46 protein-coding genes, 1 tRNA gene and 2 pseudogenes (1 of these 49 only partly in view) are annotated in these 52,663 nt (G+C 67.8%); 35 read left to right on the plus strand and 14 right to left on the minus strand.

Annotation, left to right across the window (positions count from 1 at the left end; all coding sequences use genetic code 11):
- The 3 genes in view from E3O22_RS10270 to E3O22_RS10280 are tightly spaced (each overlapping or abutting the next) and all read right to left on the minus strand, a layout consistent with a single transcriptional unit that may run on beyond the window.
- Window positions 1–378, minus strand: the beginning of a protein-coding gene (locus E3O22_RS10270; protein ID WP_134393911.1) for an ABC transporter permease. 492 nt of this gene lie to the left of the window's left edge; the window shows 378 of its 870 coding nt (coding positions 1–378); it begins with the start codon at window positions 376–378; its stop codon lies off the left edge, out of view.
- Window positions 375–1,337 (minus strand): ABC transporter permease, encoded by a 963-nt coding sequence (locus tag E3O22_RS10275; protein ID WP_255570050.1) that lies wholly within the window; start codon window positions 1,335–1,337, stop codon window positions 375–377. Before E3O22_RS10275 ends, E3O22_RS10270 begins: the two co-directional genes overlap by 4 nt.
- A complete protein-coding gene (locus E3O22_RS10280; RefSeq protein WP_134393910.1) occupies window positions 1,325–2,980 on the minus strand; it encodes an ABC transporter substrate-binding protein in 1,656 nt (551 codons plus the stop codon). The genes E3O22_RS10275 and E3O22_RS10280 overlap by 13 nt, the downstream gene beginning before the upstream one ends.
- Before the next feature lie 101 nt (window positions 2,981–3,081).
- On the opposite strand from E3O22_RS10280, the gene E3O22_RS10285 reads away from it, so the two are divergent.
- The 6 genes from E3O22_RS10285 to E3O22_RS10310 all read left to right on the plus strand — a co-directional run bounded on the left by E3O22_RS10285 (window position 3,082) and on the right by E3O22_RS10310 (window position 10,769).
- Window positions 3,082–3,798 (plus strand): TetR/AcrR family transcriptional regulator, encoded by a 717-nt coding sequence (locus E3O22_RS10285; protein WP_134393909.1) that lies wholly within the window; start codon window positions 3,082–3,084, stop codon window positions 3,796–3,798.
- Between the two features lie 171 nt (window positions 3,799–3,969).
- Window positions 3,970–7,443, plus strand: coding sequence for an isoleucine--tRNA ligase (ileS, locus tag E3O22_RS10290; RefSeq protein WP_134393908.1), 3,474 nt, complete (start codon window positions 3,970–3,972; stop codon window positions 7,441–7,443).
- Window positions 7,436–8,878, plus strand: coding sequence for a folylpolyglutamate synthase/dihydrofolate synthase family protein (locus tag E3O22_RS10295; RefSeq protein WP_134393907.1), 1,443 nt, complete (start codon window positions 7,436–7,438; stop codon window positions 8,876–8,878). The genes ileS and E3O22_RS10295 overlap by 8 nt, the downstream gene beginning before the upstream one ends.
- Entirely contained in the window at window positions 8,875–9,261 is a 387-nt protein-coding gene (locus E3O22_RS10300; protein ID WP_166784622.1) for a DUF4233 domain-containing protein, read from the plus strand. The genes E3O22_RS10295 and E3O22_RS10300 overlap by 4 nt, the downstream gene beginning before the upstream one ends.
- Window positions 9,258–9,680 carry a nucleoside-diphosphate kinase gene (gene ndk, locus E3O22_RS10305; protein ID WP_134393905.1) on the plus strand — a complete coding sequence of 141 codons (423 nt, stop codon included), beginning with the start codon at window positions 9,258–9,260 and terminating at the stop codon, window positions 9,678–9,680. Before E3O22_RS10300 ends, ndk begins: the two co-directional genes overlap by 4 nt.
- A 180-nt stretch (window positions 9,681–9,860) precedes the next feature.
- A complete protein-coding gene (locus tag E3O22_RS10310; protein ID WP_134393904.1) occupies window positions 9,861–10,769 on the plus strand; it encodes a cytochrome b/b6 domain-containing protein in 909 nt (302 codons plus the stop codon).
- Between the two features lie 134 nt (window positions 10,770–10,903).
- Here the strand turns inward: E3O22_RS10310 and E3O22_RS10315 are convergent, their stop codons facing one another.
- Window positions 10,904–11,503: a vitamin K epoxide reductase family protein gene (locus E3O22_RS10315; RefSeq protein ID WP_241976610.1), complete on the minus strand. Its 600-nt coding sequence runs from the start codon at window positions 11,501–11,503 to the stop codon at window positions 10,904–10,906.
- Window positions 11,504–11,782: 279 nt separating this feature from the next.
- Between E3O22_RS10315 and E3O22_RS10320 the strand changes: the two genes are divergently transcribed.
- The gene (locus E3O22_RS10320) at window positions 11,783–14,542 is read left to right on the plus strand and encodes an Rne/Rng family ribonuclease (RefSeq protein WP_134393903.1); all 2,760 of its coding nucleotides are present in this window, start codon (window positions 11,783–11,785) and stop codon (window positions 14,540–14,542) included.
- 121 nt (window positions 14,543–14,663) lie between these two features.
- Here E3O22_RS10320 and E3O22_RS10325 read toward each other — a convergent pair whose 3' ends face one another.
- Entirely contained in the window at window positions 14,664–14,954 is a 291-nt protein-coding gene (locus tag E3O22_RS10325; protein ID WP_134393902.1) for a DUF4031 domain-containing protein, read from the minus strand.
- A gap of 191 nt (window positions 14,955–15,145) precedes the next feature.
- Between E3O22_RS10325 and rplU the strand changes: the two genes are divergently transcribed.
- The 11 genes from rplU (at window position 15,146) to E3O22_RS10380 (ending at window position 22,786) form a co-directional block, all read left to right on the plus strand.
- Window positions 15,146–15,454 (plus strand): 50S ribosomal protein L21, encoded by a 309-nt coding sequence (gene rplU / locus E3O22_RS10330; protein ID WP_104103412.1) that lies wholly within the window; start codon window positions 15,146–15,148, stop codon window positions 15,452–15,454.
- Between the two features lie 19 nt (window positions 15,455–15,473).
- Window positions 15,474–15,731, plus strand: coding sequence for a 50S ribosomal protein L27 (gene rpmA / locus E3O22_RS10335; RefSeq protein ID WP_104169636.1), 258 nt, complete (start codon window positions 15,474–15,476; stop codon window positions 15,729–15,731).
- Between the two features lie 135 nt (window positions 15,732–15,866).
- Window positions 15,867–17,447, plus strand: a complete 1,581-nt coding sequence (gene obgE, locus E3O22_RS10340) for a GTPase ObgE (RefSeq protein ID WP_134393901.1) — start codon at window positions 15,867–15,869, stop codon at window positions 17,445–17,447.
- On the plus strand, window positions 17,444–18,253 hold the full coding sequence (gene proB, locus E3O22_RS10345) for a glutamate 5-kinase (RefSeq protein WP_134393900.1): 810 nt from the start codon (window positions 17,444–17,446) through the stop codon (window positions 18,251–18,253). The genes obgE and proB (E3O22_RS10345) overlap by 4 nt, the downstream gene beginning before the upstream one ends.
- Window positions 18,250–19,032: a glutamate 5-kinase gene (gene proB / locus E3O22_RS10350; RefSeq protein WP_104103424.1), complete on the plus strand. Its 783-nt coding sequence runs from the start codon at window positions 18,250–18,252 to the stop codon at window positions 19,030–19,032. The genes proB (E3O22_RS10345) and proB (E3O22_RS10350) overlap by 4 nt, the downstream gene beginning before the upstream one ends.
- 9 nt (window positions 19,033–19,041) lie before the next feature.
- Window positions 19,042–20,304 (plus strand): glutamate-5-semialdehyde dehydrogenase, encoded by a 1,263-nt coding sequence (locus E3O22_RS10355; protein ID WP_134393899.1) that lies wholly within the window; start codon window positions 19,042–19,044, stop codon window positions 20,302–20,304.
- 63 nt (window positions 20,305–20,367) lie between these two features.
- Window positions 20,368–20,568 (plus strand): hypothetical protein, encoded by a 201-nt coding sequence (locus E3O22_RS10360; protein ID WP_104169633.1) that lies wholly within the window; start codon window positions 20,368–20,370, stop codon window positions 20,566–20,568.
- Between the two features lie 15 nt (window positions 20,569–20,583).
- Window positions 20,584–21,186 (plus strand): nicotinate-nucleotide adenylyltransferase, encoded by a 603-nt coding sequence (gene nadD / locus E3O22_RS10365; RefSeq protein ID WP_255409049.1) that lies wholly within the window; start codon window positions 20,584–20,586, stop codon window positions 21,184–21,186.
- Between the two features lie 47 nt (window positions 21,187–21,233).
- Window positions 21,234–22,223, plus strand: a complete 990-nt coding sequence (locus E3O22_RS10370; RefSeq protein ID WP_134393898.1) for a hypothetical protein — start codon at window positions 21,234–21,236, stop codon at window positions 22,221–22,223.
- A 40-nt stretch (window positions 22,224–22,263) separates the two neighbouring features.
- On the plus strand, window positions 22,264–22,641 hold the full coding sequence (gene rsfS, locus E3O22_RS10375) for a ribosome silencing factor (protein WP_134393897.1): 378 nt from the start codon (window positions 22,264–22,266) through the stop codon (window positions 22,639–22,641).
- Between the two features lie 72 nt (window positions 22,642–22,713).
- Window positions 22,714–22,786: transfer RNA gene (locus tag E3O22_RS10380), tRNA-Ala, on the plus strand.
- A gap of 101 nt (window positions 22,787–22,887) precedes the next feature.
- Here E3O22_RS10380 and E3O22_RS10385 read toward each other — a convergent pair.
- Window positions 22,888–23,106, minus strand: coding sequence for a DUF1653 domain-containing protein (locus E3O22_RS10385; RefSeq protein WP_134393896.1), 219 nt, complete (start codon window positions 23,104–23,106; stop codon window positions 22,888–22,890).
- 376 nt (window positions 23,107–23,482) lie between these two features.
- Here E3O22_RS10385 and E3O22_RS10390 point away from each other — a divergent pair, with 376 nt between their 5' ends.
- Window positions 23,483–23,893 carry a YchJ family protein gene (locus tag E3O22_RS10390; protein WP_241976611.1) on the plus strand — a complete coding sequence of 137 codons (411 nt, stop codon included), beginning with the start codon at window positions 23,483–23,485 and terminating at the stop codon, window positions 23,891–23,893.
- A gap of 528 nt (window positions 23,894–24,421) precedes the next feature.
- On the opposite strand, the pseudogene E3O22_RS16755 reads toward E3O22_RS10390, so the two are convergent.
- Both E3O22_RS16755 and E3O22_RS10405 read right to left on the minus strand, forming a co-directional pair.
- Window positions 24,422–24,637: pseudogene (locus tag E3O22_RS16755) on the minus strand (hypothetical protein); the annotation flags it as partial.
- A 31-nt stretch (window positions 24,638–24,668) separates the two neighbouring features.
- On the minus strand, window positions 24,669–25,049 hold the full coding sequence (locus tag E3O22_RS10405) for a hypothetical protein (protein ID WP_134393895.1): 381 nt from the start codon (window positions 25,047–25,049) through the stop codon (window positions 24,669–24,671).
- A gap of 212 nt (window positions 25,050–25,261) precedes the next feature.
- Between E3O22_RS10405 and E3O22_RS10410 the strand changes: the two genes are divergently transcribed.
- From E3O22_RS10410 to treZ, 4 genes are all read left to right on the plus strand, one after another.
- Window positions 25,262–26,323 carry an LLM class flavin-dependent oxidoreductase gene (locus E3O22_RS10410; RefSeq protein ID WP_134393894.1) on the plus strand — a complete coding sequence of 354 codons (1,062 nt, stop codon included), beginning with the start codon at window positions 25,262–25,264 and terminating at the stop codon, window positions 26,321–26,323.
- A gap of 326 nt (window positions 26,324–26,649) precedes the next feature.
- Window positions 26,650–28,854: a glycogen debranching protein GlgX gene (glgX, locus tag E3O22_RS10415; protein ID WP_134393893.1), complete on the plus strand. Its 2,205-nt coding sequence runs from the start codon at window positions 26,650–26,652 to the stop codon at window positions 28,852–28,854.
- Window positions 28,851–31,241 (plus strand): malto-oligosyltrehalose synthase, encoded by a 2,391-nt coding sequence (gene treY, locus E3O22_RS10420; protein ID WP_134393892.1) that lies wholly within the window; start codon window positions 28,851–28,853, stop codon window positions 31,239–31,241. The genes glgX and treY overlap by 4 nt, the downstream gene beginning before the upstream one ends.
- On the plus strand, window positions 31,231–33,003 hold the full coding sequence (gene treZ / locus E3O22_RS10425; protein ID WP_134393891.1) for a malto-oligosyltrehalose trehalohydrolase: 1,773 nt from the start codon (window positions 31,231–31,233) through the stop codon (window positions 33,001–33,003). The genes treY and treZ overlap by 11 nt, the downstream gene beginning before the upstream one ends.
- A gap of 132 nt (window positions 33,004–33,135) precedes the next feature.
- Here the strand turns inward: treZ and E3O22_RS10430 are convergent, their stop codons facing one another.
- Both E3O22_RS10430 and E3O22_RS10435 read right to left on the minus strand, forming a co-directional pair.
- Complete coding sequence (locus tag E3O22_RS10430; RefSeq protein WP_134393890.1) at window positions 33,136–36,060, minus strand: FAD-binding and (Fe-S)-binding domain-containing protein; 2,925 nt, start codon at window positions 36,058–36,060, stop codon at window positions 33,136–33,138.
- The gene (locus E3O22_RS10435) at window positions 36,060–37,787 is read right to left on the minus strand and encodes an L-lactate permease (protein WP_134393889.1); all 1,728 of its coding nucleotides are present in this window, start codon (window positions 37,785–37,787) and stop codon (window positions 36,060–36,062) included. Before E3O22_RS10435 ends, E3O22_RS10430 begins: the two co-directional genes overlap by 1 nt.
- A 103-nt stretch (window positions 37,788–37,890) precedes the next feature.
- Here E3O22_RS10435 and E3O22_RS10440 point away from each other — a divergent pair, with 103 nt between their 5' ends.
- From E3O22_RS10440 to E3O22_RS10450, 3 genes are read left to right on the plus strand one after another with little or no spacing between them, the layout of a single operon-like run.
- Window positions 37,891–38,613, plus strand: coding sequence for a GntR family transcriptional regulator (locus E3O22_RS10440; protein ID WP_370448399.1), 723 nt, complete (start codon window positions 37,891–37,893; stop codon window positions 38,611–38,613).
- Window positions 38,614–38,629: 16 nt separating this feature from the next.
- Window positions 38,630–39,172 carry a hypothetical protein gene (locus E3O22_RS10445; protein ID WP_134393887.1) on the plus strand — a complete coding sequence of 181 codons (543 nt, stop codon included), beginning with the start codon at window positions 38,630–38,632 and terminating at the stop codon, window positions 39,170–39,172.
- A 16-nt stretch (window positions 39,173–39,188) separates the two neighbouring features.
- The gene (locus tag E3O22_RS10450; RefSeq protein ID WP_134393886.1) at window positions 39,189–39,701 is read left to right on the plus strand and encodes a hypothetical protein; all 513 of its coding nucleotides are present in this window, start codon (window positions 39,189–39,191) and stop codon (window positions 39,699–39,701) included.
- A gap of 35 nt (window positions 39,702–39,736) precedes the next feature.
- On the opposite strand, the gene E3O22_RS10455 is transcribed toward E3O22_RS10450, so the two are convergent.
- A complete protein-coding gene (locus E3O22_RS10455) occupies window positions 39,737–40,987 on the minus strand; it encodes a low temperature requirement protein A (RefSeq protein ID WP_134393885.1) in 1,251 nt (416 codons plus the stop codon).
- Window positions 40,988–41,128: 141 nt separating this feature from the next.
- Between E3O22_RS10455 and E3O22_RS10460 the strand changes: the two genes are divergently transcribed.
- The 7 genes from E3O22_RS10460 to E3O22_RS10490 all read left to right on the plus strand — a co-directional run bounded on the left by E3O22_RS10460 (window position 41,129) and on the right by E3O22_RS10490 (window position 48,046).
- Complete coding sequence (locus E3O22_RS10460) at window positions 41,129–42,313, plus strand: acetyl-CoA C-acyltransferase (protein WP_134393884.1); 1,185 nt, start codon at window positions 41,129–41,131, stop codon at window positions 42,311–42,313.
- Complete coding sequence (locus E3O22_RS10465) at window positions 42,314–43,060, plus strand: enoyl-CoA hydratase/isomerase family protein (RefSeq protein WP_134393883.1); 747 nt, start codon at window positions 42,314–42,316, stop codon at window positions 43,058–43,060.
- Window positions 43,057–43,959: a 3-hydroxyacyl-CoA dehydrogenase family protein gene (locus E3O22_RS10470; RefSeq protein WP_134393882.1), complete on the plus strand. Its 903-nt coding sequence runs from the start codon at window positions 43,057–43,059 to the stop codon at window positions 43,957–43,959. The genes E3O22_RS10465 and E3O22_RS10470 overlap by 4 nt, the downstream gene beginning before the upstream one ends.
- Window positions 43,956–46,037, plus strand: a complete 2,082-nt coding sequence (paaZ, locus tag E3O22_RS10475; protein WP_134393881.1) for a phenylacetic acid degradation bifunctional protein PaaZ — start codon at window positions 43,956–43,958, stop codon at window positions 46,035–46,037. The genes E3O22_RS10470 and paaZ overlap by 4 nt, the downstream gene beginning before the upstream one ends.
- A gap of 502 nt (window positions 46,038–46,539) precedes the next feature.
- The gene (locus E3O22_RS10480; RefSeq protein WP_134393880.1) at window positions 46,540–46,854 is read left to right on the plus strand and encodes a carboxymuconolactone decarboxylase; all 315 of its coding nucleotides are present in this window, start codon (window positions 46,540–46,542) and stop codon (window positions 46,852–46,854) included.
- A gap of 92 nt (window positions 46,855–46,946) precedes the next feature.
- On the plus strand, window positions 46,947–47,567 hold the full coding sequence (locus E3O22_RS10485) for a hypothetical protein (RefSeq protein ID WP_134393879.1): 621 nt from the start codon (window positions 46,947–46,949) through the stop codon (window positions 47,565–47,567).
- A 47-nt stretch (window positions 47,568–47,614) separates the two neighbouring features.
- Window positions 47,615–48,046, plus strand: coding sequence for a VOC family protein (locus E3O22_RS10490; protein WP_198410602.1), 432 nt, complete (start codon window positions 47,615–47,617; stop codon window positions 48,044–48,046).
- Here E3O22_RS10490 and E3O22_RS10495 read toward each other — a convergent pair.
- The 3 genes from E3O22_RS10495 to E3O22_RS10505 all read right to left on the minus strand — a co-directional run bounded on the left by E3O22_RS10495 (window position 47,979) and on the right by E3O22_RS10505 (window position 51,192).
- Window positions 47,979–48,644, minus strand: coding sequence for a DUF4395 domain-containing protein (locus tag E3O22_RS10495; RefSeq protein WP_134393878.1), 666 nt, complete (start codon window positions 48,642–48,644; stop codon window positions 47,979–47,981). The two genes, E3O22_RS10490 and E3O22_RS10495, sit on opposite strands and share 68 nt — an antisense overlap.
- Window positions 48,641–48,895, minus strand: coding sequence for a hypothetical protein (locus tag E3O22_RS10500; protein WP_134393877.1), 255 nt, complete (start codon window positions 48,893–48,895; stop codon window positions 48,641–48,643). Before E3O22_RS10500 ends, E3O22_RS10495 begins: the two co-directional genes overlap by 4 nt.
- 230 nt (window positions 48,896–49,125) lie before the next feature.
- Window positions 49,126–51,192: a glucose PTS transporter subunit IIA gene (locus tag E3O22_RS10505; RefSeq protein WP_134393876.1), complete on the minus strand. Its 2,067-nt coding sequence runs from the start codon at window positions 51,190–51,192 to the stop codon at window positions 49,126–49,128.
- 360 nt (window positions 51,193–51,552) lie between these two features.
- Here E3O22_RS10505 and E3O22_RS10510 point away from each other — a divergent pair, with 360 nt between their 5' ends.
- The gene (locus tag E3O22_RS10510) at window positions 51,553–52,218 is read left to right on the plus strand and encodes a GNAT family N-acetyltransferase (protein ID WP_134393875.1); all 666 of its coding nucleotides are present in this window, start codon (window positions 51,553–51,555) and stop codon (window positions 52,216–52,218) included.
- 67 nt (window positions 52,219–52,285) lie between these two features.
- Window positions 52,286–52,663 (plus strand): annotated as a pseudogene (locus E3O22_RS10515) (hypothetical protein); the annotation flags it as partial.

Raw genomic sequence — 52,663 nt, forward strand, 5'->3', positions numbered from 1 at the left:
CACGGTGAAGTCGACGACGGGGCCGAGCATGCCGGCCAGGGTGCCGAGCACGAGTCCCAGGCCGAGTCCGATCAGGGTGGCGAGGGTGCCGATCAGCAGGGAGCTGCCGGTGCCGTGGCTGACCCGCGTATATATGTCCCGGCCGGATTCGTCGGTGCCGAACCAGTGTGCGGGTGAGGGGGTCTGGGACGCCGACAGCGGGTCGATCCCGAGCGGGTCGCCGGGGGCCACGAGCGTGGGGAACAGCGCCGCCGTGACCAGGAACAGGGCGAACAGGCCGGCCAGAACCTCGGCCACGCCGAACCGGCGGGACGCACGCGCAGTCCTGGGCGCTCGCGGCGCCCGGCCCAGCCCGGCCTGGATCTCGAGGTCGCTCATCGCGCCCGCAGCCGAGGGTCGGCCATGCGCTGGGCCAGGTCGGTGAGCAGGGTCATCAGGATGTACCCGACGGCCACGATCAGCACCGCGCCGACCACGACCGGGACGTCGCGCACGGTCACCGCGGTCAGCAGCGTGCGCCCCAGGCCCGGCCGGGCGAAAATGGTCTCGACCACCACGGCCCCGCTGATCAGGGAGCCGAAGGCCCAGCCGGAGAGGCTGATCGCCGGCAGCGACGCGTGCCGGATGACGTGCACCCAGCGCACCCCGCGTTCGCCCTCGCCGCGGGCGCGGGCGGAGAGCACGAACGGGGACTCCAGCGCCGTGAGCAGCGACTCCCGCATGATCTGGCCGAGGAAACCGGCGAGAGGCACGGCGAGGGTCAGCACCGGCAGCACCAGCCCGGACACCCCGGAGGTGCTGATCGGCGGCAGCCAGCCCAGCCAGACGCTGAACAGCACGATCAGCACCGTCGCCAGCCAGAAGTGGGGGAGCGCGGCGGCAACGATCTCCAGCCCGGACCCCAGGTACCAGGCGAACCGCCCGCCGCGGGTGGACCAGGTGGCCAGCCCGAGGGCGAGCAGCCAGGCCACGGCGAGGGCGAGCACGGCCAGCAACAGGGTGCCTCCGAGCTGGCCGAGCAGGAGCGGCGCGACGTCCTGGTTCAGGGAGTACGAGCGGCCCAGGTCCCCGGTGGCCAGGCGTGCCAGTTGCGCCAGGTACTGCACGAACACGGGCTGGTCGAGCCCGTATTCCGCCCGGACCGCGGCGAGCGCCTCCGGAGAGGTCTGCGAGCCGGGGCCACCCAGGATGGCCTCGGCCGGGTCGCCGGGGATCAGGCGGATAGCGAAGAAGGTCAGCGTGGCCACCATCCAGAGCACGAAGACCGCGCCGCCCAGGCGGCCCAGGACGACCCGGGCCGTCCGGACGACCGGCGCGGCGCGGCCTACTTCAGCCACGCATCGTAGAACGTGGGCGTCGACACGGTCGGCAGCGCCCGCGCGCCCACCACGTCGGTGCCGAGCAGGTAGTGGTTCTGCTGGTCGAAGAGCGGCAGGATGTAGAAGCCCTCGAGCACCATGTTCTGCGCGTCGGCGTAGAGGGCGGCGCGTTCCTCGGCATCCGTCACCTGGCCGGCCTGGGTGAGCAGGGCGTCGATGGCCGGGTCATTCACCTGGGCGTGATTGGCGAAGTAGCCGCTGGGTGCAGGGATGATGCCGTCGGAGTGGAACAGGATGCGCAGAACGTCGGGTCCGACCTTCGTGTACGGGGCGCTGACGGCGTCGTAGTCGTTCTCGCCTAGCGCGGTGTACCAGCTGGAGAGGTCCATCGGGCTGAGCACGACCTCGAAGCCGGTCTCTTTCGCGGTGGCCTGGATCTGCTCGAACAGGGACTGCTCCGCCGGGATGGACTGGTTCGTGCTCACCGGGAAGTCGACCGTGAGGCGCTCGCCGTCCTTAACCAGGTAGCCGTCCGAGTCTCGCTCGGTCCAGCCGGCGGAATCGAGCAGGTCCGAGGCGGCCGCGGGGTCGTAGTCGAACAGGTCGGGGCCCGACACGGCGAGCGGTTCGGCGCTGGAGAGGGCGGAGTACGAGCGTTCGGCCGTGCCCTGGAACAGGCTCGTGACGGCGTCGTCGACGTTCGCCGAGCGGATGAACGCCTCCCGCACGAGCGGGTCGTCGAACGGTGCGCGGCCGGAGTTCAGCTCGATCCGGTTCGAGGCGCCCGGGCGCGGGGCGTCGAGGTGCACAATGGTGTCGCTCTTCTCGGCCTGCACGATGGTGTCGGGCTGAATGTTGTCGATCACGTCGGCGTCGCCGGACTGCAGGGCCGCGTAGCGGGAAGCGGAGTCGGGGATGAAGCGCCAGACGATGGAGTCGAGGTAGGCCGGCCCGGTGTGCTCGGCATCCTCGGGCGGGGAGCTGTAGTTCTTGTTCCGCACCAGGGTGATCGATTCCTGCTGCACCCACTTCTCGACCTGGAACGGGCCGGTCCCGACCGGAGCGGCGCAGTTCTCGTCCTGGCTGCGGGCCAACGCGGTGGGAGATTCGATCGCCAACCACGGCTGGGAGAGTGATTCGAGCAGGGCGCTGTCGGGTTCGCTCAGCACGATGCGCACGACGTTGGTGGAGACCGCCTCGGTGCCGGTGACCTTACCTAGGGCCAGGTAGCCGGTCGACGAGCCCGTCTCGGGGTCCTGGATGTGCGCGATGTTCGCCTGCACGGCGGCGGCGTCGAGCGGGGTGCCGTCGGTAAAGCTTACGTCGGCGGCGAGCGTGAAGTCCCAGGCCAGCCCGTCGGCGCTCTCGGTCCAAGAATCGGCCAGCCAGGGGATGATCGTGCCGTCCTCGTCCCGGGAGACGAGCGACTCGAGGTACTGCGTGCTGACCAGGGCCTGCGGGTAGTTGCCGCCCACGTGCGGGTCCAGGCAGGTGGGCTCGGCGTCGCCGGACGCGTAGGTCAGCGTGCCACCGGAGACGGGCTCGGTGGCTTCAGGGGACTCGGCAGTGGCGCAGCCGGCGAGCAGGATGCCGGTGGCGACGAGGCCGACCAGCCCGGTCAGGGTGCGCGATGCGCGCTGGGTATGCCCCGAAGTGTGCATGGTGGGTCTCTTTCCGCGGCGCCCGATGGGCCGAGTGTGCAATTGTTGGACTCGGTCCACAAACGAGATGGACCTGTCCCATCGTAGAACACAGGAGCGGCATGCCTGATCCCGAACCGAAGCGGGCCGGCCGGCCCCGCGGATCCTCGCGGGCGATGCTCGAGGAGGCGTCCGCCGAGCTTTTCCTCGAGCAGACGTATGCGGGCACCACGATCCTTCAGATCACCCGCCGCGCGGGCGTCAGCCGGGCCACCTTCTTCAACTACTTCACGGCCAAGAGTGACCTGCTCTGGGTCGACGTCGACGCGGGCCTGGCGACGTTGCCGGCCGCCCTCGACCAGTCCGCCGCCGCAGCCGGGGCGGCGGAGGCCGTGGATGCCGTGGAGCGGGCGCTGCTGCAGGTCTCTGCCGCGTTCGGGCCGGGGCAGGTGCCCTGGGCGCTCACCCAGTACGAGCTGATGGGCACGACCGGCGAGCTGGAGGCATCCGCCCTGTCCCGGTTCATGGCCCAGGTGACCCTGGTCACCCGCTTCGTCGGAGCGCGAGGCGGCACGACCGACCAGCTCTCCAGCCGGGCCTTCGCGATGGCCGTGCTCGGGGCCGCGGCCGCCGCCGCCGGGGTCTGGGCGCGTGCCGGGGTCACCCGCGGAGCGCTGGAACCCTACGTCGGCGCGGCCATCGCGCCCGTCTGCATGGGGTACCGCGCCCTGCACACCCGGGGCCGGACGCAGGGTAGAATAGAGCAGTATGACTGTGATCCGGCCATCACCGGTGAGTCTTCGGAAGAACGGCAACCGCTTCGCGGCGGTTCCCAGTAGAACCGAACGGGTCGGGCCCGTCACAGCCTCAGAACAAGCGGTTTCCCAGGGCTTCGGCTTCGAGAGACAAGCGAGGTGGTACCGCGGCGAATCCCGTTCGGAGTCGGCGTCCTCGTGGAACAGGGGCAGATCTGTGAACGACAGAGCCTGCCCGACTCGTCCAGGAGAGACATGACGTACCCCAAAGGCCAGCAGTCCGGTTCCCCCGCCCAGCCCGGCGGCATCGTGCCCTCGCCGAACTTCCCCCAGATCGAAACCGACGTGCTCGCGTTCTGGAAGAACGACGGCACCTTCCAGGCGTCGATCGACAACCGGGCGGATGCCCCCGAGTGGGTCTTCTACGACGGCCCGCCGTTCGCCAACGGCCTGCCCCACTACGGCCACCTGCTGACCGGATACGCGAAGGACCTGTTCCCGCGGTTCCAGACCATGCGTGGCAAGCAGGTGCACCGCCGCTTCGGCTGGGACACCCACGGCCTACCGGCCGAACTGGAAGCCGAACGCGAGCTGGGCATCACCGACAAGAGCGAGATCGAGAAGATGGGCATCGGCGCCTTCAACGCCGTCGCCCGCAGCTCCGTGCTCAAGTACACCAAGGTCTGGGAGGAGTACGTCACCCGCCAGGCGCGCTGGGTCGACTTCGAGAACGACTACAAGACGCTCGACATCACCTTCATGGAATCCGTGATCTGGGCCTTCAAGCGGCTGCATGACAAGGGTCTGGCCTATGAGGGCTACCGGGTGCTGCCGTACTGCTGGCGCGACCAGACGCCGCTGTCCAACCACGAACTGCGCATGGACGACGACGTCTACAAGATGCGCCAGGACCAGACCGTCACGGTCACGTTCCCGCTGGTCGGCGCCAAGGCCGAAGCCCTGGGGCTGACCGCCGTGCGCGCCCTGGCCTGGACGACCACCCCCTGGACGCTCCCGACGAACCTGGCGCTCGCCGTGGGCCCCGAGATCATCTACGCCGTCGTGCCGGCCGGGCCGAACGGCACCCCGGACGCCACCGTGCTGCGGGAGGCCGTTTCCGGGGCGGATGCCGCGGCATCCGTCGCCTCCACCGAGGTTCTCGGCGCCGAATACCTGATCGCGATCGACCTGGTCGGCAACTACGCCAAGGACCTCGGCTACGACTCGGCGGCGGACGCCACCGCGGCGATCTCCCGCACCGTTCTCGGCACCGCCCTCGAGGGCGTCAGCTACGACCGCCTCTTCGACTACTACGCCGACACCGCGGTCTGGGGCACCCAGAACGCCTGGACGATCGTCGTGGCCGACTACGTCACCACCGCCGACGGCACCGGCATCGTGCACCAGGCGCCCGCCTACGGCGAGGAGGACCAGAAGCTCTGCGAGGCCGCCGGCATCCCGGTGATCATCTCGCTCGACGCGGGCGGCAAGTTCCTCGCCGACGTGCCCGAGGTCGCCGGCCAGCTCTGGAGCGACGCGAACAAGCCGCTCACCCAGCTGCTCAAGAACGAGGGCCGCCTGCTGCGACAGGCCAGCTACGAGCACTCCTACCCGCACTGCTGGCGCTGCCGCAACCCGCTGATCTACAAGGCCGTGTCGAGCTGGTTCGTGCGTGTCACCGACTTCCGTGGCCGTCTGGTGGACCTCAACCAGGAGATCAACTGGGTGCCGGAGAACGTCAAGGACGGCCAGTTCGGCAAGTGGATCGGCAACGCCCGCGACTGGTCGATCAGCCGCAACCGGTACTGGGGCTCGCCGATCCCGGTCTGGAAGAGCGACAACCCCGATTACCCGCGCATCGACGTCTACGGCTCCCTCGACGAGCTCGAGGCCGACTTCGGCGTGCGCCCCACCGACCTGCACCGCCCCTACATCGACGAGCTCACCCGCCCGAACCCCGACGACCCCACGGGCCAGTCCACCATGCGGCGGATCACGGATGTGCTCGACGTCTGGTTCGACTCCGGGTCGATGCCGTTCGCGCAGGTGCACTACCCGTTCGAGAACGCCGACTGGTTCGACAGCCACAACCCGGCCGACTTCATCGTGGAGTACATCGGGCAGACCCGCGGCTGGTTCTACATGCTGCACACGCTCTCCACCGCCCTGTTCGACCGCCCCGCCTTCAAGAACGTGGTCAGCCACGGCATCGTGCTCGGCAACGACGGGCAGAAGATGTCCAAGTCGCTGCGCAACTACCCCGATGTGAACGAGGTGTTCGATCGGGACGGTTCGGATGCCATGCGCTGGTTCCTGATGAGCTCCTCCGTGCTGCGCGGCGGCAACCTGATCGTCACCGAGGAGGGCATCCGCGAGGGTGCCCGCCAGGTCATGCTCCCGCTCTGGAGCACCTGGTACTTCTTCTCGCTCTACGCCAACGCGTCCGGTGAGAAGGGCTACGACGCCACCTGGCGCACCGACTCCACCGACGTGCTCGACCGCTACCTGCTGGCCAAGACCCGCGACCTGATCGTGGAGGTCACGGCCGACCTGGAGGCCCTCGACAGCACCCAGGCGACCGCCCGGCTCCGGGACTTCGCCGACGTGCTCACCAACTGGTACGTGCGCCGCTCGCGAGACCGGTTCTGGGCCGGCGCCGGGGCCGGGGTCTCGGTCTCGACGGCCTCGACCACCGCGAACGAGGCCTTCGACACGCTCTACACCGTGCTCGAAACGGTGACCCGGGTGGCCGCCCCGATGCTCCCGCTCGTCACCGAGCGCATCTGGCAGGGCCTCACCGGCGGTCGCAGCGTGCACCTGACCGACTGGCCCGACGCCGATCTGTTCCCTGCCGACACCGTTTTGGTCACGGCGATGGACCAGGTGCGCACCATCAGCTCCACCGTGCTGTCGCTGCGCAAGCAGGCCGGTCTGCGCGTGCGCCTGCCGCTGGCCACCCTGACCGTGGTCACAGTCGACACGGCGGCCCTGGCCCCGTTCGAGGGCATCCTTCGCGACGAGCTGAACGTCAAGAGCGTGCGCCTGGTCGAGCTGGCCGACGACAGCGCGAGCGCCTACGGCATCACCTCCCGGCTCACCGTGAACGCCCGGGCCGCCGGCCCGCGCCTCGGCAAGCAGGTGCAGCAGGTCATCAAGGCCGCCCGCGCCGGCGACTGGAGCGAGACCGCCGACGTCGTCACCGCCGGCGGCATCGAGCTGGTCGCAGGGGAGTACGAACTCGTGCTGCAGACCGGCCCGGCCGACGGTTCCCCCGTCGCCGACGACGCGGCGTCTGATGCCCCGGCCCTGGCGCTCCTGGCGGGCGGTGGTTTCGTGCTGCTCGAGACGCAGACCACCCCGGAACTCGAGGCGGAGGGCTTAGCCCGCGATCTGATCCGCGCCGTGCAGGACACCCGCAAGTCGGCCGGATTCGAGGTGAGTGACCGCATCCGTCTCGATCTCGTCTTCTACTCCGCCGAGGACGCCGCGACCTTCGCCCTTGCGGCCGGCGTCGACGTCGCCGCGGAGACCCTGACCCTCCGGTTCGCCACCCATGTGGCCACCGAGGTGTCCGATGACAGCCTGGCGCACGGCCTGCCGTCCGAATGGCTGCAGAGCCTGGTCGGCGTCCCCGTCGAGCACTACGTGCTCTACGAGGCTGGTCACTATGCCAACCGGGGGACCGTCCTGGTCGCCGTCGCCCGAGAGAACGGACTCGTCCATGTCTGACCCGAAGAAGCCCGGGGCGAAGAAGCCCGGGGCGAAGAAGCCCGGATCGAAGAAGCCCGGGGCGAAGAAGCCGCGCCAGTCCTCCGACCCCGGCCGGGAGGCCGGGGACGCCGTCTTCGCCGCCCTCCTCGCCCGCGTGGGCGAGGGTGCGCCGAAGCCGCGTCTGGCCCCGACCCGGCGGGCGCTCGAACTGCTGGGTGACCCTCAGACCGTCTACCCGGTGATCCATATCACCGGCACCAACGGCAAGACCAGCACGAGCCGCATCACCGAGAGCATCGTGCGCGCCTACGGGCTGCGCACCGGACTGATGACGAGCCCGCACCTCGTGCGGCTCAACGAGCGCATCGTGATCGACGGGGAGTCCATCACCGATGAGGCCCTGGCGGCGAACTGGGCCGACATCGAACCCTTCCTGGCCATGGTCGACGCGGAACTCGCGGCGGCAGGCGACGACGCGCTCACCTTCTTCGAGGCGCTCACCGTGCTGGCCTTCGCCTGCTTCGCCGACGCCCCCGTCGACGTCGCCGTGATCGAGGTCGGCATGGGCGGCGAGTGGGATTCCACCAACGTCGCCGACGGGCAGGTGGCCGTGTTCACGCCCATCGCCCTCGACCACACGCTCCGTCTCGGCAACACGATCGCCGAGATCGCCCGCACCAAGGCCGGCATCATCAAGCCGTCCGCCGCCGTGGTCTCCGCCCGGCAGGGCGAGGCGGCGCAGGCCGAACTCGAGCGGGCCGCCGAGCTGACCGAGTCGACCCTGGCCAGTGAGGGCGAGGATTTCGCCCTGATCAACAGCCGGGTCGCCGTGGGCGGGCAGCTCATCTCGGTGCGCGGCCTCGCCGGCACCTACTCGGACCTGTTCCTGCCGCTGTACGGCACGCACCAGGCGCAGAACGCGGCCGTCGCGATCGCCGCCGTCGAGTCCTTCCTCGGGGCCGGCACCACGGCGCTCTCGCAGGACCTGGTCGAGGAGGGCCTCGCGCAGGTCACCTCGCCCGGACGCCTGCAACTGATCGGAATCGAACCGTCCGTCCTGGTGGATGCCGCGCACAACCCGCACGGAGCGGCCGCCCTCAGCACTGCGCTGGCCGACTACTTCGACTTCGACGAAATTGTGGCCGTGGTGGGCATCCTCACCGACAAGGATGCGACCGGCATCATCACCGCGCTGCAGTCCACGGTGGTGCGGTTCCACGTCACACAGTCGCAGTCCGAGCGCGCGGTCGGCGTCGACGACCTCGCCGACCTGATCGCCGACCTCGCCGGCGAGGAGACGACCGTCCGGTTCGACGACCTCGCGCAGGCCCTCGACTCCGCCAGGGACTGGGCCCTCGAGTCGCCCAAGCGGGCTGTGATCGTGACCGGGTCGATCACCCTCGTCGGCGAAGCCATCATTCTGGCCGACGCCCGGGAATGGCTGGCGAAATGACGCCCGCTCCCCGCTCGGTGAAGCGCACGCTCGCGACGATCCTGCTCGGCTTCGAGATCATCGTGGTTGCCCTTGCCGCCCTGGTGATCTTCGGTCTGCAGGCGTTGCCGCCGTGGCTGGCCCTCGGCGGGGGAGCAGTGCTGGGGCTGGCCATGGTGGCCGTGCTCGCGCTGCTCCGTTATGAGTGGGCCTACGTGGTCGGCTGGATCCTCCAGCTGATCATGGTGGCCGCCGGCTTCCTCAACCCGGCCATGTTCTTCGTCGGCGGCATGTTCGCCGCCATGTGGGCGTACTGCATGATCGCCGGCTCCCGGATCGACAACCAGAACCAAAACTTTCCCAACAACGAGAACAACGAGAACAACGAGAAAGAGAACTCATGAGCACCCAGGTCCAGGAAACTCTCGTATTGGTCAAACCGGATGGCGTTGCCCGCAACCTCTCCGGCGAGATCCTGCGTCGCATCGAGCAGAAGGGATACTCCCTCGTCGACGCGAAGCTCGTGCAGGCCGACCGGTCCCTGCTGGCCGAGCACTACGCCGAGCACCAGGGCAAGCCGTTCTTCGAACCTCTCGTGGAGTTCATGGAAAGCGGTCCGATCCTCGTGCTGCGCATCGCCGGCGAACGCGTGATCGAGGGCTTCCGCTCCCTGGCCGGCACAACCGACCCGACCACCGCGGCTCCCGGCACCATCCGCGGCGACTTCGGCCGAGACTGGGGCACCAAGGTGCAGCAGAACCTCGTGCACGGCTCCGACTCGCCCGAGTCGGCCGACCGCGAACTGGCCCTCTGGTTCGACTGACCCGTACCGAACGGGGAACAGCCACTGACCGGATGCCGGGAAGCGGCTGTTCTCGTGGGCAGCCGATGTCGGTGCTTGGTGCACCAAGCGCACCGCCGTCGCAGAATGGCCGATGATGACGGTGCCCCGCTGAGCACGTGCCGACATCCTCTTTGATTCGTCTGACTAGAAAGCCTCACCATGCCGCATGCCCGGAACCCCTGGTTCAATCTGGTCTGGGCCATCCCGCTGGCGATCATCCTGCTGGCCGCCGTCGTGCTCGCCGCCCGGGGCATCCGTTCCCTGCCGATGGCGCAGGAGTTCCTGGTCGACTTCCCGGGGGCCTCGCCGCTGCCGTCGTGGGCCCCCGTCGGCTTCCCCGCGTGGCTGGCGTGGCAGCACGGCCTGAACGTTTTCTTCCTGCTCTTCATCGTGCGTTCGGGTTGGCAGATCCGCACGTCCGGGCGCCCGAGCATGTTCTGGACCCGGCGCAACACCGGCCTGTTTCGAACCCGACGTGCCCCCCGCCGGTTGGGTATCAACCTCTGGCTGCACCTCGCGGTGGATGCCCTCTGGGTACTCAACGGGATCGTCTTCTACGTGCTGCTGTTCGTCACCGGTCAGTGGGTGCGCATCGTTCCGGTCAGCTGGGACATCATTCCGAATGCGCTCTCGGCCGCCCTCCAGTACGCCTCGCTGGACTGGCCGATCACCAACGGCTGGGTGAACTACAACGCGCTACAAACTCTGAGCTACTTCAGCATCGTGTTCGTGGCCGCGCCGCTCGCCTTGGCCTCGGGCATCCGCCTGTCACCGCTCTGCACGTCGCGCCGGCTTGGAGAATTGATCCCGCTGCGCCCGACCAGGGCCGTGCACGTGGGCGTGATGGTCTTCTTCCTTGCATTCATCGTGATCCACGTCACGCTGGTGTTCGCCACCGGTGCCCTGCGCAACCTGAACCACATGTACGCGGCGCAGAGCGACGACGGCTGGACCGGATTCTGGATCTTCGCCGCATCCCTGGTCGTGATGCTCGTGGCCTGGGTCGCCGAGGGTCCCCGACTGTTGCGGGCGGTCGCCTCTCTCGGCGGAACCGTCACCACGCGCTGAGCCGCGGTGCCGGCTGAGCCAGGTGCAGGCAACCTCGGGGGCCTCACCTGACGGGGCTGGGAGCCGTGGGGGCGAACCTCCGAACGCCACGTCACCGGGTCCCGACACACGCGACCGCCGAGGCAGGCGCTCCGCTACAGGCGGTTCAGGAAGTCCATCTCGACCTGGGCGATGACGGCGGCGATCAGGTAGCAGACGATCGTGATCACGATGATCCAGGAGTAGGCGACGGATGCCAGGCGCCGCACCCGGGGCGCCGCTGGGAGGTTGCCCGCCGTGAGGTTGTGCAGCGTCACGGCGAGGAACATTGGGATCGTGACCGTCCAGGTCACCATGCACCACGGGCAGAGCACGTCGAGCACGAAAAAGCTCTGTGCCATCAGCCAGATCACGAAGGCGAGGGCGCCGGTGACGCCCACGTTCAGCGCGATCCAGAACCAGCGGGCGAACCGCGCCCCGGCCAGGATCGCGGCGCCGATCGTGATGACGACCGGCCAGGCCATCAGGCCGATCAACGGGTTGGGGAACCCGAGGATGGCACCCTGCCACGAACCCAGGTTGGTGCTGCAGCCCACCAGCACACTGAAGTTGCAGGAGAGCTGGGCCTGCGGGTCCTCGAGGATCGCGAACTTGTCGACGGTCAGCAGGAAAGCCGCGGTGAGGGCGATCAAACCACCGATGATGAAGAAGATGGCGAGCCCGATGGGGCGCTTGACGGGCGGGTTGTGGGGCACATTTGGATTATGTCATGTGCCTCGCATGTGTTCCTGAGAATGCATGCGATAATCGGAGCAGTCGCTTGGGCCGCGCTCAAGTTGACGCCAGACAAGTCTTAATGGGCCGTAAAGGCCCAGATTCATTGGTCCCACGACCAAAGGTATTAGCAGCCAGAGCCAAGAGCCGGTTGCGAACGAAGAGGATTTCCGAGGGTTTCGCGCAAGCGCGATCCTCGCACGAGAGAGTAGCCGGATGGGTGGCGCGGTCGCCCACACCGGTCAAGGAGCGCACCAGTGATGGTGGAAGACAACGAAAACATCAAAAAACGCAAGGGTTTGTTCGGCAGCCGCCGCACCTCGCGGAGGTCTGCCACCCCGGTGGCCGCTCCGGAGGCCGCGCCTGAGCACAACAGTCCGCAGCACAATGACGCCGAGCAGAACGTCGCCCCGGCGACGCGCGAGCCGATCTCAGCAGCGCAGACACCCCGCGTCCACACCGACGACGCCGTGACCGAGCCGGCAGCCGCCGCTCCCATCGGCGAAACCCCCGACTCAGAACAGGACGCTGCCGTGGAACCGACGCCGCCCACCCCGACCGCCGATGTGGTCCGCCGCCCGTCCACCTCGCTGGTGTTCCAGGCCCCGGTCATCGTGCCGATACCGGCCCGCACCGGAGCGCGCCGCGACACCGTGCGTCAGGACCAACGCCAGGACATCCGTCAGGACCATGACGACGAGGGCGACGAGTCGTCGACCGTCCGTCGTCGCGCCCGCCGGCGCACCGGCGACGAGAACCGGTCCGGATCCGACGACCCCGCGAACACCGTTGTTCGCGTCCGCACGCCCCGCGAACCCGAACTCATCACCGAACCCCAGCGGATCAAGGGATCGACCCGCCTCGAGGCCAAGAAGCAGCGCCGCCGTGACGGCCGGGATGCCGGACGCCGTCGCCCGGTGATCACCGAGGCCGAGTTCCTCGCCCGCCGCGAATCCGTCGACCGGGTCATGGTCGTGCGGGCCAAGCACAACAAGATTCAGATCGGGGTGCTGGAAGACGGTGTGCTGGTCGAGCACTACGTCGCCAAGAACCAGGATGCCTCGCTGATCGGAAATGTCTACCTGGGCAAGGTGCAGAACGTGCTGCCGAGCATGGAAGCCGCCTTCGTCGACATCGGACGCGGCCGTAATGCCGTGCTGTACTCGGGGGAGGTCGACTGGGAGGCCGCCGCCGAGAATTCCGGCAACAGCAGCCAGGCTCGCCGCATCGAGCTCGCGCTCAAGCCGGGCGACAAGGTTCTCGTGCAGGTCACGAAGGACCCGATCGGGCACAAGGGTGCGCGACTCACCAGCCAGGTGTCACTGCCCGGCCGCTACCTCGTCTACGTGCCGAACGGCTCGATGAACGGGATCAGCCGAAAGTTGCCCGACACCGAGCGGGCCCGCTTGAAGAAGATCCTCAAGGAGGTTCTGCCCGAGAACGTGGGAGTCATCGTGCGCACCGCGGCCGAGGGTGCCACCGACGAGCAGCTCACGCTCGACGTCAACCGGCTCACCTCCCAGTGGGCGTCCATCGCCAAGCAGGTCGACACGGTGCAGGCACCGGCCCTGCTGCATAGCGAACCGGACCTTCTGATCAAGATCGTGCGGGATGTCTTCAACGAGGACTTCCAGAAGATGGTCATTTCCGGCGAGGAATCGCGCGAGGTCATCGAGGCCTACCTGCGCCAGGTCGCACCGGACCTGGTGGAGCGCGTGGAGCGCTACGAGGGTGAGAACGACGCCTTCGACGAATACCGCATTTCGGAGCAGATCGAGAAGGCCCTCGACCGCAAGGTATGGCTACCGTCCGGTGGCTCCCTTGTGATCGACCGCACCGAGGCCATGACCGTCGTCGATGTCAACACCGGCAAGTTCGTCGGCTCTGGTGGAAACCTCGAGGAGACCGTCACGAAGAACAACCTCGAGGCTGCCGAAGAGATCGTTCGCCAGCTGCGTCTGCGCGACATCGGCGGCATCATCGTCGTCGACTTCATCGACATGGTCCTCGAAACCAACCGCGACCTCGTACTGCGCCGCATGCTCGAATGCCTGAGCCGCGACCGCACCAAGCACCAGGTCGCCGAGGTCACCTCGCTCGGGCTTGTGCAGATGACCCGCAAGAAGCTCGGTCTCGGACTCCTGGAATCATTCAGCGAGAACTGTGACGCCTGTGCCGGCCGAGGCATCGTCATCCACCACGACCCGGTGCTCAAGCACCGCCAGACGGCTCAGCCGACCATGGAGCGTCGCCCGCGCAGCAAGTCGGGCACCAATTCCGGCGGCGACAGCGGGAACCGCGGCGGAAACGGCAACGGCAACGGCAACGGCAACGGCAACGGCAACGGCAACGGCAACGGCAACGGTACCAACTCCGCAGCCGCGCACGCGCCTCAGGCCGATGCTGGCAAGTCCGGACACGGCACCCACGGCATCACCGAGGATGCCAAGCACGCCCTCGCCCTGATCGCCGCCCGCACCATCCCGCGCGCCCTGACCGGCTCGATCCCGATCATCGCCCTGCCTGAGGCGAAGCCGGAATCGTTTCCCGCGGAGAAGGCGGCCGCCGCGTCAGCCGCTCCGGCCGCCGAGGCCAACCCGATCGAGGAGGCCGTGAAAGAGGCAGTCGCGGCCGAGACGTCTGCACCGCCGGCACGCCGCAGCCGTAGGGCGTCCTCCACGCCCCGCCAGCGGGACGCAGCGCCTATCGTGACCCCGGAAACCCCGGTGCAGGGGGCGCAGCAGACCCCGGTCGAGGCGCCTGCCGCGCTCGAGGCCACGGCGCCCGACGACGACGAGCCCGTCGCCATCCTGGACATCCCGGTCAAGAAGTCCTCCCGTAGCCGCCGCCCGGTCAGCAAGCAGGTCACCGACCAGCTGCTGGACTCGGTGCTGGATGCCCTGCCCGAGCCCAAGCAGCCGGGCCAGGGGCGTTCACGCAGCCGCCGGGTGACGACGGCCGGCGGATCCACCGGGTCGGCCCAGCCGATCGTGACCACGGCCGCGGATTCCCCGCAGTAGCGAGAATCCGCGCAGGAACGAATCGAGTCGATCGGGCAACCGGCGGCGCACAGCCCACGGGGCAGGGCGTCGCCGGTCGCCCGGTCTCGCTCAACCGGCAAGGCAGCGCTTCGAGGCCCGATCAGGACTCCGGGAGAAGGCCGCGGCCCGATCGGTCCCGGCCGCGCACACGCAGGCCGCTTGCGCGGAGCCGGAGAACCAGTTCCCGATTGTCCACCGGATGCGCCCCCGAGGCGACGAGGGCGTCATAGCGGTGGGCGGGAACGTCGTAGTGGTCCAGGTCGAAGCCGCGACGGGGGATTCCGTTGCGGGCCGCGAACGCGTGCAGTTCGGCCAGTGACGAATCGCTGACAAGATGGGACCAGACGGTGCCATGCGCGGGCCACATCGGCTTGTCGATCAAGACGGTCATCACCCGATTCTATGATCCGGCCTCGGTTTGACCGTTGCAGCAGGATCGGCTAACGTTGACTCTTGGTGTGCGACGGGCCTTTGCCCCCGCGATCACCGAGGTTTTCTGAGAGCGACGGGCCGACTTGGCGTGTTTAAAGCAGTAACTTTCCATCACGGGGCCTCACGGCTCCCCAGAGATAGGTACGTAACGTGGTTTACGCAGTTGTGCGCGCCGGTGGGCGGCAGGAAAAGGTAGAGGTCGGGACCATCGTCACGATGGACCGAATCAAAGCCAACAAGGACGGCAACGTCGAGCTGGCCGCAGTGCTTCTCGTCGACGGCGACACGATCACCTCTGACTCGCAGTCACTGGCCAAGATCACGGTCACGGCTGAGGTCTTGAACGATCTCCGCGGTCCGAAGATCGTCATCCAGAAGTTCAAGAACAAGACCGGGTACAAGAAGCGTCAGGGGCACCGTCAGGAGCTCACTCGCGTTCAGGTTACCGGCATCGCCTAGGCCCTGAGGAGCAGAACAGATGGCACATAAAAAAGGCGCGAGTTCCACTCGCAACGGTCGCGACTCCAACGCCCAGCGCCTCGGCGTGAAGCGCTTCGGCGGTCAGGTCGTCAGCGCGGGCGAGATCATCGTCCGTCAGCGCGGCACCCACTTCCACCCCGGCGTCAACGTCGGCCGTGGTGGCGACGACACGCTCTTCGCTCTTGAGCCCGGCTCGGTTGAGTTCGGCGCCAAGGGCGGCCGCAAGGTCGTCAACATCGTGGTGGCTGCCGCTTAAGCATTCCACATCGGTAAGCGTGAGGGCGGGCTTCGGCTCGCCCTTTGCGTGTTTTACAGCACCCGCACGACAAGATCCACAGCACCGACGATTTAGGCACCACTGAGCTTTTTGCCACCTGAAAGGGGCACCCCCATGGCCACGTTTGTTGACCACGTCACTCTCCACCTGCGAGCAGGCAACGGAGGGAACGGCTGTGTCTCCGTCAAGCGTGAGAAGTTCAAGCCGCTTGCCGGACCCGACGGCGGCAACGGCGGAAGCGGTGGTGACATCGTTCTCGTCGCCGACCCGAACGTGACGACCCTCCTCGGCTACCACCGGTCCCCGCACCGCAGCTCCGCGAACGGCGGCCCCGGCATGGGTGACCACCGCGCCGGCTTCGGCAGCGAGCTGATGGAGCTGGCCGTACCGCTCGGCACCGTGGTCAAAGACGCCGAGGGCAACGAACTCGCCGACATGACCGAGCCGGGCTTCCGCATCGTCGTGGCGCCGGGCGGTCAGGGCGGGCTCGGCAACGCGGCACTGGCCTCGCTCAAACGCAAAGCCCCCGGCTTCGCCCTGCTTGGCACCTACGGCTGGGAAGGCGACATCCAGCTTGAGCTCAAGACCGTGGCGGATGTCGCGCTCGTCGGCTACCCCTCGGCCGGCAAGTCCAGCCTGATCGCGGCCATCTCGGCGGCCCGGCCCAAGATCGCGGATTACCCGTTCACGACCCTGCACCCCAACCTCGGCGTCGTGGATGCCGGCGAGGTACGCTACACCGTCGCCGACGTGCCCGGACTGATCGAGGGCGCCAGCGAGGGAAAGGGCCTCGGCCTCGAATTCCTTCGTCACGTGGAACGGTGTACGGCGTTGCTGCACATCCTCGACTGCGCCACGCTCGACCCTGACCGTGACCCGCAAAGCGACCTCGACGTCATCCTCGGCGAACTGGCCGCCTACCCGGTGCCCGACGGCCAGAAGCCGCTCCTCGAGCGCCCTCAGCTGATCGCCCTGAACAAGATCGACGTTCCCGAGGGCCGGGAGCTCGCGGAGTTCGTCAAGCCCGACCTCGAGGCGCGCGGTTACCGCGTGTTCGAGATCTCGACCGTCAGCCATGAGGGTCTCAAGCAGCTCAACTACGCGCTGGCCGAGACCGTCGAGGCCGGCCGGGTCGAGGCCGCCGCGGCGCAGGCCGTCAAGCCTCGCATCGTGATCCGCCCGAAGGCCGTCGACGACAGCGGTTTCGTCGTCAAGGTCGAGGGTGGGTCGTTCGGCAACATCTACCGCATCATCGGCACCAAGCCCGAGCGCTGGGTGCAGCAGACGGACTTCAAGAACGACGAGGCCGTCGGCTTCCTGGCCGACCGCCTGGCCAAGCTCGGCATCGAAAACGAGCTGTTCAAGGCCGGCGCGATCGCCGGCTCGACGGTCATCATCGGGCCCGGCAACGGCGTGGTCTTCGACTGGGAGCCCACCCTCACCTCCACGGCCGAACTGATCACGGCCCCGCGTGGCACCGATACCCGCCTTGACGACTCCAAGCGACGCACCAGCAACGAGCGCCGTGAGGAGTACTTCGGCCGGATGGACGCCAAGGCAGCCGCACGCGCCGAACTGATCCGAGAGCGCGAAGCCGGCATGTGGTCGACCGGCGAGGAAGAGTACAACGGCGACACTCTCACGGGCGACGGTTCAGTCCCGGTGTCGCCCCGTAAGGAGAGCGGGGCCGAATGAGTTACCGCGCCCGCGCCCAGGTAGCCTCCGCCCGGCGCATCGTCGTGAAGGTCGGCTCCTCGTCGATCAGCGGCGACAACTCCGAGCAGATCGCACCTCTGATCGAGGTCCTGGCCCAGGCCCACAATCGCGGCGTGGAGGTCGTCCTGGTGTCGAGCGGCGCCGTCGCCAGCGGCATGGACTACCTCAACCTCGACGAGCGGCCGGCCGACCTGGCCACCCAGCAGGCCGCGGCATCCGTGGGCCAGAACGTGCTCACGGCCCGTTATCAGGAGACTCTGGACCGCTATGGCATTGCCGCGGGGCAGGTGCTGCTGACAGAGGGTGACCTGCTCAACGAGCCGCACCGCAGTAACACCCGCCGCGCGGTGAACCGACTGCTGGACCTGCGCATCATGCCCGTCGTGAACGAGAACGACACGGTCGCGACCTACGGGCTGCGATTCGGAGACAACGACCGGCTCGCCGCCATGCTCTCGGTGCTCATCCGTGCCGACCTACTGCTCTTGCTCAGTGACGTCGACGCGCTCTACACCAAGCCCCCGCACCTGCCCGGGGCGGAGCCGATCGACTTCATCGGGTTCGACCAGGAACTGGACGGCATGGAGTTCGGGGCGAACAAGGGTACCGGCACCGTGGGCACCGGCGGGGCGAACACCAAGGTGAAGGCGGCCCGCCTGGCCGCCTCCGCCGGAACGGCCGTTCTCGTCACCGAGACGAGCCTGGCCGCAGAGGCCCTCCGCGGCGGCTCCTGTGGCACCTGGTTCGAGCCGATGCCCACCGCCCCCGGCCGAGCGCTTCTGTGAGCGCACTCGGCCGACACGAGGTCGCGTCGGCCGCGCGCATCGTTGTGAAGGTCGGCTCCTCCTCGATCAGCGGCGCGAACATCGCACAGATCATCCCGCTCGTCGATGCCCTTGCCGAAGCGCACGGGCGCGGAGTGGAGATCGTCCTCGTCTCCTCCGGGGCCATCGCCACCGGCATGCCCTACCTGCAACTCGACGAGCGCCCCACCGACCTGGCCACCCAGCAGGCCGCGGCATCCGTGGGCCAGAACCTGCTCATCTTCCGCTACCAGGACAGCCTCGACCGGTACGACATCGTCGCCGGCCAGGTGCTGCTCACTGCCGGCGACCTGGAAAACCCCTCGCATCGAGGCAACGCCCACCGGGCGATGGATCGCCTGCTCGGTCTGCGCATCCTGCCGATCGTCAACGAGAACGACACGGTCGCAACCCACGAGATCCGTTTCGGTGACAACGACCGGTTGGCCGCCCTGGTCGCCACGCTCATCCACGCCGACCTGCTGGTCCTGCTCAGCGACGTCGACGCCCTCTACACGCGTGCGCCGCACCTGCCGGGCGCGGAACGCATCGATCACGTCCCCTGCGGCGATCCCATGCTCGGTGTCGAGCTCAGCGGCAGCCGCTCCGGGGTGGGCACCGGGGGTGCCGACACCAAGGTGTCGGCCGCGCGGATCGCGGCGGAGGCCGGCACTGCCGTGCTGCTCACATCGACTGGTCTGGTGGCCGAGGCACTCCGCGGCGACCCGGTCGGAACCTGGTTCGAACCCGCTCTGGCCTAAACTACCGGGATGCTGCAGACCGACTCACCTCAGATCACCCCGATCCTCGAAGCCGCCCGCACCGCCGCCCGAACTCTGGCCACGACGCCGACCGGGCTGAAGAACCAGGCGTTGCACGGGATCGCCGCCGCCCTGCGGGGGAGCGCGGCGGAAATTCTGGCCGCCAACACCCTGGATCTGGCCGCCGGCACGCACAATGGCCTCTCCGAGGGCATGCTCGACCGCCTCAGCCTCGACGAGGCGCGCATTAACGCCCTCGCCGACGCCGTGCTCGAGATCAGCCTGCTCACCGATCCCGTCGGGGAAGTTGTGCGCGGCTCCAGCCTGCCCAACGGCGTGCGAATCAGCCAGGTGCGTGTGCCCTTCGGTGTCGTCGGCGTCATCTACGAGGCCCGCCCGAACGTCACTGTGGACATAGCCGCCATCGCTTTGAAGAGCGGCAACGCCGTCGTCCTGCGGGGCGGATCGGCCGCCGAGAACACCAACCGGGTGCTCGTCGCCCTGCTGCAGGACGCGATCAGGCAGGTCGGCCTGCCCGAGGCGTGCGTGCAGACCATCGACCCGTTCGGCCGTGCCGGTGCCACCGAGCTGATGCAGGCCCGCGGCCTTGTGGACGTGCTGATCCCGCGGGGGAGCGCCGGCCTGATCCGGGCCGTCGTCACCCAGTCGACCGTGCCCGTGATCGAGACCGGGGCCGGCGTCGTGCACATCTTCATCGACGAGTCGGCGAATCCGGAGTGGGCGGTCGACATCGTGCACAACTCGAAGGTGCACCGGCCCAGTGTCTGCAACGCCCTCGAGACCCTGCTCGTGCACGAGGCCGCGGCCGCGCGGCTCCTGCCGGCCGTTCTGGCGAAGCTGACGGAGTCCGGCGTTACCCTGCACGGCGACGACCGCGTGCGCGAGATCTTCCCCGCGGCCGTGCCGGCCACGCAGGAGGACTGGTCCACCGAGTACATGGGCCTCGATCTGGCCGTGGCAGTCGTCGACTCCCTCGACGACGCCATTGCGCACATCCGTCGCTACTCGACCGGTCACACGGAGTCGATCATCACAAACGACATTGTGAACGCCGACCGGTTCCTCGGAGAAGTGGATTCCGCGGCGGTCATGGTCAATGCCTCGACCCGGTTCACCGATGGCGGCGAGTTCGGTTTCGGAGCCGAGGTGGGCATTTCCACCCAGAAACTGCACGCTCGCGGGCCGATGGGTCTGCCCGAGCTCACCAGCACCAAGTGGATCGTGCGTGGCTCCGGCCAGGTGCGCGCATAGCCCCGCTAGACTGTTGGCGGTGGCGCATCACTGTGCCTTGTGTGTCCCTGAATGGAGAATCCCATGTCGTTCCTGACCGTTGTGCTGGCTGAGGCCGGTCTCGTCGATTTGCCGATGCCGATCTTCCTCTACGGAGTGATCGCCCTCGTGGTCTTCGCCGCGCTCGGCTTCGTCGTCTGGTCCTACCGGGATGTCGCCAACCGCCACCAGGCCAAGGCGAAGGCCTACGCCGACGCCCACGGCGGCGCGCGCAGCGACCACTAACCGGAAGCGCCACCCATCGATAATCCCGGGGCCCGCCCACCGCGCATCGGCGTGATGGGCGGCACGTTCGACCCCATCCACCACGGGCACCTTGTGGCCGCCAGCGAGGTGGCTCAGAGCTTCGACCTTGATACGGTCATTTTCGTTCCCACCGGTCAGCCGTGGCAGAAGGCAGATGTGACCGAGAGCGAGCACCGGTATCTCATGACGGTCATCGCCACCGCCTCCAATCCGCGGTTCACGGTCAGCCGGGTCGACATCGACCGGACCGGGCCCACCTACACGATCGACACCCTGCGGGATCTGCACGCCGAACGCCCGGACGCGGAGCTCTTCTTCATTACGGGTGCCGACGCGATGGGGCAGATCCTGGGCTGGAAAGATGTTCAGGAGCTCTGGGACCTGGCCCATTTCGTGGCTGTGAGTCGTCCGGGACACGAGCTCAGTATTTCGGGATTGCCCAACCAGGACGTAAGCTTATTGGAGGTTCCGGCTCTGGCCATTTCGTCCACGGACTGCCGGGAACGTGTGAATCGGGGATTCCCGGTCTGGTATCTGGTCCCCGATGGGGTCGTCCAGTACATCTCAAAGCATCATCTGTATCGGAGTGTGGCATGACGTTGGGTAATGACCCACAGCCACTGACGCGGCGACAAGCTCGCGAGTTGGCTAGTCGGAACGAGCAGGTCGTCGCCGGCGAATCCGACGTTCCTGCGCCTCCAGCGCCGCTCGAACCAGCTCCGGCGGATCAGGCGCCGGTTCCGGTGACGGATGCCCATTCCGCACGGCAGCACGCCGCCCAGCAGTATCCCGCCGCACCGTCCGCGTTCGCGCCTCGCGCCGTCGACAGCATGAGCAGCGTTGTCCACGCGCAGGACCACAGCACCCTGACCCGTCGTGAGCTGCGCGCGCTTCAGACCGCACGGACCGGCGATTCCGGCGAATTCCTGCTGAAGCACAACTCCCACACCGAGTCGGCGCTCCCGGCTGCCCCGATCGCACCCGCATCTGTGCCCGAGACGGCTGCGCACCCCTTCGCCATCGACGCGCTGCACGTTCCGGTGGCCCCCGCCAAGGTGGCGCCGCCCGTCGAGTTCCTGATCGAGGCCTCTCCGCGCACGAAGGTCAAGTCCCGACCCGGAGTGCTCCACCCGCCGGTCGGACACTGGTCGCTGGCCCGCGACGAGGTCGACGACCACGTTCCCGGCGTGACACAGCTCGAACCGTTCGACCAGATCGTGGCTCGCGGCATCAGCGCCGGCGGCATTCCGACCACGACCAACGCCCTGATCCTGCCGTCCATCCCGCACCACGGATCTTCGTCGGGCCCGCTGATGAGCACCGGTGAGATTATGGTCACCGGGTCCGTCGACTTGCCCCGCAGCCTCGGTTCCACCGGAGCCCTGCCGAACGTCTTCGACTCGTCGGACATGGATCAGATGCTCGACCAGCTCGACGAGGGTGGACACCATAGTGACGTCGCCCCGGTCAGTGCGAGCCGCGCCGTCAGCACGCACGCTTCGACCCGGGGAGTCATGGCTCCACCGAAAAAGCGCGGGTTGACCGTCCCGGCCGTCCTAACCGCCACCGCAGGCGTCCTCGCCTTCGGCGTGCTGGCCCTGATCGTGGCCGGCTACGTTCTCAAGATTTTCTAATGCCATCCATTTCGCTTTCACTAACTCAGGGATTCATTCGATGACCGCTTCTGCCCATGCTCTCGAGCTCCTCCAGGTGGCCGCCGCCGCCGCAGACTCGAAAGCGGGGGAGGACCTCGTCGCAATCGACGTATCCAATCCCCTGCCTCTCACCGACATCTTCCTGATCGTCACGGGCCGCTCCGAGCGCAACGTGGTGGCCATCGCCGGTGAGATCGAAGACAAGATGACCGAGGCCGGCCACAAACCGCTGCGTCGCGAAGGTCGTGCCGAGGGGCGCTGGGTCCTGGTTGACTTCGGCGATCTCGTCGTGCACATTTTCCACGAGGAAGAGCGCGTGTACTACTCGCTCGAACGTCTGTGGAAAGACTGCCCCGTCATTCCCATCGAACTGCCTGCCCACAAGGCCGCCGAGTAGCGGTGGTCAGTTGCTAGCTAATCATGTAGTAGCCTAGAGAAGTTGTTTCGGGGAAGTTGCGAAACACATTCTGGGTCCGTGGCGCAGCTGGTAGCGCACCTGCATGGCATGCAGGGGGTCAGGGGTTCGAATCCCCTCGGATCCACCGAATAGCACAACGCAGCGAAAACATGAAACAGGCCTCGACTTCGGTCGAGGCCTGTTCTGGTTATGTGGGGCAGAAAAGCTTATTGGCGGGGCTTAGGATCACGCGCCGTCGATCAGGGCGAAGCGGGGCATCTCTGCGCCGTCGATGCGGACGGTTCCGGTGAACATGGCCAGGGGGCGCACCCACAGCCCGCGTTCTCCGTACAGGGCGGTGTAGACCACCAGCTGTTCCTCGGTCTCCGAGTGCCGGGCCACGCCGAGAACCTCGTAGAGGTGGCCCTTGTAGTGCTTGTATCTGCCGATCGCAATGTCATTCATGATGGGCTGACTCTAGGCTCCTTCGCCCGGCATTCCCAAACAGTCATTTCCTCAGTCGAGCCGGACAGACGGGTACCGGGCCGTACCCTGGTGCCCGGCGCCACGCACCTGTTCGAGGAGCCGGAACCCTGGCGGCGGCCGCCGACCTGGCCGGACCGGCTCGCCGACCACTTCGCCCCGACCGTCCCGCCACCGGTTGCCCGCACCGCGAGTATCGCTGCGAGTCCGGTCGACACTCGAGCGACGGGAGCCACAGAACGAACCCGGCACCGGGGGGAGGTGACTGCGACGCTGCGGTCAAACAGGCGGCAGTACGCAAATACGAGACCGAGCCGACCGGGTTCCGGCGCCCCGGACGCTGCCCGATACTGGAGGGGTGCCAGAGACTTCGATCCACGCGGAGCGCCCGCAGCGCCCTCGACCGTGCCCCTGCCTGAGCGGCAACCCCTATTCCGCGTGCTGCGGCCGGTTCCACCGCGGGGACGCGTTCGCGCCCACCGCGGAGGCGCTGATGCGGTCCCGGTACGCGGCCTTCGCGGTGGGGGAGCCGGACTACCTGCTCACGACGTGGCATCCGTTCACCCGCCCGGAGGTGCTGGAACTCGACGCCGACGTGCGTTGGCTCCGCCTCGAGATCGAACGGACAAAGCAGGGCGGCCCGTTCGACACCGAAGGGGTGGTGGAGTTCACCGCGCACAGCCGGTCCGGCGGCGTCTCCTCGCAGCAGCACGAGATCAGCCGGTTCGTGCGCCTGAACCGCCGGTGGGTCTACCAGGACGCCGTCTAGCCCAGCTGCTCCAGGGGGCTTCCAGCCGCGCCGGGCCAGCAGCCCGTCGCAGGCAGACAGTGCGACAAGTCACGCAATCTGCAGATCGTTCGCGTTCGCTCTTCTGGCCGATGCTGCTCGGGCTGACCGGGCGGAGGTGGTCCATCACGATGGTCCGCACCGCACAGACGCCGCCGGTGAACGTGCTCTGCAGCGCGTCCTGGCGGATGAGGGCCACGAACGGGTCGTCGGTGAAGCCCACCGGCAGCTGGGACGAGTGGATGTAGTACGGGTTCGTTTCGCTTCGGTTCGGGCCTGCAGGATGTCCGGGAAGCGCTTCGATCCTCCATTGCGAACCGGTAGGTGGTGCCCTCCGCCGGGGTGGTCTCCCGCTTGTCCATGCGTCCAATGGTCTCCTGGAATGAAGTACTGGACATAAGGTGTGTTGCACGTCGCGGTCACCCGCTCGCGCAGGTCCTCAGGGCAGACCCAGTCGAACGTGAGGTTGGTGAACGGCGCCCTGTAGGTGTCGACGGAGCTGAAATCCTGCGCTTCGGCCCACTCGTTCTGCATGGTGCCGAGGCGATCGACGATCTGCGCGCTGGCTGAGGAAAAATGCCTGGGGGTGTGGACTCGACCCTGTCGAGGACGCCAATCAGTCCCTCGTCGGGGAACAGCCGGTGCGCTTGTCGGCCCAAAATTTCGGGTTTGTCCATTCGCCCTCACACCCTGTGCCTCGACGTCACCATTCCTGGGGGTCCACATTCCGATAACGACGAGATGTGGTGGTGATTGGCTAAGCGAACGGTAGGAACAGGGCCGCCACGAGGGCGATGTAGACGACCACGAAGACTGCGGGGGTCAGGAAGCGCACGACGTTGATCCACGGCGCGGAGGCGATGACGCCGCGCCCGAGGGCGCTGCTCGCGGGCAGCGCGCGCAGGTCGGCCACGATGGCGAGCCCTTCGTTCGCGGATGCGATTTGAGCGAGCGCGCCGAGAATGCCCGAGGCCAGCAGGATGCCCGCGGCCGCGATGCGCACGCTCAGCTCGGCCTCCGCCAGGCCGAGGGACAGGAAGGCCACGAGCGCCGTGAGGAGGAAGATCGGAGCGAGCTGGGACACGATGATGTGCCAGCGGGCCCGGGTCCAGAGCGAGATGAGTTCGTGTTCGGTCATGGAAATTCTCCTGTCGCCGGGGCGACCGGATGGTGGCGCCTGACCCCATTCTGCCCCCTCGGTCAGGCTCGCCGGCGGCCTCCATCCCTGGCGGGGCGCCTTGAACCTCAGGTCGGGCTCGGAATATTCCCGGGACGGCCGCGGTTTGAACTTTGAATGCATTTGCATACAGTTTGTCGAATGTACCGACCACGGCGAGGAGCACGCACCAGATGAAAAAGAAGTTCGAACTCGGGCTGGATACCTTCGGTGACGTTACCTTTGACGCCTTCGGGGCCCGGTTGTCCCAGGCGGCGACGCTGCGCAACGTGGTGGCCGAGGGTGTGCTGGCCGATCAGGTCGGCCTGGATTTTTTCGGGATCGGTGAGCACCACCGGGAGGATTTCGCCGTTTCCGCCCCCGAGGTTGTTCTGGCCGCGATCGCCGGGCAGACCACCGGCATCCGTCTCGGGTCGGCGGTCACCGTTCTCAGCTCCGACGACCCGGTGCGCGTCTTCCAGCGCTTCTCCACCCTCGACGCGGTCTCCAGCGGGCGTGCCGAGGTCATCCTGGGTCGCGGCTCCTTCACCGAGTCGTTCCCGCTTTTCGGCCTGGAGCTGGAGCAATATGAGCTTCTATTCGAGGAAAAGCTCAACCTCTTCACCGAGCTGCTCACGGAGGAGCCCATCACCTGGTCGGGCGAGACCCGTGCCGGCCTGCGTAACCAGCGGGTGTTCCCGCCTACCGAATCCGGATCCCTCACCACCTGGATCGGCGTGGGCGGCAGCCCCCAGTCAGTCGTGCGCGCCGCGCACTACGGCCTGCCGCTGATGCTGGCCATCATCGGCGGCTCACCGCTGGCCTTCGTGCCACTGGTCCAGCTCTACCACCGTGCGCTGGCCCAGTTCGAGAAGCCGACCCGCCCGATCGGCGAGCACTCCCCGGGATATGTGGCGGGGACGGATGTCCAGGCCCGGGAGGAAATGTGGCCGCACTATGCCGCCATGCAGGACCGGATCGGACGCGAGCGCGGTTGGGGTCCGGTCACCCGGGAGCGCTTCGAACACGACGCCGGCCCGGACGGCGCCCTGTTCGTGGGCTCACCCGAGACCGTGGCCAGGAAGATCGCCGCCACGGCGGTGGGGCTGGGGCTCGCCCGCTTCGACCTCAAATACAGCCTCGGCACGCTCTCCCACGAGAAACTGATGACCAGCATCGAGCTTTACGGCACCGAGGTGGCACCGCTCGTGCGGGAGCTGGTGGCTGCCGACCGCGCCGACGACGTGAGCGGGTGATCGCGGAACGCCAGAGTAAGATGCTCGTCACAGTGCACGGAACGAATTCGACGGAGATTCTGCCCGCTCCGGCTTGCAGTACCCCGTCGACTAGCTTTTTTCCCACAATCTCCGGCGAATCGGTTCGACACCGGGCACGGGGCTCCGCCGGCCGGTGCGCCGAGGATGATGACACGACCGCATTCACAGCGGCGTGATACCCAGATCGGTCACCCGCGAAAACGGATCGGGCGTGGACGGGGCCCGGCAGACTGTAGCGTACTTGTGGGCATGCCGGCGCGGTCGGTGTGTCGACAGCACGAGACCCGTAGCACGAGGAGCACCCCTTGGAAACCTGGCCCGGTACTGCGTACCCGCTCGGCGCAACATATGACGGCAGCGGCACGAACTTTGCCCTGTTCAGCGAAGCTGCCCACCGCGTTGAACTCTGCCTTTTCGACGAACAGGGCATGGAGACCCGCATCGACGTGGTCGAATCCAGTGCGTTCATCTGGCACTGCTACCTGCCCCTCATCCAACCGGGGCAGCGCTACGGCTACCGCGTGCACGGCGACTATAACCCCGCCGCGGGCAGCAGGGCGAACCCCAACAAGCTCCTGCTCGATCCCTATGCCAAGGCCACCTGTGGCACGATCGACTGGGACCAGTCCCTGTTCTCCTACAACTTCGGTGACCCGGATTCGCGTAACGACGAGGACTCAGCCCCGCACATGATGCTCGGCGTCGTCGTCAACCCGTTCTTCGACTGGGTGGGAGACCGGCCCCTGCGCACGCCCTACAGCGCCTCCCTGATCTACGAGGCCCACGTGAAGGGCCTCACCAAGCTGCAGGATGCGGTACCGGAAGGACAGCGCGGCACGTACGCCGGCGTGGCGCATCCGTCGGTCATCGACCACCTGCAGAAACTCGGTGTGACCGCGATCGAGCTGATGCCGGTGCACCAGTTCGTCAACGACGGCACCCTCGAGGAGAAGGGCCTGAACAACTACTGGGGTTACAACACCATCGGGTTCTTCGCCCCGCACAACGCGTATTCCTCCACCGGTGACCTCGGCAACCAGGTGCAGGAATTCAAGGGCATGGTTCGTTCTCTGCACGACGCCGGTATCGAGGTCATCCTCGACGTGGTCTACAACCACACCGCGGAGGGCAACCACCTCGGCCCGACGATCTCGTTCAAGGGCATCGACAATGAGGCGTACTACCGACTCATGGACGACGACAAGCGGTACTACATGGACTACACGGGCACCGGCAACACCCTGAACGTGCGTCACCCGCACTCGCTGCAGCTGATCATGGACTCGCTGCGCTACTGGGTTCTCGAGATGCACGTCGACGGCTTCCGGTTCGACCTGGCCTCGGCTCTGGCCCGGGACCTCTACGACGTCGACAAGCTCTCCACCTTTTTCGAGCTCGTGCAGCAGGACCCGGTGGTGTCCCAGGTCAAGCTCATCGCCGAGCCGTGGGACGTCGGCCCCGGTGGGTACCAGGTCGGCAACTTCCCGGCCCAGTGGACGGAATGGAACGGAAAGTACCGCGACACCGTGCGTGACTTCTGGCGCGGCGAACCGTCGACGCTGGGCGAGTTCGCGTCGCGCATCACCGGTTCCGCCGACCTCTACGAGCACTCGGGCCGCCGCCCCGTCGCCTCAATCAACTTTGTCACCGCGCACGACGGGTTCAGCCTCTCCGACCTGGTCTCTTACAACGAGAAACACAACGACGCCAACGGCGAGAACGGCCAGGACGGCGAATCGCACAACCGGTCCTGGAACTCCGGGGTCGAGGGGCCGACGGATGACCCGGAGATCCTGGCATTGCGGGCCCGGCAGCAACGCAACTACATTGCCACCCTGCTCCTGTCGCAGGGTGTGCCGATGATCCTGCACGGCGATGAGCTTGGCCGAACGCAGAACGGCAACAACAACACCTACGCTCAGGACAATGAACTGAGCTGGATCCACTGGTCGGAGGCTGACCAGCCGCTGATCGAGTTCACGGCCGCCGTTTCCCGGCTGCGCCGCGAACACCCGACGTTCCGCCGCAGCAGCTTCTTCAACGGCCACCCCGGTCACCGCGCCGCGGGCGACCCGATGAGCGACCTCGTCTGGCTCACCCCCGACGGGCAGGAAATGCAGCCCCAGGACTGGGACGAGCACCTCACCCGCACGGTCGCCATGTTCCTCAGCGGCGACGGCATCCGGGAGCGCGACGTCCGTGGCCGGGTGGTGACCGACGTGAATTTCCTGGTCTGCTTCAACGCAGACGCCGAGGATGTCGAGTTCACCCTGCCCTCGGCCGAGTACGCCCCGGCGTGGGAGATCGTCGTCGACACGGCGGGCGAAGGCGCCGACGCGGTCCCGCGGCCCGCCGGGTCCCTGCACACGGTGACGTCGCGTTCCCTCGTCGTGCTGCGGGCGTATCACGCTCCGGAAACCACGCCGGACCACTCCGTCGCGGCCTCCCTGGCCGGGCTGATGACGGGGACGATCCCCGTGATCGACCCGGCGCACCTGGTCCAGCCGTGAAAATTCCGCTCACCACCTACCGTCTGCAGATCACGGCCGCGTTCGACCTGGCGGCCGCGGAAGGGGTGCTCGACTACCTGACCGAGTTGGGAGCGGACTGGCTCTACCTGTCCCCGCTGCTCGCTGCGGAGGAGGGCTCCGACCACGGCTACGACGTCGTCGACCACTCCCGCATCGACCCGGTGCGGGGCGGAGCCGAGGCGCTCACCCGCTTGGCGGCGGCCGCGACGGATGCCGGGCGCGGCATCCTGGTGGACATCGTGCCCAACCACATGGGCGTCGCGACCCCGCACCGCAACCTCTGGTGGTGGAACCTGCTCCAGCACGGCCCCGCGTCGCGCTACGCGGAGGCCTTCGACGTGGACTGGGCCGCGAACGGCGACCGGATCCTGCTGCCCGTGCTCGGCGACGACGCGCACGGAGTGAGCGAACTCGAACGCCTCCAGGTGGTCGGCGACGAGCTGCACTACTACGACCACCGGTTCCCCCTCGCCCCGGGCAGCGCCGACGGCGGCGCGGACGGCCGCGTCGTGCACGCACGGCAGCACTACGAACTCGTCAACTGGCGCCTTGCGGACGCGCAACTGAACTACCGCCGGTTCTTTTCCGTGAACACCCTGGCCGGCCTCCGGGTCGAGGTTCCGTGGGTCTTCGACGAATCCCACCGGGAGATCGTGCGCTGGGTGCAGGACGGCCTCGTGCAGGGGCTGCGGGTCGATCACCCCGACGGCCTCGCCGACCCGGGCGGCTACCTCGATCGGTTGCGGGATGCCACCGACGGAGCCTACGTTCTCGTCGAGAAAATCCTCGAGGGTGACGAACAGCTGCCCACCAGCTGGGCCACCGCCGGCACGACCGGGTACGACGCCCTCGCCGACTTCGACCGGCTGCTCGTCGACCCGGCCGGGCAGGGCGTGCTCGACGCACTCGAGGCCCGGCTGCAGGCCGAGGCCGCGGCGCCGACCGGTGACGCGCCGCCGGCGGACTGGGCCGACCTGGTGCACGCGCGGAAGCGCGTCATCGCGGACCGCACCCTCCAGGCCGAGGTCGTGCGCCTGGCCCGACTTGTCCCCGGCGGCGACGCCACCACCGAACTGACCACGGTCGACGCCCTGGCCGAACTCCTGGCCTGCTTCCCGGTCTACCGCTCCTACCTGCCGGTGGGCGTCGACGAGCTGCGCCACGCTGGCGTCGAGGCGGCTCGACACCGGCCCGACCTCGGCCCCGCGATCGAGGCTCTGCTTCCGTTGCTCGGCGACCCCGGGCATCCGCTGGCCGTGCGTTTCCAACAGACCTCGGGCATGGTGATGGCCAAGGGTGTCGAGGACACCGCGTACTACCGCTTCAGTCGGCTCACCTCCCTGAACGAGGTCGGCGCCGACCCGGGGGAGTTCGCGGTCGACATGGCCGAATTCCACCGTCGCCAGCAGACCCGTCAGGCCACCTTCCCGGCCTCGATGACGACCCTTTCCACCCACGACACCAAGCGCAGTGAGGATGTGCGCGCCCGGATCTCGGTGCTGGCCGAGATCCCGGCCGAATGGGAGAGCACCCTGCGCACCCTGCGCGCGACCGCGCCCCTCGGCGACGCCCCGTTCGAGAACCTGCTCTGGCAGGCCATCGTCGGATCGTGGCCGGCCACACCGGAACGCCTCATCGCCTACGCGGAGAAGGCGGCTCGGGAGGCCGGAACGTCGACCACCTGGACCAGCCAGAACGCGGAGTTCGAGACGGCGATGCGCGGCCTCGTGAACGCCGCCTTCAACGACCCGGTGGTCACGCAGACGCTCACCGCGTTCGTCGACCGGGTACGCCAGGCGGGCTGGAGCAACGCGCTCTCGAACAAGCTCGTGCAGCTGACGGCCCCTGGGGTGCCCGACGTCTACCAGGGCAGCGAGCTCTGGGACACCTCCCTCGTCGACCCCGACAACCGCCGCCCGGTCGACTACGACCTGAGGCGCGGCTACCTGGCCCGGGTGCAGGACGGCTGGCTGCCGCCCGTCGACGAGACCGGCGCCGCGAAACTTCTGGTCACCACGCGCGCCCTCCGGCTGCGCCGCGACCAACCCCAACGTTTCTACCGGCACAGTCCGGTCCCCGCGTTCGGCGCCGCCGCCGACCACGTGATCGCGTTCGACCGCGGCGGCGCGGTCACCATCGCCACCCGGCTGCCGCTCGGGCTCGCGGCCGCCGGCGGCTGGGGAGACACGATCGTGGTCCTGGCCGGCGGGCCGGTCGTCGACCTGCTGACCGGGGAACGCCACCCCGGCGGATCCGTCCACGTGGCCGCCCTGCTGGGGCGCTACCCGGTGGCCCTGCTGGTGCCGGCCGACGACGCCGACCTGACCCGCACGACCGACCTGGAAGGTTCCGACCATGCCCGCTGAATTCGAAGTCTGGGTTCCCAACGCCTCGGCCGTGGCGGTCGAACTCGCCGACCAGACCGTGCCGATGACCCCGCGGGGCGACGGATGGTGGCACGCACCGCGATCGGTGACCGAGCCCGCCGAGGGCCGTGCCGATGAGCCCGTCGACTACGGCTTTTTGATCGACGGCCAGGGGCCCTTCCCCGACCCCTGCTCCCGGCACCAGCCGAACGGCGTGCACGCGAAGAGCCGCACGTTCGATCCCGGCGCGCACGTCTGGCAGGACAGCGCCTGGACCGGCCGCCAGCTGGCCGGCAGCACGATCTATGAGCTGCACCTCGGCACCTTCACCACGGAGGGCACCCTCGACGCCGCGGCGGGCCGGCTGGCCCACCTGGCCTCGATCGGCGTCGACTTCGTGGAGCTGCTCCCGGTCAACGCCTTCAACGGCACCCACAACTGGGGCTACGACGGGGTGCTCTGGTACGCCGTGCATGAGGGGTACGGCGGACCGGCCGCCTACCAGAGGTTCGTGGACGCCTGTCACCAGGCCGGAATCGGTGTCATCCAGGACGTGGTCTACAACCACCTCGGCCCGAGCGGCAACTACCTGCCACAGTTCGGTCCGTACCTGAACGAGAGGGGCGACACGGGCTGGGGCTCCTCCCTCAACCTCGACGGGGCCGACTCCGACCCGGTGCGCCGCTACATCATCGACAACGCCCTGATGTGGCTGGGCGACTACCACGTCGACGGGCTCAGGCTGGATGCGGTGCACGCCCTGCGGGACGACCACGCCCTGCACCTGCTCGAGGAACTCGCCGTCGACGTCGATGTGTTGAGCGCCACCTGCGGGCGCCCGCTCACCCTGATCGCCGAGTCGGACCTCAACGACCCGCGCTTGATCACGCCGCGGGACGCCGGCGGCTACGGGCTCACCGGCCAATGGAGCGACGACTTCCACCACGCCGTGCACGTGGCGGTCACCGGCGAGACCACGGGCTACTACGCCGACTTCGAGCCGCTCAGCGCCCTCGCGAAAGTGCTCACCCGCGGGTTCTTCCACGACGGCACCTTCTCCAGCTTCCGCGGGCGCACCCATGGCCGCCCGATCGACACCGCACGGATGCCGGCCTGGCGCCTCGTCGTCAACAACCAGAACCACGACCAGATCGGCAACCGGGCCACGGGCGACCGCCTCAGTGCGACCCTCGACGCCGGGCAGCTGGCGATCGCCGCCACGCTGACCCTGCTCGGCCCGTTCACGCCCATGCTGTTCATGGGCGAGGAATGGGGGGCGAGCACACCCTGGCAGTTCTTCACGTCGCATCCGGAACCCGAACTCGGCGAGGCCGTCCGCACGGGCCGGATCGGCGAGTTCGCGCGCATGGGCTGGGACCCGGCCGTGGTGCCCGACCCGCAGGACCCGGCCACGTTCGAGCGGTCGGTACTGGACTGGGATGAGGTGTCCCAGCCGGCCCACGCGCGCCTGCTTGATTTCTACCGGGCTCTGGGCTGGCTGCGGCGGTCCCGTCCGGACATCACGGACCCGCGCTTCGGCCGGGTCGCGGTCGACGTCGACGAGAACGAGCGGTGGCTGCGGCTCTGCCGCGGCGACACCGAAATCCTGGTCAACCTGGGCACGGAGACGCGTGACGTGCCGACGGATGCCCCGGCGCTCCTGGCATCCTTCGCCGCCGTCGGCGACGCGGTCCTCTCCCGTACCCCGACCACAGTCCTACTCGCGCCGCACTCCGTCGCGGTGCTCGGCACCCCGGAGTAGCCCGAGCCCCCAGCCCCCCCCCCCCGGCTCGTACCTCGCTTCGAAACCCAGGCTCGTGGCGCACCCTATGGAAGCAGGCACACGTTCTACCGTGCGCCTGCTTCCGCACCGTGCGCCACAGCGGGCGCGGGCCTACACGGCGCCGGTTTCCGCCAGACGAGGCTCGGCGGCGTCCGGACCGTCGGCGTCGGGCCGGGTCACCTCTTCCAGCAGCTCGAGCACGTGGCGATATTCCTTGCCGGTGGCCCGGGTCAGCCCGAGCTCACAGGTGCGGTTGCACGACACGAACGCCGTGGCGTCCATCGTCGCGACATCGGCCGCCTGCGCCTGGGTGGCGGACTCTGTCAGCTCGGGATGCAGCATGCCACGGTCCCCGGCGAACCCACAGCAGCCCCAGTTCTCCGGAACCTGCACCGTCTCGGCCACCCCACCCGCGAGGGTCTGCAGATTGTCGTTGATGCCCATCCGGGTGGAGGAACACGTGGGGTGCAGCGCGAGCGATTCGATTTTCCGATACTCGGGCAGTGACGGCAGGATGCGTTCGGCCGTGAACTGCACGGCGTCGACCACCCGCAGGGGCGGCTCGTTCAGGTCACCCTCGATCGTCTGCCGCAGCCCCTCGGTGCAGGAGGAGGCATCGCAGATGATGGCCAGCTCGCCGTTCCGGGTCGCCGTGCGCAGCGCCGCGAGGGTTTTGGCCCGCATGGCCTCTTCGCCGGCCTTCAGCCCCTTCGACGACCACGGCGTGCCGCAGCAGAGCCCGTCGATGCCGTCGGGAACCACCAAGGTGATGCCGGCGCGGTCGCAGAGCTGCTCGAAGCTGACCTGCACCCCCGGAGTGCCGGCGGTGGCCGGACCGAACATGGTCTGCACGCAGGCCGGAAAGTAAACGGCCTCCGGGGCCAGGGCCGGAGCCGGGCGGGAGCGGCTGCCGCCACCACCGGGTAGCTCGCTCGAGTAGAGCGGCAGCGTGTCGGTGCCGAGCACGGCTCGGCCGAGCTTGTTGGGTACCATCAGCACCGGGGCCGGGATCTTGCGCACCACGGTGAGGGCCAGCCCGGCGCCGCGGGTGACCGCACCCCAGTTCTTGGCCGCGGTGTTCCAGACGCCGTTGATCAGCGGCCCGGTCTCGCCGCGCCGGATCTGCTTCATCATGGTGCCGGTGTTGATGTTGACCGGGCAGGCGGTCTGGCACATGCCGTCGACCGCGCAGGTCTCCACGCCGTCGTAGACGAAGTCCTTCTCCAACTCGGCGGCCAGAGCCAGGTCGCCGCCCCGGCGGGCCTGTTCGATGGCGCGCAGGGTGACGATGCGCTGGCGGGGGGTCAGGGTCAGGTCCCGGCTGGGGCAGACGGGTTCGCAGTAACCGCAGGAGACGCAGCTGTCGACCACCTCGGCGACGGGCGGCACCAGCTTGATGTCACGCAGGTGCACCTCAGGGTCGTCATTCATCAGCACTCCGGGGTTGAGCATCCCGGCGGGGTCGAACAAAGTCTTGATCTTCCGCATGACGTCGTAGAGCTCGTCGCCGTACTGGCGCCGCACATAGGGAGCCATCACCCGGCCGGTTCCGTGCTCGGCCTTGAGCGAGCCGCCCTCGCCGAGCACCAGGTCCACCATGTCCTCGGTGAAGGCGCTGTAGCGTTCTAGTTCGGTCGTGCCGGTGAACCCGTCGGTGAGCATGAAGTGGATGTTGCCGTCTTTGGCATGGCCGAAGATCACACTATTGCGATAGCTGTACTTGTCGAACAACCGGATCAGCTCCACGCAGGTGCGACCCAGAGCGGCCACCGGCACGACAACGTCCTCGAGCAGCGCCGTGGTGCCCTGCGGACGGGCGCCGGCGACGGATGCGTAGAGTCCCTTCCGCAGGTGCCACAGCTGAGCGCGGGTCGCGGAATCCGCACTGAACTCGACCGGAGCGCTGAGCCCGAGCCCCGGCATAATGCCCATGCCCGCGTGCTGCAGCTCCGCCAGCCGTTCCGGGTTGTCCGTCTGGTACTCCATCAGGAGGGCGGCGTGGTCCCGCACCACGAGGTCGCGCACGACCGGCGGAACATCGTCTAGGCCCTGACCGACCTTGAGCGACAGGGCGTCCATCAGCTCGAGGGTGGCCGCACCGGTTCCCACCAAGGCGGGCAGGGCCGCGTTGGCGGTTTCCAGGTCGGGGAAGACCAGCAGGCCGGTGACGGTATGAGTCGGCCGCGGGACGGTACGGAAGACCGCCTCCGCGACGAACCCGAGGGTGCCCTCGCTGCCCACGATCAGGTGAGCCAGGATGTCCACGGGCCGGTCGAAGTCCAGCAGGGAGTTCAGGCCGTACCCCATGGTGTTCTTCATCGAGAACTGGTGCCGGATGGTCGCCACGGAGGAAGGGTTCCCCTGCACCCGCTTCGCCAGCCGCAGCAGACCCTCGTGTAGCTCGGGTTCGAGGGTGCGGAGGCGCGCGTCGGCATCCGTCGCCCCGGTGTCGACGACGGTGCCGCTGGGCAGCACCACCGTGACCGATTCCAGGGTCTGGTAGGCGTTGTCGACGGTGCCGCACGCCATTCCGGAGGAGTTGTTGGCCACGACTCCGCCGATGGTGCAGGCGGATTCGCTCGCCGGGTCCGGGCCGAATTTGCGGCCGTACTTCGCCAGGCGGGCGTTCAGGGCACGCACGGTGACGCCGGGCTGGACCCGCACCCGGGCGCCGTTGTCCTGCACCTCGATCTGCTTGAAGTTGCGGCGCACATCCACGAGCACGCCGTCGGTGAGTGCCTGGCCGCTCAGGCTGGTGCCGCCGGAGCGGAGCGTGAGCGGCACACCCTGCGCCCGGCTGGCGCGCAGCAGCTTGCCGACCTCGCCGGCGTTGGCGGCCACGACGACGGCCTGCGGTACCAGCAGAAAATGCGAGGCGTCGTGGGCGTTGGCGTGCAGGTCGATCGCCCGGGTCTTGACCTGGGCCGGGTCTGACACCGCGGCGCGGAGGGCACCCAGCGTCCCGGCGGATGCAGGCGCAGCTGCGGGACCGGAGAACGCCTGGGCGGGGGTGACCGCCGTGCCGCGGCGGGCCATTACGGCACCATCCAGCCGAGGACCGGAGTGGACTGCAGCACGATCAAAACCGTGATCAGCACGAGCAGCCCCAGGCTCCAGCCGACCAACTTGCGGAAGAGCAGGGCCTCCGCTCCCACCAATCCGACGGCGGCGGCGGCCACGGCCAGGTTCTGCAGCGAGAGCATCTTGCCCAGCACACCGGCCGATGAGTTGGCGGCGGCCATCAGCACCGGCGAGAGGCCGGTCGAGTTGGCGGCGGTGACCTGCAGCTGCCCGAAGAGCGCGTTGGACGAGGTGTCGGAGCCGGTCAAGGCCACGCCGATCCAGCCGATCAGAGGAGAGATCACGGCGAAGAACGCGCCGGCGGTGGCGAGGTAGGCACCGAGGGAGGCGGTCTGGCCGGACAGGTTCATCACGAACGAGAGTGCCAGCACGGCGGTGACGGTGACGATGGTCCAGCGCAGTTGCACGAGGGTGTCCCCGTAGATTTTGAGGCCCTGGCGGAACGAGATCTTGTAGAGCGCCATGGTGATCAGACCGGAGAAGAGCAGCAGGGTGCCGGTGGCTTTGAGGTGGTCGAGCTTGAAGGTCGTGGCCGGAACCGGGTCGCCGGCCGCGTCGGTCACGTCGAGTCCGGGCCAGGCGAAGGTGACGCTGCCCACGGTACCGAGCCAGGCCTTGACGGCCGGGATCTGCGCGATCGAGAAAATGCCCATGATGATCAGGTACGGGGCGATGGCCTTCCACACCTGACGGGGTTCCGGGCGGGTGGTGTCGGTCAGGTCGGGGCTGTCGGCGGAGCGTCGCGCCGACTTGAGGGCGGTGGTGGGCGTGCTGCGCATGGCGGATGCGGGTACTGCCGAACCCACGGCCGTGCTCACCAGGTTCTCGGCACCGGCCAGGTCGACGTCGTCATTGAGGCCCATGGCCTCGGACGGCTGCCAAAAACGCAGCATGACCAGAACGGCGGCAACGGTGGCGACGGCGGCCACGACATCCGTCAGTTCGACGGCGAAGAAGTTGGCGGTGACGAACTGCGACAGCGCGAAGACGAGACCGGCGACCACGGCCACTGGCCAGGTCTGCTTCACGCCGCGCTTGCCGTCGACGATAAAGACGAGGATCAGCGGCACGATCACGGCGATGAACGGCGTCTGGCGGCCGGCCATCGAGGCGAGGTCCTGGATCGGCAGGCCGGTGACGCCGTTGAGGGCGATGATCGGGGCGGCCATGGCGCCGAATGCCACCGGGGCCGTGTTGGCCAGCAGTGACACCATGGCGGATTTGAGCGGCTTCATACCCGCGGCCATCAGCATGGCGGCGGAGATGGCGACCGGGGCGCCGAATCCGGCGAGCGACTCGAGCAGGGCACCGAAGCAGAATGCGATCAGGATGGCCAGGATGCGAAGGTCGTTGGAGATGGAACGGATGGTGCGGCCCAGCACCTCGAACCAGGGGGTGGCCACGGTGAGCTTGTAGATCCACAGCGCGTTGACCAGGATCCAGAGGATCGGGAAGAGGCCGTAGAAGACGCCCGCCGCCGTGGCGCTCAGCGCCTGGCCGACGGGCATCTGCCAGCCGATGACGGCGAGCACGACCGAGAGGAGCAGGCTGGCCAGAGCCGCCTGATGCGCCTTCACCCGGAACACGCCGAGAAGGACGAACAGGAGAATCAGCGGCAATGCGGCGCAGATGGCCGACAGGACGAGGGATCCGAGAATCGGATCGAGTATCTGTTGAAAGATTGGGTCTCCACACTGAGGTCGTGGTCACGCCGTCGTGACACTTCAATGATTGTCTAGCAAGTATGCAAGTAAGTCAATGTAAACTGTCTTTTTGTCTGTCAAGATGAGATCACACCTTAGAAAGGCAGGCCCCGTGACAGCGCGCGTAACGGCAACGTCGATTGTGGATGCCATCGCGAACGACCTGCGAACCCGAATCCTTGAAGGCGAATTGACTTCCGCCGCGGCCCTGACCGAGACCGATATGGCCGCGAGCTACGACGTCGCCCGCCCCACGGCAAAGGCGGCGATCGAGAAACTCGTCGCTGAGGGACTGCTGGTGCGCGGGGCGCACAAGAGCGCCCGCGTCGCCGAGCTCGGACCGGACTCCGTGCGCGACATCTACCAGGCCCGCGCCTACCTCGAAAGCGAGGTGCTGCGCCGCCTGGCCCTCACCCGCACCGTCCCCGAAGGGGCCGTGCAGGCCAACCTCGACATCGCGGCCGTGGCTGGCGGCTCCGCCCTCGACGTCGTGGAACCCGATATGCGTTTCCATACCAGTCTGATCGACGCCGTCGGCAACGAGCGGATCAGCAGGATGTACCGTTCTCTGGTCAGCGAGGTACGCCTGTGCATGGTGCGGGTGCAGTCGCTGAACCTGCTCGACACCGCGTTGATCCAGGCCGAACACCAGCGCCTGCTCGAGCTGATCGGGGAGGGCGACGGCCCCGCGGCCGCCGAGTTGCTCGACGAACACCTCGCCCGTGCCCGTGAACGCCTCGCGGCGGCAATCGGCGGCGAAGCCGGCCCGGAGGCACACCTCCCGTCATCCCTGCACCGGGGCTGAGTCCCCGGGAGACGCCATGGGCTATTTTCTCGCACCATCCACCCGGGTTGCCCTGTCGCACCTGGTGACCCTCGACACGGCCCCGGGGTCGGCGCCGCTCGAGCGGTTGGGGGCCATCCGTTCCCTGCTTTTCGAGCTCGACGCCGACCCGGCCACTTTGGTCGGTGTGCGCGACGCCCTCAGCGGGGGAGCGGGCTGGGACGAGATCGCCGACGCCGCCGGTTTGAAACCGGCTGCGGCGAAGTGGCGCTGGAGTGGCACCGATGCGGAGATCGCCGCCCGGCAGGCGGCCGGACGCAAGCGGTCCGCACGCCCCAGCGCCGTGCCCACCGATCTGCCCGGGCTGTCCGTGTCCGAGGCAGCTGCGCAGCTGGGGGTCACCGCGCAGGCGATCTACCTGAAGCTGAGCCGTGGCAAGCTGGCCGGCCGAACGGTCGAACTCCCCGACGGGCGCAGCTACAAACGGGTCTTCCTCAACGAAGACCCGGATGCCCGCCTTGACCGCGCCGAATCGGCAGCAGACAATGACCCCACCGCCTATTCCCCCGATGCACTCTGACGACGGAGCCCTCACCATGACTGATTTCTCCTCGACCAGCACGCCCACCCGGTCGATGCCCCTGTCCGATCAGACCGAGACGCTCGAGCCCCTGGAAGAGCCTCAGGCGCCCGAGGCCCAGCCCGCGCCCAGGCGCGTCGCGCACCTCACGATCACGTCCGGCCAGCGCACCGCGCTAGTCGTCCTGGTCGGAATCATAGCCCTCGCCGTGGCCTTCATCGTGATGCTTTTGGTGGGGGTGTCGAGCGAGAGCATCAACGCCCTGGCCGTATTCGCCACGCCCATCGCCTCGATGGTGGCCGCCTATTACGGCATCACCCTGAGCATCCAGCAGGTGCGCAGCGAACGCGCCGAGAAGGAGAAGGCTATCGCCCGAGCGGATGCCGCCACCGCCGCCAGCCGCGAGACCGAGGTCTGGGCCGCCCAGCTGGAATCCGGCCTGCGCGTCGCGATGGCCCAGCTCGCCGCCGCGCGTATCGGCACCGAGGCGGTCGAGAAGGCTGCCGGCACCCCCGACGGCTTCTTCTGACCGGGGTTCGATCACTCGAAGCCGCCCAGTTTCGGCTAGCCGGCCTCCTTCTCGGCGGTGCCGTTCCGCACGCGCACGATGGTCCCCCAGCAGGCGACGGTCGTCAGTATGAGCGCTCCCAGCGCTCCTAACGCGAGCGGCGAGAGGGCGAAGGCGAGGGGCAGCGCCAGAAGCAGCAGTGCGATTCCCGTGACATGGGAGATCAGCACCTCCCGGGCCACGACGAATCGGAACAGCGCCAGCCCCAGCAGGTACAGCAGAGGCCCGCCGGTGATGGCGACGGCCGTCGAAAAAATGACCGGGTCATCCGGATGCGCCAGGATCTCCTTAACGCCGACCGAGCTCAGAACAATGCCGGCGATGAGCATCGCATGTACATAGGTATACGCGAGCCGGGCGAGCCGGCCGGGGTCGGCGGCATCGGCGAGGGCTTTGCTGCCCGCGTACTCGCTGTGGTCGAAGTACAGCCACCACATGGCCGCTCCACTCACGAAGGCCAGCAGCAGGCCGAGCACACCCGGCACCGACACGTCCTGATCGACGAAGGCGAAGCCCGTCACCAGAAATGATTCGCCGAGTGCGATGATGACGAACAGGGCGCTGCGCTCCGCGATGTGCGGACCGGAGAGCTCGCCGTCGCCGGGAGTGGCCCGGCCGAGGCCCGGCACCGGGAAACCGAGCTTCGCGGAAACGAACTCGATCCCGAGTGCGGTGGCCCAGAGCAGCAACCGGTAGTCGGCCGGGAGCAGGCCGCCGAGAATCCAGAAGAGCCCGGCCACGGCGAGCCAGAGAAAGATCCGCACGAAGGCGCGGAAGAGGGCGCGATCGTGGAGCGCGAGGGCGAGCGCCATGAAGGCCGTTCGGCCCAGCTGCAGGGTGACGTAGGCCACGGCGAAGAGGAATCCCCGGTCGCCGAATGATTCGTAGATCGAGACGCTCACCACCAGCCCGACCAGGGAGAGGCCGATCACGACCCCGCGCACAGGCAGGCGGGCCGGATCGAGCAGGTTGGTCACCCAGGTGGTGTGCACCCAGATCCACCACAGGGCGAGCACCAGGATGACGGACTCGGCGGCTCCCTGCCAGGACTGGTTCTCGTAGAGATGGCGCGACAGCTGGGTCAACGCGAACACAAAGATCAGGTCGAAGAACAGCTCGATGTAGGTGACCCGATCCGCCAGGTCGGGCCGATCCGGGCGCATCAGATTGAGCCGGAGGCCAAAACGGCCGGCGGGGCGGCGACCGGTGCCGGGAGCGGAGGGGACGGTGCTGGGCGTTGCGTTCACGCACCCAGTCTGCCTCAGTCCGGCAGATGTGGGGGAGGCGGCATGGCGGCCTCCCGTGTTGCCCTGATGGGACTTTCTATGACATTCTTTTACAAAACGAACGGTCAGTTAGTAAACACGGCGATCAAAGGTGATGAAGCCATGCCCGAAGCATTCCTCGTTGATGGTGTTCGAACTCCTATCGGCCGATACGGCGGGGTGCTGGCCGGCATCCGCCCCGACGACCTGGCCGCCATCGTGCTTGCCTCGGTCGTGTCCCGGTCCGGGCTGGATCCCACCCTCCTTGACGAGGTCGTCCTCGGCGCCGCCAACCAGGCCGGCGAGGACAACCGCAACGTCGCCCGGATGGCCGTGCTCCTGGCCGGTCTCCCCGACAACGTGCCGGGGATCACGGTCAACCGGCTCTGCGCATCCGGCCTGTCCGCCGTGCACCTGGCCGCCAACATGATCAAGGCCGGCGAAGCAGACCTCGTGATCGCCGGCGGCGTCGAATCGATGACCCGCGCACCCTGGGTTCTCGCCAAGCCGGAGAAGGCGTTCGCCAAGCCGGGCGAGATCGTCGACACCTCGATTGGCTGGCGCTTCACGAACCCGCGCCTGCAAGCGCGCGACAAGGCCACCTTCTCCATGTCGGAGACGGCGGAGGAGGTCGCCGCCCTCGACGGCATCAGCCGGGCGGATGCCGACACGTTCGCCCTCCGCTCGCACCGGCTGGCACTCGAGGCGCAACGTGACGGCATCTTCACGCCCGAGATCGTGGGTGTCCCCACCCGCGCCGGACTGATCGAGATCGACGAGGGCCCCCGAGCCGACACCACGCTCGAACGCCTCGCCGGGCTGCGCTCGGTCGTGCGGACGGGCGGCATCGTCACGGCCGGCAACGCCAGCTCCCTCAACGACGGGGCCTCCGCCATCGTTGTGGCGAGCGAGGCGGCCATCGAGCGTCTGGGGCTGACGCCCCGCGCCCGGGTGGTAGGCGGAGCCAGCGCCGGCGTCGCCCCGGAGACCATGGGCCTCGGCCCGGTCCCCGCCACCCAGAAGCTGCTGCACCGCCTGGGACTGACCATCGGCGACGTCGACGCCGTCGAACTCAATGAGGCGTTCGCGACCCAGTCTCTGGCCTGCATCCGCCGGCTCGGCCTCGACCCGGAAATCGTCAACCGGCACGGCGGCGCCATCGCCCTCGGGCACCCGCTCGGGTCGTCCGGGTCCCGTATCCTGATCACCCTGCTGGGGCGCATGGAGCGCGAGGGTGCCCACCGCGGCGTGGCCACCATGTGCGTGGGCGTCGGGCAAGGTTCCTCCCTGCTGGTGGAGCGCGTCTAGATGTCGCGCGAGTTCACGACGCTGCTGGTCGAGGAGCGGCCCGACCGGGTGCACGTACAGCTTGACCGACCGGCCGTGCGCAACGCCATCGACCAGACCATGATCGACGAGCTGCACCTGGTCTGCGCCGACCTCGAGCAGGAACCCCGCATCCTGATCCTCTCCGGCACCAACGGCGTCTTCGCCTCCGGGGCCGACATCGCCCAGTTGCGGGAACGCCGGGCAGAAGACGCCCTGAACGGGATCAACTCGACCCTGTTCGGCCGGATCGCCCGCCTGCCAATGCCCGTGATCGCCGCCATCGACGGCTGGGCGCTCGGCGGCGGGGCCGAGCTGGCCTACGCCGCCGACTTCCGGATCGCCTCCACGACCGCCCGGCTCGGCAATCCGGAGACGGCCCTCGGCATCATCCCGGCGGCTGGAGCGCTGTGGCGGCTGGCCGCGCTGGTCGGCGAACCCGTGGCCAAGGAGATCATCCTGGCCGGGCGCATCCTGAACGCTTCCGAGGCGCTGGCGGTGCACCTGGTCACCGAGGTGCACGAGTCGAACGCCCTGCTCGCGGCAGCGCACGCGCTGGCCGACCGAATCGCCAAGCAGGACCCGCTGGCCACCCAGCTGGCCAAGGAGGTCTTCCATGTTCCCGCCGCGGAGCATCCGCTGGCCGACAACGAGGCCCAGGCGCGCCTGTTCGAGTCCGACCAGAAATTCACCCGAATGACCGCATTCCTGGAGAGGAAGAAGCGATGACGCCCAGCACCGTGTCCACACAGGCCCGAGCCGCTCAGTCCGTGCCCGTGCCGCACCAGGTCGGCGTGCTCGGCGGAGGCCGCATGGGTGCCGGCATTGCGCACGCGTTCCTGATGGCCGGGGCCCATGTCACCGTGGTGGAGCAGGGAGACGACGCGGCTGCCGCCGCCCGCGACCGGGTCCTGACCGCCGTCGACAAATCCCTCAGCCGCGGTAGCGTGACCGCGAGCAGCGCCGAGCTCGTCGATCGGCTGACCGTGACAACGGATGCCGCCGCGTTCGCCGGCTCCGGCCTCGTCGTCGAGGCCGTTCCCGAGGTCGTGGCTCTGAAGACGCAGGCGCTCCGCCTGGTGGAGGCGCACCTCGCCCCCACCGCCTGGCTGGCGTCCAACACCTCCTCGCTGTCGATCACCGATCTGGCCGAGGCGCTGGACCGCCCGGACCGGTTCATCGGACTGCACTTCTTCAACCCGGTGCCGGTCTCGACCCTGATCGAGGTTGTCACAGGGGAGCGCACCGACCCGGAGCTCGCCCGGCTCGCCCAGGCCTGGGTGTCCGCGCTCGGGAAGACGCCGATCCTGGTGCGGGACTCGCCCGGCTTCGCCAGCTCCCGCCTCGGCGTCGCGATCGCGCTCGAGGCGATCCGCATGGTCGAGGAGGGTGTGGCCAGCCCCGAGGCCATCGACACGGCCATGGTTCTCGGCTACAAGCATCCGGTCGGTCCTCTCCGCACGACCGACATCGTCGGCCTCGACGTTCGCCTCGGCATCGCCGAACACCTGCACGACACCCTCGGCGACCGGTTTGCCCCGCCGCAACTGCTGCGTGACCTTGTCGCACGCGGTGACCTCGGACGCAAAAGCGGCCGCGGCTTCTTCGATTGGAAGGACGCATCATGACACTCCTCAGCAATGGCACAAGCACTGACACCGGCCCTGACACGAGCTCTGACACGGTCGTTCCCAGCTACGTTCTCGACTCCTGGTGGACCCCGGACACCGACGTGGTCGCCCAGCGTGTCCTCGACGCGAGCACCGGGGCCGAGGTCGCCCGGGTCAGCAGCGACGGGCTCGACCTGGCCGCCGTGGTCGAACACGCCCGCACGGTCGGCCAGGCCTCGCTCGGGGAACTGACCTTCCACCAGCGCGCCATCCTGCTCAAGAAGCTGGGACAGTACCTGGGCGGGGTCAAGGAGGAGCTCTACGCGCTCTCCGCCCGCACCGGCGCCACCCGCTACGACTCGATGGTCGACATCGACGGCGGCATCGGAGTGCTGTTCACGCTGTCCTCCAAGGGCCGGCGCGAGATGCCCAACAGTCAGGTCTACATCGACGGCGACGTCGAGGCGCTCTCCCGCGACGGCTCCTTCAGCGGTCAGCACATCTACACCCGCATCCCCGGAGTCGCCTGCCAGATCAACGCCTTCAACTTCCCGGTCTGGGGCATGCTTGAGAAGCTGGCCCCGGCGTTCATCGCCGGCGTGCCGACGATCGTCAAGCCCGCGACGCCCACCGGCTACCTGACCGAGGCGGTCGTGCGCCACATCCTGGCGTCCGGCATCCTGCCCGCCGGGTCCCTGCAGCTGATCTCCGGCAGCGCCCGCGACCTGATCGACCACCTCGACTACCGGGACCTGGTGGCGTTCACCGGGTCGGCCGGCACCGCCCGCTCCCTCAAGGCCCACCCGAACGTGGTCGAGGGCGGCGTGCGCTTCACCAGCGAGACCGATTCGCTCAACGCCGCGATCCTGGGTCCGGACGCCGCGGCCGGCACGGCCGAATTCGACGCCTACGTCGCCTCTGTCGTGACCGAGATGACCAGCAAGGCCGGTCAGAAGTGCACCAGCATCCGCCGGCTGATCGTGCCGGCGGGCCGCCGCGACCAGGTCGTCGCGGCCGTCTCCGAACGGATGGCCCGCCGCGTCACCCTCGGCGACCCGCGCGCCGAGGGGGTCACCATGGGGCCCCTCGCCAGCACCGGGCAGCGCGACGAGGTTCTCGCCAGCGTCGCCCGCCTGATCGACGGCGGCGGACGCATCGTGATGGGCTCGGTGGACGCCCCGACCGGAACCGACCCGGGCGGCGCCTTCGTCGCCCCCATCCTGCTGGCCTTCCATGACCCGGAGAGCCCGGCCGTGCACGAGATCGAAGCCTTCGGCCCGGTGGCCTCCATCATCGAGTACACCGACCTGGACCACGCCATCGCGCTGGCCGCGCGCGGCGGCGGCTCACTGGTGACGACCGTGGCCACTCACCACCCCGATATCGCGCGCACGCTCGTGCTCGGGATCGCAGCGCACCACGGCCGGGTGCTGATGCTCGACCGGGTCGACGCGCGCAGCAGCACGGGCCACGGATCGCCCGTTCCGCACCTCGTGCACGGCGGACCCGGGCGGGCCGGCGGCAGTGAGGAGCTCGGCGGCATCCGTTCGGTGCTGCACCACATGCAGCGCACGGCCATCCAGGGCTCGCCCGACATGCTGACCGCCATCACGGGGGAGTGGCACGCCGGTGCCGCGGTACGAACGGGCATCCACCCGTTCCGAAAGTCCCTGGCCGAGTTGCGGGTCGGCGACCAGACCCAGGGCGGACCGCGCGTGGTCACTCTGGCCGACATCACGGCGTTCGCCGAGGCCACCGGCGACAAGTTCTACGCGCACACGGACCCCGAGGCGGCGGCGGCGAACCCGTTCTTCCCCGGGATCGTCGCGCACGGCTACCTGCTGGTGTCCTGGGCGGCCGGGTTGTTCGTGGATGCGGCCCCCGGGCCGGTGCTCGCGAACTCCGGGCTGGAGAAGCTGCGGTTCGTCACCCCGGTGTCGCCCGGCGACAGCATCCGGGTCACCCTGACGGCCAAGCGGATCACCCCGCGCGAGACCGACGAGTACGGCGAGGTCTGCTGGGACGCCGTGCTGCACAACCAGAACGATGAGGTCGTCGCCACCTACGACGTTCTCACTCTGGTCGCCAAGGAGTAACCCCCCAGCACCAGCTGAGAGCGCCACAGGCAGAGCGCCAGATCGGGTGTCCAACGAGTTCGACGGAGATTTTAAGGAATGAGCCGGTTTCCGGGCTGTTCTGATACATCTTCGTTAAAATCTCCGGCGATTTGGTTCGCACTGCGGGGGGCGTGCCGGGGCGCGTGCCGGGTGCCCGGTTCGCACAAGCGCGGCAGCGGTCCGAGGCGCGTGGGGGCTAACTCAGGAGATCCGTCCGGCCTGGCCGGGCATCCGCACCTGTGCCGCACTGGTCCATGGCGGCCGGGCATTCAGGGCGACGGATGTCCTGAGTTGGCCACACGCGCGAGCCGGCACCCCGACCTGACACCGGTCCAACGGCCCGACGGATCACCCGATCCGGGTGGTGCCAGGGGGCGCACCTCGTTCCACTATCGGTTGTTGCAAGCTGGGCGCACACAGTGAGAGATCGGTGAGTCCAGACGACACCGACACGGGCTCAGCCCCGGAAATGGAGTGCCTCATGGCTCAAGGAGAAGACCCGGTGATGGAGACCCTGGACGATATCAACGCCGTGTCCCTGTCCCGCACCGACCTGGACAGTCGGTCGCTGATGTTCGTGCGCATCGCGGCTCTCGCAGCGGTCGAGGCCCCGATGATGTCCTATCTGCTGCACATCGGGCCCGCGGGGGAAGCGGGTCTGACCGTGGACGACGTCGAGAATGTGCTCGTTGCTGTGGCGCCGATCATCGGCACCGCCCGCACCGCGGCCGCCGTGGGGAAGATCGCCGAGGCCCTGGGTCTGGCGATCCAGCTGACCTCGGAAGACACCGAGTAGAACCAGAACCAGACCGGTCCAGGGTGTCCGGCCCGTCAAGTCACCGGGGGAGCGGGCCGGATGCTTACAGTCACCGAAAGGAGAGAGTCCCCATGACGACATCGGTCCGCAAGCAGAACACCGCCGCCCTGATCGGCCGTCTCGCCGCGGCCGTTCTTCTCACCGGGTGCACCGAGTCAGAGCCGACCGCGTCACCCACGCCATCCGCCACCGCCACATCCTCGGAGACTCCCACTGGCACGTCGCCCACCGGGGAACAGACCATCTGGGCCGGTCACGTGTGCTCGTCGACGGCCACCCTGAAGACCGATGTGCAGGGCCTGGTGTCGTCTGCCGCCGCGGGCGGGGACGATGTCTCGGCCCGGCTGAACACCCAGATGACGACGATCATAGACTCGGTGGCCACCCTCGCGGACACGATCAGGACCGTGCCGAGGGGCAGCGAAGACGATCCCGAGGTGGCCGCCGTCAGGCAATCCTCGGATGCCCTCAGCACGTCGATCTCCGGCCTCGAGTCGAGCGTGGCCTCGGTCGAGGGCGCAACCGGCACAGCCCTGGTCGCGGCCCTCGGTTCGGTCGCCGGCGACGCCGGCGCCTCCCTGACGGCACTCGCCTCCACGGTGGCGGCGATCGCCGCGGCCGCCGCCGACCGCACCAGCACGATCGGGCAGGCCTTCGACGCCGCGCCGGAGTGCACTGCCCTGACCCGGTAGGCCTGCGGGGGACCCGGGCATGACACCGGGCATGACACCATGACTGAGTGACTATCTCGACAGATCCGGCGCTGGTGCCCGAATTACTGGTGCGGGACATCGACGTCAGCATCTGGTTCTGGTGCGAATTGTGTGGATTCACGACGAGCTACGACCGCCCGGACGACGGCTTCGCGTACATCACGCGGGGAACCGCGCACGTGATGCTGGAACAGGCAGGCTTCGGCAGGAACTGGATCACGGGTCCACTTGAGGCACCGCACGGGCGCGGAGTGAACTTCCAGGTGGCCGTGCCCGACGTCGATCCGATTCTCTCGGCATTGCGAGGGGCCGGCGTCACACTGTTCATGGAAACCGAGACGAAGTGGTACCGCGTCGACGACGAGGAAGCCGGCGTACGCCAGTTCCTGGTCAGCGATCCGGACTGCTATCTGATTCGATTCCAGAGCCCACTCGGTCGGCGGCCGGTCGCTCCATAGAGACGCCTCTGTCGAATTCGTTCGGGACCTGGAGGAACTGCCGGGATTCGGGTTGCACGGTGTGGCGCTCCCCGCGCTTCGGCGGAACGTAGCTGCAGGTGTCGCCGGCGCACATCTGCGGCTTCTGCTTCGCGAAGGCCCGCTGCAACTCGCAGCCGAGGCAGATGCTGAACGCGGTCTCCAGGAACAGAAGCGACAGGCAGAGGCTGCAAAGCGCGAGGGTAACGCCGTTGCTGACGTTCAGGAATCCCATCACTCCGCAGGAGATGAAAGCCATGCCCAGGCCGATCGACCAGGCCAGCTTCTTCTGTGCTGCACCCACCCATTCGGGTCGTTGAGCTCGCACCAGAAGCGAACCAATGATGAGGCTCGGCGTGTACTTGGTACCGATGAAGAGGCGGAAGGTCATATCGAACATGAAGATCGCGCCGAACATGCGCAGCGGTTGATACTCGCCGTTGAGTGCGGCGATCATGAACGCAATGATGCCGCCGAGGAACAGAAGGCCGGCGGATGCCCGGACCGCTCGTTCGTTCACCACGTGACTGTCGATCCCGTCGACGAACTCGCCGATGACCGGCTGTTCCTGGGGCGTCATGATGTCGCCTTCACCGCGGTGGCCTCGGCCTCGACCTGCCGGGCAGCGGTGTCGTCGGTGATCCGTCGTGAGAACTCGCCGAGGGCGGCCACCCTCCCCTCCTGGAACTTGGCGGCGGGGTACGAGCGACCGTCCTTTGCGAGGGCGCACGAGGTCGTGCCGCCCAGCAACAGCGACCACTCGTGGGCCGCGTGGGTTCGGACGCTCAGAATGTCCGACCTGGTGAGACTAGGGGTCGCGTCAGCTGCCATTGCGGCAAGTGCAGCGATCGGCCTCCGCCATTCCGTAGAGTGCGTCCTCGATGTGCTGGCCGCAGCCATCCCAGGTCGCCTTTTTGCAGTTGGAACACGTGATCTGATAACACATGGTGGAATCCTCTTTCTATGTCTGTGGCAACGAGGGTAACATACCCCCTGGGGTATTGTTTACAACAAAAAAAGGTGGGCAGAAATTCTCTGCCCACCTTTTGACCTGAGGTGTCTTATTTGGCGGTGACCGTGATAAGAGGGCTTCCGACCTCTACCTGGCCAGACGCTGCCTGGTCGACCGATCCGAACTTCTTGGGGTTCGTCACGAGCACCGGGGTGACCAGCGAGTAGCCGGCATCCTCGATCACCTTGCGGTCGAAGGTCACCAGCGGCGTGCCTGCCTCGACGCGGTCGCCCGCGGCCACCTTGACCTCGAAGCCCTTGCCGCCAAGGTTCACGGTGTCGATACCCACGTGAATGAGCATTTCAACGCCGCTGTCGAGTCGCAGTCCGAAGGCGTGACCGGTCGCCTGAGCGACGAGAACCTTGCCTGCTCCAGGGGCGTACACGGTGTCCTCGGTCGGATCGATTCCCACGCCAAGACCGACGATTCCCTTACTGAACACAGGATCCGGCACGTCCGTCAACGGAACGACGATACCGGCGATGGGCGAACCGATCGTGGCCAGGACCGTGGCGGTAGCGGTAGCGGTAGCGGTAGCGGTGGCGGTCCCGGTGCCTGTTCCTGAGCCTGACGCACCGGCAACAACGGGGGCTGCGATGTCAGAGTCGGTTGAGGCATCGTCGCTCGCTACGGTTTCCGCCGCCAGAGCCTCGGCGAATTCCGCCTTCTGCTCCGGCGTCTTATAGCCGGAGAGGATCACGAGGACCATCGCGGTGAAGAACGACGCGGTAATCGCGCCCGCGTACAGGGGAATGTTGTCGAACGCGGGGATGGTCAACAGCGAGGTGAAGACGAACGCGCTGGTCTTCACGCCGCCGCCGAGGCCGAGGATGACGCCGCCCACGAGGCAGCCCACGAGCATCCGTGGGTAGATGCGCTTGAACCGAAGGTGGATGCCATAGAGCGAGGGTTCAGAAATACCACCCAGCAGGCCGGCCGCGAGCGCGCCCGTTGCGGTCTGCTTCATCTGACGGTCCTTTTCGCGGATGGACAGGAACAGCACGCCGGCAGTTGCACCGAAGCACGCGAAGTTCCATGCACCCATGGGGCCCTGGATGAAGTCATAGCCGAGGGACTGGATGTTGAGCAGCATAATTGCGTTCAGCGGCCAGTGCAGGCCGAGCGGAACCATGAACGGGTAGGCCAGTGGGATGACGACCGCGAAGATGAACGGCGAGAAGTCGTTGATCGACTTGAGGAAGTTACCGAGTGCGGCGCCGCCGTACACGCCCATGGGGCCGATCAGGAAGGCGGTCAGCGGGATCATGATGAGCATGCAGAGGAACGGCACGAAGATCAGCTGAACGCTGGACGGAATGATCTTCTTCAGATACTTGGTCAGCAACCCGAGAACGACCGCCATGATCAGCGGCGGGAACACCTGCGAGCTGTAGTCGGTGACGGTCAGAGGCAGTCCGAAGATCTGCACGACTGCAGCCTTGCCGCCGAAGACGGTCTCTGCTCCGTCGGTGAGTCCCAGCGCGTTGAAGCCGGGGAGCATGACGACGGCCATGATGCCGAAGCCGACCCAGGGGTCAGCGCCGAGCCGCTTGGAGGCGTTGTAGGCGACCATCAGCGGAAGGAAGACGAAAACGCCCTGCCACATCAGGTTGATGAACGCCCAGGACGGGTCGAGGGTGACGCCTGGTGCGTTCCACGACGGGATGACCCCGAGGGTTGCCATCAGAGCCATGAACGTGATGAACAGGGATGCGCCGAGCAGCGCACCCAGGATCGGGCGGAAGGAGTCGGACAGGATCTCGAAGAACGTGTCCAGCCCGGAGAACTTTCCGCGCGGGCCCTTCGCGCGTTCCGCGGTCTTCACATTGGCGATGGTATCGCCGGTGCCGTGGTCGCCCGCATGCTTCTTCATTGCGGGAAGCGCCATAATGTCGTTGTATACGGTATCTACGGCTCCGCCGACGACGATCTGGTAGCGATCGCCGGCCTGCGGAACAGCGCCGAGAACCAGCGGCAACGCTTCGACGGCCGCTTGGTCAATCCCCGATGCATCCTTCAGCGTGAAACGTAGCCGGGTGGCACAGTGGGTGAGGCCGACGACGTTTTCGGCCCCTCCGATACTTTCAATAATGTCTGCAGCGGGTTTCGATGCCACCTTGGACTCCTTCTGGTGTTGATGCGGAATATAATGGTTCCGCTTGTTACGGCTCAGCGCGAACCACGCTGGCTGGCTGAAGACCGTAATGGTCTCCACGCATCGTTAGCAACGATAACGGTTTTTTGCACACGCTTAAGCATAAGGACAACGCCGGCCGTGCGCGGAAGGAATTATGCCGTCGCGACTCGGCGATGAATCGGCACCATCGCGGGATGGGGAATCACAAAACACATCCGTCGTCGCGAGCAGTCTGAGCCGGGTTTTTGGGGCTTGAAGTCGTTACTGCACCAATATCGCTGGTCGTGATCCTGGCCCAAGGTGCGCGGAGGCCTCCGACGGCGCACCTAGGTTGGTCTCATGTCCAAACCGATTGAAGACCTGTGGCCACCCTTCGGGCTGAAAATTACCTGCGGACCTGTGACTCTGTCTCCTGTTCGCGACGCCGACCTACCCGAACTCGCTGCGCTCGCTGCGGCAGGTATTCACGCGCCGACGGAGATGCCGTTCTTCTTCCCGTGGACCGTAGGCTCCCCGGGCGAGATCCGGTTGCGGCTCATGCAATACCACTGGGCACAACGAGCCGAGATGTCGCCGGCGGCCTGGTCGCTCGAGACCACGGTTCGCGTCGACGGTGAGATCGTCGGTTGCCAGAGTATCTCGACCGGGGACTACCTCGTCACGAGAACGGGGGAGACGGGCTCCTGGCTCGGCATGAAGCACCACGGCCGCGGGATCGGTACGCTCATGCGTCAGGCTCTCTGCGCGTTCATGTTCGATCACCTGGACGCCGCCGAGGTCACCTCAGCGGCATTCGTTGACAATCCCGCGTCTCTCGCGGTGTCGAGAAAGGTCGGGTACCGGGAGAACGGAATCGGTCGCTTGAAGAGGCGCGACGGCGAGATGGCCTTGAACCAGAAACTGGTCCTGACTGCCGCCACCCTGAACCGCGCCGAGCCCGAACTGAAAGTCGAGGGCGCACTGCCGCTCCGGGACTTCCTCGGCCTGAATGGTCGCGATCAATGATCACGGCCTGATCGGGTTATCCACAGGGTGCCTGTGGGTGGGCGGATGCCGCGGGCAATGTCGGTGGGTGCCCGTCGCGGCGGCGCGGCTGCCGGGGTCCCGGTGGGATGCGGCCGAGGTCGCGGAGCGGGGGTTCGTCAGCGAGCTGGCCTGCACGATCTGGGTGCCGCGCCGCACGGCCGAGAACCTGATCGCGAAGAGCCGGGCCCTGGCCGGCGAGCTCCCGGCCACCCGGGCCGCCCTCGAGGCGGGCGAGATCAGTTTCCAGCACGCGATGGTGGTGGTCAATCAGGTCTGGTCGGTTCCCGTCGAGGCCAGGCCGGCGTTCGAGGCGGAGGTGATGCTCGCGGCGTTGAGCCTGCAGGGGCTGGGGGAGGAACGCACCCTGACGCAGCTCACGGCGGATGTGTTCGCCGACATCATCCTCGACGGGGTCACCCCGTCC

It is taken from the genome of Cryobacterium sp. TMT2-18-2 (genome assembly GCF_004402245.1).
Classification (GTDB): domain Bacteria; phylum Actinomycetota; class Actinomycetes; order Actinomycetales; family Microbacteriaceae; genus Cryobacterium; species Cryobacterium sandaracinum.

What these genes read in the sequence shown, in the direction of transcription:
- E3O22_RS10280 (WP_134393910.1), bottom strand. Translation starts at nt 2,980, where the DNA reads ATGCACACTTCGGGGCATACCCAGCGCGCATCGCGCACCCTGACCGGG.
- E3O22_RS10285 (WP_134393909.1), top strand. Translation starts at nt 3,082, where the DNA reads ATGCCTGATCCCGAACCGAAGCGGGCCGGCCGGCCCCGCGGATCCTCG.
- ileS (WP_134393908.1), top strand. Translation starts at nt 3,970, where the DNA reads ATGACGTACCCCAAAGGCCAGCAGTCCGGTTCCCCCGCCCAGCCCGGC.
- E3O22_RS10295 (WP_134393907.1), top strand. Translation starts at nt 7,436, where the DNA reads ATGTCTGACCCGAAGAAGCCCGGGGCGAAGAAGCCCGGGGCGAAGAAG.
- E3O22_RS10300 (WP_166784622.1), top strand. Translation starts at nt 8,875, where the DNA reads ATGACGCCCGCTCCCCGCTCGGTGAAGCGCACGCTCGCGACGATCCTG.
- ndk (WP_134393905.1), top strand. Translation starts at nt 9,258, where the DNA reads ATGAGCACCCAGGTCCAGGAAACTCTCGTATTGGTCAAACCGGATGGC.
- E3O22_RS10310 (WP_134393904.1), top strand. Translation starts at nt 9,861, where the DNA reads ATGCCGCATGCCCGGAACCCCTGGTTCAATCTGGTCTGGGCCATCCCG.
- E3O22_RS10320 (WP_134393903.1), top strand. Translation starts at nt 11,783, where the DNA reads ATGGTGGAAGACAACGAAAACATCAAAAAACGCAAGGGTTTGTTCGGC.
- E3O22_RS10325 (WP_134393902.1), bottom strand. Translation starts at nt 14,954, where the DNA reads ATGACCGTCTTGATCGACAAGCCGATGTGGCCCGCGCATGGCACCGTC.
- rpmA (WP_104169636.1), top strand. Translation starts at nt 15,474, where the DNA reads ATGGCACATAAAAAAGGCGCGAGTTCCACTCGCAACGGTCGCGACTCC.
- obgE (WP_134393901.1), top strand. Translation starts at nt 15,867, where the DNA reads ATGGCCACGTTTGTTGACCACGTCACTCTCCACCTGCGAGCAGGCAAC.
- proB (WP_134393900.1), top strand. Translation starts at nt 17,444, where the DNA reads ATGAGTTACCGCGCCCGCGCCCAGGTAGCCTCCGCCCGGCGCATCGTC.
- E3O22_RS10355 (WP_134393899.1), top strand. Translation starts at nt 19,042, where the DNA reads ATGCTGCAGACCGACTCACCTCAGATCACCCCGATCCTCGAAGCCGCC.
- E3O22_RS10360 (WP_104169633.1), top strand. Translation starts at nt 20,368, where the DNA reads ATGTCGTTCCTGACCGTTGTGCTGGCTGAGGCCGGTCTCGTCGATTTG.
- rsfS (WP_134393897.1), top strand. Translation starts at nt 22,264, where the DNA reads ATGACCGCTTCTGCCCATGCTCTCGAGCTCCTCCAGGTGGCCGCCGCC.
- E3O22_RS10385 (WP_134393896.1), bottom strand. Translation starts at nt 23,106, where the DNA reads ATGAATGACATTGCGATCGGCAGATACAAGCACTACAAGGGCCACCTC.
- E3O22_RS10405 (WP_134393895.1), bottom strand. Translation starts at nt 25,049, where the DNA reads ATGACCGAACACGAACTCATCTCGCTCTGGACCCGGGCCCGCTGGCAC.
- E3O22_RS10410 (WP_134393894.1), top strand. Translation starts at nt 25,262, where the DNA reads ATGAAAAAGAAGTTCGAACTCGGGCTGGATACCTTCGGTGACGTTACC.
- treZ (WP_134393891.1), top strand. Translation starts at nt 31,231, where the DNA reads ATGCCCGCTGAATTCGAAGTCTGGGTTCCCAACGCCTCGGCCGTGGCG.
- E3O22_RS10430 (WP_134393890.1), bottom strand. Translation starts at nt 36,060, where the DNA reads ATGGCCCGCCGCGGCACGGCGGTCACCCCCGCCCAGGCGTTCTCCGGT.
- E3O22_RS10440 (WP_370448399.1), top strand. Translation starts at nt 37,891, where the DNA reads ATGAGATCACACCTTAGAAAGGCAGGCCCCGTGACAGCGCGCGTAACG.
- E3O22_RS10445 (WP_134393887.1), top strand. Translation starts at nt 38,630, where the DNA reads ATGGGCTATTTTCTCGCACCATCCACCCGGGTTGCCCTGTCGCACCTG.
- E3O22_RS10450 (WP_134393886.1), top strand. Translation starts at nt 39,189, where the DNA reads ATGACTGATTTCTCCTCGACCAGCACGCCCACCCGGTCGATGCCCCTG.
- E3O22_RS10460 (WP_134393884.1), top strand. Translation starts at nt 41,129, where the DNA reads ATGCCCGAAGCATTCCTCGTTGATGGTGTTCGAACTCCTATCGGCCGA.
- E3O22_RS10465 (WP_134393883.1), top strand. Translation starts at nt 42,314, where the DNA reads ATGTCGCGCGAGTTCACGACGCTGCTGGTCGAGGAGCGGCCCGACCGG.
- E3O22_RS10470 (WP_134393882.1), top strand. Translation starts at nt 43,057, where the DNA reads ATGACGCCCAGCACCGTGTCCACACAGGCCCGAGCCGCTCAGTCCGTG.
- paaZ (WP_134393881.1), top strand. Translation starts at nt 43,956, where the DNA reads ATGACACTCCTCAGCAATGGCACAAGCACTGACACCGGCCCTGACACG.
- E3O22_RS10480 (WP_134393880.1), top strand. Translation starts at nt 46,540, where the DNA reads ATGGCTCAAGGAGAAGACCCGGTGATGGAGACCCTGGACGATATCAAC.
- E3O22_RS10485 (WP_134393879.1), top strand. Translation starts at nt 46,947, where the DNA reads ATGACGACATCGGTCCGCAAGCAGAACACCGCCGCCCTGATCGGCCGT.
- E3O22_RS10495 (WP_134393878.1), bottom strand. Translation starts at nt 48,644, where the DNA reads ATGACGCCCCAGGAACAGCCGGTCATCGGCGAGTTCGTCGACGGGATC.
- E3O22_RS10500 (WP_134393877.1), bottom strand. Translation starts at nt 48,895, where the DNA reads ATGGCAGCTGACGCGACCCCTAGTCTCACCAGGTCGGACATTCTGAGC.
- E3O22_RS10510 (WP_134393875.1), top strand. Translation starts at nt 51,553, where the DNA reads ATGTCCAAACCGATTGAAGACCTGTGGCCACCCTTCGGGCTGAAAATT.